General features: G+C 38.0%; 56 protein-coding genes and 1 other RNA gene (1 of these 57 only partly in view). 27 read left to right on the top strand and 30 right to left on the bottom strand.

Going from position 1 to position 57,671, the window contains the following annotated elements; genetic code table 11:
- Positions 1 to 150 precede the first annotated feature (150 nt).
- Positions 151 to 3,219 (top strand): T9SS type A sorting domain-containing protein, encoded by a 3,069-nt coding sequence (locus ABS768_RS02610; protein ID WP_408073414.1) that lies wholly within the window; start codon positions 151 to 153, stop codon positions 3,217 to 3,219.
- 108 nt (positions 3,220 to 3,327) lie between these two features.
- Here ABS768_RS02610 and ABS768_RS02605 read toward each other — a convergent pair whose 3' ends face one another.
- Positions 3,328 to 3,582: a hypothetical protein gene (locus tag ABS768_RS02605; RefSeq protein ID WP_408073413.1), complete on the bottom strand. Its 255-nt coding sequence runs from the start codon at positions 3,580 to 3,582 to the stop codon at positions 3,328 to 3,330.
- Positions 3,583 to 3,779: 197 nt separating this feature from the next.
- Between ABS768_RS02605 and ABS768_RS02600 the strand changes: the two genes are divergently transcribed.
- Complete coding sequence (locus tag ABS768_RS02600) at positions 3,780 to 4,073, top strand: hypothetical protein (protein ID WP_408073411.1); 294 nt, start codon at positions 3,780 to 3,782, stop codon at positions 4,071 to 4,073.
- Between the two features lie 45 nt (positions 4,074 to 4,118).
- Here ABS768_RS02600 and ABS768_RS02595 read toward each other — a convergent pair whose 3' ends face one another.
- The 3 genes from ABS768_RS02595 to ABS768_RS02585 all read right to left on the bottom strand — a co-directional run bounded on the left by ABS768_RS02595 (position 4,119) and on the right by ABS768_RS02585 (position 6,026).
- Complete coding sequence (locus tag ABS768_RS02595; RefSeq protein ID WP_408073410.1) at positions 4,119 to 4,634, bottom strand: hypothetical protein; 516 nt, start codon at positions 4,632 to 4,634, stop codon at positions 4,119 to 4,121.
- A 37-nt stretch (positions 4,635 to 4,671) separates the two neighbouring features.
- Complete coding sequence (locus ABS768_RS02590) at positions 4,672 to 5,616, bottom strand: 1-phosphofructokinase family hexose kinase (protein WP_408073408.1); 945 nt, start codon at positions 5,614 to 5,616, stop codon at positions 4,672 to 4,674.
- 110 nt (positions 5,617 to 5,726) lie between these two features.
- Positions 5,727 to 6,026: a hypothetical protein gene (locus ABS768_RS02585; protein ID WP_408073407.1), complete on the bottom strand. Its 300-nt coding sequence runs from the start codon at positions 6,024 to 6,026 to the stop codon at positions 5,727 to 5,729.
- Between the two features lie 428 nt (positions 6,027 to 6,454).
- On the opposite strand from ABS768_RS02585, the gene ABS768_RS02580 reads away from it, so the two are divergent.
- The 6 genes from ABS768_RS02580 to ABS768_RS02555 all read left to right on the top strand — a co-directional run bounded on the left by ABS768_RS02580 (position 6,455) and on the right by ABS768_RS02555 (position 10,295).
- Entirely contained in the window at positions 6,455 to 6,754 is a 300-nt protein-coding gene (locus ABS768_RS02580) for a hypothetical protein (protein ID WP_408073406.1), read from the top strand.
- A 220-nt stretch (positions 6,755 to 6,974) separates the two neighbouring features.
- Complete coding sequence (locus ABS768_RS02575) at positions 6,975 to 7,262, top strand: DUF493 family protein (protein WP_408073405.1); 288 nt, start codon at positions 6,975 to 6,977, stop codon at positions 7,260 to 7,262.
- An 11-nt stretch (positions 7,263 to 7,273) separates the two neighbouring features.
- Positions 7,274 to 7,966, top strand: coding sequence for a DUF4290 domain-containing protein (locus tag ABS768_RS02570; protein WP_408073404.1), 693 nt, complete (start codon positions 7,274 to 7,276; stop codon positions 7,964 to 7,966).
- 24 nt (positions 7,967 to 7,990) lie between these two features.
- The gene (murA, locus tag ABS768_RS02565; protein ID WP_408073403.1) at positions 7,991 to 9,301 is read left to right on the top strand and encodes a UDP-N-acetylglucosamine 1-carboxyvinyltransferase; all 1,311 of its coding nucleotides are present in this window, start codon (positions 7,991 to 7,993) and stop codon (positions 9,299 to 9,301) included.
- Between the two features lie 77 nt (positions 9,302 to 9,378).
- On the top strand, positions 9,379 to 9,822 hold the full coding sequence (locus ABS768_RS02560) for a c-type cytochrome (RefSeq protein WP_408073401.1): 444 nt from the start codon (positions 9,379 to 9,381) through the stop codon (positions 9,820 to 9,822).
- Between the two features lie 2 nt (positions 9,823 to 9,824).
- Positions 9,825 to 10,295, top strand: coding sequence for a hypothetical protein (locus ABS768_RS02555; protein WP_408073399.1), 471 nt, complete (start codon positions 9,825 to 9,827; stop codon positions 10,293 to 10,295).
- Between the two features lie 72 nt (positions 10,296 to 10,367).
- Here the strand turns inward: ABS768_RS02555 and ABS768_RS02550 are convergent, their stop codons facing one another.
- Complete coding sequence (locus tag ABS768_RS02550; RefSeq protein ID WP_408073397.1) at positions 10,368 to 12,845, bottom strand: DUF5686 and carboxypeptidase regulatory-like domain-containing protein; 2,478 nt, start codon at positions 12,843 to 12,845, stop codon at positions 10,368 to 10,370.
- Between the two features lie 200 nt (positions 12,846 to 13,045).
- Between ABS768_RS02550 and ABS768_RS02545 the strand changes: the two genes are divergently transcribed.
- Complete coding sequence (locus ABS768_RS02545) at positions 13,046 to 13,309, top strand: hypothetical protein (RefSeq protein WP_408073396.1); 264 nt, start codon at positions 13,046 to 13,048, stop codon at positions 13,307 to 13,309.
- Here ABS768_RS02545 and ABS768_RS02540 read toward each other — a convergent pair whose 3' ends face one another.
- The 3 genes from ABS768_RS02540 to ABS768_RS02530 form a co-directional block, all read right to left on the bottom strand.
- The gene (locus ABS768_RS02540; RefSeq protein WP_408073395.1) at positions 13,310 to 15,787 is read right to left on the bottom strand and encodes a DUF5686 and carboxypeptidase regulatory-like domain-containing protein; all 2,478 of its coding nucleotides are present in this window, start codon (positions 15,785 to 15,787) and stop codon (positions 13,310 to 13,312) included.
- 3 nt (positions 15,788 to 15,790) lie between these two features.
- Positions 15,791 to 16,207, bottom strand: a complete 417-nt coding sequence (aroQ, locus tag ABS768_RS02535; protein ID WP_408073394.1) for a type II 3-dehydroquinate dehydratase — start codon at positions 16,205 to 16,207, stop codon at positions 15,791 to 15,793.
- A gap of 130 nt (positions 16,208 to 16,337) precedes the next feature.
- On the bottom strand, positions 16,338 to 16,880 hold the full coding sequence (locus tag ABS768_RS02530; protein ID WP_408073393.1) for a porin family protein: 543 nt from the start codon (positions 16,878 to 16,880) through the stop codon (positions 16,338 to 16,340).
- A 289-nt stretch (positions 16,881 to 17,169) separates the two neighbouring features.
- Between ABS768_RS02530 and ABS768_RS02525 the strand changes: the two genes are divergently transcribed.
- On the top strand, positions 17,170 to 17,745 hold the full coding sequence (locus ABS768_RS02525; RefSeq protein ID WP_408073392.1) for a porin family protein: 576 nt from the start codon (positions 17,170 to 17,172) through the stop codon (positions 17,743 to 17,745).
- A gap of 208 nt (positions 17,746 to 17,953) precedes the next feature.
- Positions 17,954 to 18,544, top strand: a complete 591-nt coding sequence (locus ABS768_RS02520; RefSeq protein WP_408073391.1) for a porin family protein — start codon at positions 17,954 to 17,956, stop codon at positions 18,542 to 18,544.
- Positions 18,545 to 18,624: 80 nt separating this feature from the next.
- Here the strand turns inward: ABS768_RS02520 and ABS768_RS02515 are convergent, their stop codons facing one another.
- On the bottom strand, positions 18,625 to 19,239 hold the full coding sequence (locus tag ABS768_RS02515) for a porin family protein (protein WP_408073389.1): 615 nt from the start codon (positions 19,237 to 19,239) through the stop codon (positions 18,625 to 18,627).
- Between the two features lie 93 nt (positions 19,240 to 19,332).
- On the opposite strand from ABS768_RS02515, the gene xerD reads away from it, so the two are divergent.
- From xerD to ABS768_RS02480, 7 genes are all read left to right on the top strand, one after another.
- The gene (xerD, locus tag ABS768_RS02510) at positions 19,333 to 20,232 is read left to right on the top strand and encodes a site-specific tyrosine recombinase XerD (RefSeq protein WP_408073387.1); all 900 of its coding nucleotides are present in this window, start codon (positions 19,333 to 19,335) and stop codon (positions 20,230 to 20,232) included.
- Between the two features lie 92 nt (positions 20,233 to 20,324).
- Positions 20,325 to 21,830: a sensor histidine kinase gene (locus tag ABS768_RS02505; RefSeq protein ID WP_408073385.1), complete on the top strand. Its 1,506-nt coding sequence runs from the start codon at positions 20,325 to 20,327 to the stop codon at positions 21,828 to 21,830.
- Positions 21,820 to 22,212: a response regulator gene (locus tag ABS768_RS02500; RefSeq protein ID WP_408073384.1), complete on the top strand. Its 393-nt coding sequence runs from the start codon at positions 21,820 to 21,822 to the stop codon at positions 22,210 to 22,212. Before ABS768_RS02505 ends, ABS768_RS02500 begins: the two co-directional genes overlap by 11 nt.
- Before the next feature lie 119 nt (positions 22,213 to 22,331).
- Entirely contained in the window at positions 22,332 to 22,928 is a 597-nt protein-coding gene (locus tag ABS768_RS02495; protein WP_408073383.1) for a TetR/AcrR family transcriptional regulator, read from the top strand.
- A 192-nt stretch (positions 22,929 to 23,120) separates the two neighbouring features.
- Positions 23,121 to 24,257 carry an efflux RND transporter periplasmic adaptor subunit gene (locus ABS768_RS02490; protein WP_408073382.1) on the top strand — a complete coding sequence of 379 codons (1,137 nt, stop codon included), beginning with the start codon at positions 23,121 to 23,123 and terminating at the stop codon, positions 24,255 to 24,257.
- A 31-nt stretch (positions 24,258 to 24,288) separates the two neighbouring features.
- The gene (locus tag ABS768_RS02485; protein ID WP_408073381.1) at positions 24,289 to 27,474 is read left to right on the top strand and encodes an efflux RND transporter permease subunit; all 3,186 of its coding nucleotides are present in this window, start codon (positions 24,289 to 24,291) and stop codon (positions 27,472 to 27,474) included.
- 44 nt (positions 27,475 to 27,518) lie between these two features.
- Positions 27,519 to 28,928 carry an efflux transporter outer membrane subunit gene (locus ABS768_RS02480; protein WP_408073380.1) on the top strand — a complete coding sequence of 470 codons (1,410 nt, stop codon included), beginning with the start codon at positions 27,519 to 27,521 and terminating at the stop codon, positions 28,926 to 28,928.
- An 85-nt stretch (positions 28,929 to 29,013) separates the two neighbouring features.
- Here the strand turns inward: ABS768_RS02480 and rny are convergent, their stop codons facing one another.
- From rny to ABS768_RS02460, 4 genes are all read right to left on the bottom strand, one after another.
- Positions 29,014 to 30,579 (bottom strand): ribonuclease Y, encoded by a 1,566-nt coding sequence (gene rny / locus ABS768_RS02475; RefSeq protein WP_408073379.1) that lies wholly within the window; start codon positions 30,577 to 30,579, stop codon positions 29,014 to 29,016.
- A 57-nt stretch (positions 30,580 to 30,636) separates the two neighbouring features.
- Positions 30,637 to 30,743, bottom strand: a non-coding RNA gene (gene ssrS / locus ABS768_RS02470) — 6S RNA.
- Between the two features lie 56 nt (positions 30,744 to 30,799).
- Positions 30,800 to 31,096, bottom strand: coding sequence for a cell division protein ZapA (locus ABS768_RS02465; RefSeq protein ID WP_035130422.1), 297 nt, complete (start codon positions 31,094 to 31,096; stop codon positions 30,800 to 30,802).
- 6 nt (positions 31,097 to 31,102) lie between these two features.
- Positions 31,103 to 31,393, bottom strand: coding sequence for a hypothetical protein (locus tag ABS768_RS02460; protein ID WP_408073378.1), 291 nt, complete (start codon positions 31,391 to 31,393; stop codon positions 31,103 to 31,105).
- Positions 31,394 to 31,574: 181 nt separating this feature from the next.
- Between ABS768_RS02460 and ABS768_RS02455 the strand changes: the two genes are divergently transcribed.
- From ABS768_RS02455 to ABS768_RS02445, 3 genes are all read left to right on the top strand, one after another.
- Complete coding sequence (locus ABS768_RS02455) at positions 31,575 to 33,293, top strand: M23 family metallopeptidase (protein ID WP_408073377.1); 1,719 nt, start codon at positions 31,575 to 31,577, stop codon at positions 33,291 to 33,293.
- A gap of 13 nt (positions 33,294 to 33,306) precedes the next feature.
- Positions 33,307 to 35,766: a carboxypeptidase-like regulatory domain-containing protein gene (locus ABS768_RS02450; RefSeq protein WP_408073686.1), complete on the top strand. Its 2,460-nt coding sequence runs from the start codon at positions 33,307 to 33,309 to the stop codon at positions 35,764 to 35,766.
- Positions 35,767 to 35,833: 67 nt separating this feature from the next.
- On the top strand, positions 35,834 to 36,562 hold the full coding sequence (locus ABS768_RS02445; RefSeq protein ID WP_408073376.1) for a hypothetical protein: 729 nt from the start codon (positions 35,834 to 35,836) through the stop codon (positions 36,560 to 36,562).
- On the opposite strand, the gene ABS768_RS02440 is transcribed toward ABS768_RS02445, so the two are convergent.
- The 6 genes from ABS768_RS02440 to ABS768_RS02415 all read right to left on the bottom strand — a co-directional run bounded on the left by ABS768_RS02440 (position 36,559) and on the right by ABS768_RS02415 (position 43,130).
- A complete protein-coding gene (locus ABS768_RS02440) occupies positions 36,559 to 37,257 on the bottom strand; it encodes a DUF2971 domain-containing protein (RefSeq protein ID WP_408073375.1) in 699 nt (232 codons plus the stop codon). The two genes, ABS768_RS02445 and ABS768_RS02440, sit on opposite strands and share 4 nt — an antisense overlap.
- 72 nt (positions 37,258 to 37,329) lie before the next feature.
- Positions 37,330 to 37,953, bottom strand: coding sequence for an HAD family hydrolase (locus tag ABS768_RS02435; RefSeq protein ID WP_408073374.1), 624 nt, complete (start codon positions 37,951 to 37,953; stop codon positions 37,330 to 37,332).
- A gap of 90 nt (positions 37,954 to 38,043) precedes the next feature.
- Positions 38,044 to 39,870 carry an ABC transporter ATP-binding protein gene (locus ABS768_RS02430; protein WP_408073373.1) on the bottom strand — a complete coding sequence of 609 codons (1,827 nt, stop codon included), beginning with the start codon at positions 39,868 to 39,870 and terminating at the stop codon, positions 38,044 to 38,046.
- Positions 39,871 to 41,598, bottom strand: a complete 1,728-nt coding sequence (locus ABS768_RS02425) for a phospho-sugar mutase (protein ID WP_408073372.1) — start codon at positions 41,596 to 41,598, stop codon at positions 39,871 to 39,873.
- A gap of 46 nt (positions 41,599 to 41,644) precedes the next feature.
- Entirely contained in the window at positions 41,645 to 42,595 is a 951-nt protein-coding gene (locus tag ABS768_RS02420; RefSeq protein WP_408073371.1) for a glycosyltransferase family 2 protein, read from the bottom strand.
- Between the two features lie 4 nt (positions 42,596 to 42,599).
- On the bottom strand, positions 42,600 to 43,130 hold the full coding sequence (locus ABS768_RS02415) for a DUF4199 domain-containing protein (protein WP_408073370.1): 531 nt from the start codon (positions 43,128 to 43,130) through the stop codon (positions 42,600 to 42,602).
- Between the two features lie 253 nt (positions 43,131 to 43,383).
- Between ABS768_RS02415 and ABS768_RS02410 the strand changes: the two genes are divergently transcribed.
- The 3 genes from ABS768_RS02410 (at position 43,384) to ABS768_RS02400 (ending at position 45,545) form a co-directional block, all read left to right on the top strand.
- Entirely contained in the window at positions 43,384 to 43,635 is a 252-nt protein-coding gene (locus ABS768_RS02410) for a type B 50S ribosomal protein L31 (protein ID WP_035130459.1), read from the top strand.
- Between the two features lie 163 nt (positions 43,636 to 43,798).
- Complete coding sequence (locus ABS768_RS02405; RefSeq protein WP_408073369.1) at positions 43,799 to 44,974, top strand: GlmU family protein; 1,176 nt, start codon at positions 43,799 to 43,801, stop codon at positions 44,972 to 44,974.
- A 10-nt stretch (positions 44,975 to 44,984) separates the two neighbouring features.
- A complete protein-coding gene (locus ABS768_RS02400; RefSeq protein WP_408073368.1) occupies positions 44,985 to 45,545 on the top strand; it encodes a thermonuclease family protein in 561 nt (186 codons plus the stop codon).
- 75 nt (positions 45,546 to 45,620) lie between these two features.
- Here the strand turns inward: ABS768_RS02400 and ABS768_RS02395 are convergent, their stop codons facing one another.
- The 4 genes from ABS768_RS02395 to ABS768_RS02380 all read right to left on the bottom strand — a co-directional run bounded on the left by ABS768_RS02395 (position 45,621) and on the right by ABS768_RS02380 (position 49,778).
- The gene (locus tag ABS768_RS02395; protein WP_408073366.1) at positions 45,621 to 46,058 is read right to left on the bottom strand and encodes a PepSY-like domain-containing protein; all 438 of its coding nucleotides are present in this window, start codon (positions 46,056 to 46,058) and stop codon (positions 45,621 to 45,623) included.
- Positions 46,059 to 46,127: 69 nt separating this feature from the next.
- Entirely contained in the window at positions 46,128 to 47,393 is a 1,266-nt protein-coding gene (locus ABS768_RS02390; protein WP_408073365.1) for a sensor histidine kinase, read from the bottom strand.
- Positions 47,394 to 48,065: a response regulator transcription factor gene (locus tag ABS768_RS02385; RefSeq protein ID WP_408073364.1), complete on the bottom strand. Its 672-nt coding sequence runs from the start codon at positions 48,063 to 48,065 to the stop codon at positions 47,394 to 47,396.
- 102 nt (positions 48,066 to 48,167) lie between these two features.
- Entirely contained in the window at positions 48,168 to 49,778 is a 1,611-nt protein-coding gene (locus ABS768_RS02380) for an ABC transporter substrate-binding protein (RefSeq protein ID WP_408073363.1), read from the bottom strand.
- An 87-nt stretch (positions 49,779 to 49,865) separates the two neighbouring features.
- Here ABS768_RS02380 and mtaB point away from each other — a divergent pair, with 87 nt between their 5' ends.
- Complete coding sequence (mtaB, locus tag ABS768_RS02375) at positions 49,866 to 51,221, top strand: tRNA (N(6)-L-threonylcarbamoyladenosine(37)-C(2))-methylthiotransferase MtaB (RefSeq protein ID WP_408073362.1); 1,356 nt, start codon at positions 49,866 to 49,868, stop codon at positions 51,219 to 51,221.
- A gap of 55 nt (positions 51,222 to 51,276) precedes the next feature.
- Here mtaB and ABS768_RS02370 read toward each other — a convergent pair whose 3' ends face one another.
- The 5 genes from ABS768_RS02370 to ABS768_RS02350 are packed head-to-tail and all read right to left on the bottom strand — an operon-like array spanning position 51,277 to position 54,243.
- Complete coding sequence (locus ABS768_RS02370) at positions 51,277 to 51,810, bottom strand: DMP19 family protein (RefSeq protein WP_408073361.1); 534 nt, start codon at positions 51,808 to 51,810, stop codon at positions 51,277 to 51,279.
- 39 nt (positions 51,811 to 51,849) lie between these two features.
- Positions 51,850 to 52,485: a class I SAM-dependent methyltransferase gene (locus tag ABS768_RS02365; RefSeq protein WP_408073360.1), complete on the bottom strand. Its 636-nt coding sequence runs from the start codon at positions 52,483 to 52,485 to the stop codon at positions 51,850 to 51,852.
- 6 nt (positions 52,486 to 52,491) lie between these two features.
- Positions 52,492 to 53,208 carry a 3-ketoacyl-ACP reductase gene (locus tag ABS768_RS02360; protein ID WP_408073359.1) on the bottom strand — a complete coding sequence of 239 codons (717 nt, stop codon included), beginning with the start codon at positions 53,206 to 53,208 and terminating at the stop codon, positions 52,492 to 52,494.
- Between the two features lie 19 nt (positions 53,209 to 53,227).
- Positions 53,228 to 53,515: a GNAT family N-acetyltransferase gene (locus tag ABS768_RS02355; protein ID WP_330442098.1), complete on the bottom strand. Its 288-nt coding sequence runs from the start codon at positions 53,513 to 53,515 to the stop codon at positions 53,228 to 53,230.
- 5 nt (positions 53,516 to 53,520) lie between these two features.
- Complete coding sequence (locus ABS768_RS02350; protein ID WP_408073358.1) at positions 53,521 to 54,243, bottom strand: pirin family protein; 723 nt, start codon at positions 54,241 to 54,243, stop codon at positions 53,521 to 53,523.
- A gap of 118 nt (positions 54,244 to 54,361) precedes the next feature.
- On the opposite strand from ABS768_RS02350, the gene ABS768_RS02345 reads away from it, so the two are divergent.
- Both ABS768_RS02345 and ABS768_RS02340 read left to right on the top strand, forming a co-directional pair.
- A complete protein-coding gene (locus ABS768_RS02345) occupies positions 54,362 to 55,030 on the top strand; it encodes an alpha/beta hydrolase (RefSeq protein ID WP_408073357.1) in 669 nt (222 codons plus the stop codon).
- Between the two features lie 49 nt (positions 55,031 to 55,079).
- Positions 55,080 to 55,985: a lytic transglycosylase domain-containing protein gene (locus ABS768_RS02340; protein WP_408073355.1), complete on the top strand. Its 906-nt coding sequence runs from the start codon at positions 55,080 to 55,082 to the stop codon at positions 55,983 to 55,985.
- Positions 55,986 to 56,021: 36 nt separating this feature from the next.
- On the opposite strand, the gene ABS768_RS02335 is transcribed toward ABS768_RS02340, so the two are convergent.
- Positions 56,022 to 56,720, bottom strand: coding sequence for a TlpA family protein disulfide reductase (locus ABS768_RS02335; RefSeq protein ID WP_408073354.1), 699 nt, complete (start codon positions 56,718 to 56,720; stop codon positions 56,022 to 56,024).
- A 119-nt stretch (positions 56,721 to 56,839) separates the two neighbouring features.
- Positions 56,840 to 57,671, bottom strand: the 3' portion of a protein-coding gene (locus ABS768_RS02330) for a quinone oxidoreductase family protein (protein ID WP_408073353.1). It continues 128 nt past the right edge of the window; the window shows 832 of its 960 coding nt (coding positions 129-960); its start codon lies beyond the right edge, outside the window — the gene reads right to left on this strand; it ends in the stop codon at positions 56,840 to 56,842.

The following is a 57,671-nucleotide window of genomic DNA, read 5'->3' as shown; positions in this document are numbered from 1 at the left end:
ATCATAGGTGAAGTTTGTTAGTGAAATAACAAATAAAAAATTCTTACAATATTTAACAGATTAAACTGATTATATTTGTTAAATTCCTGCTTTTTGTGGGATATACATGAAAATTACGCTAATTAATTTAATCAACTAAATTTTGTTTCTATGAAGTTAAAATTACCACGTTTTCTATTTACGTTGGTTCCTTTAATGTCACTTGGTGTGGCTGCTCAGGAATACGTACACCTGGACGTAACGACCGGGTACAACCATGATGTTGTGGCTAATGGTGCAGCCACGGCTATGGCATCTACGACTATCGAGGTGGACAACGATAGTTATGCTTTTTTAAGCACTGATTTCCTTTCACCGGGAGGTGACTCATATGCGAGTGCGCTTCCGGCTACAGGTTTAATTAATTCAGCCGCTACTACAGGCTTAAGTTATCAAATGGCTCCGTTTGACGAGAATAATACCATGCGTATACCTGACGCCGCTACCAGTTTAACAGCAGTATTCTCAAATCAGGTAATGGCAAGTCAGGTTTTCCTTCTTGCTACTTCAGGTAGTGGTAATGCAACAGTTACTATAACTGTAAACTTTGCAGATGATACTTCACAGTCGGCAACAGGTGTTGCTATACCGGATTGGTATAGCGGTACATCGCAACCTACTGCTGCTTCTGGCTTTGGTCGTGTAAACCGTAATACAGATGGTATTGATACACCATTTGGTAACCCAAGGTTATATCAGTTAACTGTAAACATTGATGAGGCTAACCAAGGGAAGCTTATTGAAAGTATAGAGGTTACTAAAACCTCTACAGTTCAGGGTGTTGTTAATGTTATGGGTTTTTCTGCAAATCAATTACCTTCATGTCCTTCTCCAACAGGTTTAACATCAACTACTACAGAAGATAGCGGTACAGTATCATGGTCTGCTGCTCCGGTTGTTCCAACTGGCGGATATGATTATTATATGTCTGCATCGTCTGATGCTCCAACAGCTGAGACTGATGTTACTAATGTAGCTAATACTGTGAATGAGGTTACTTTCAGTGAACTTGAAATAGGTACTACATATTATTTCTGGATCAGGTCTAATTGTGGTACTGAAGAAGGTGATTGGGAAATGACTACTTTCACTACCGGTCAAATGTCTACAACTTATACAGGTGGAGACGGTAGTACTTCGTTAAATACTAATACGAGTGCTACTTCTACTTCGCCATGTCCTACAGTTTTAACAGTATCTGTTCCTGAAGGTTTCCAGATAGCCTCTGTTGATGTAGCTTATCAGATGACTTCACAAAATAGTGCCTATATGTCTGAGCAGCGTTCGCTACTTTTCTGTAACACGACAAATATGGGAGAGAGTGCAGTAACTCCCGGGCCATCAGGGAATATGGGCACGGCAACTTATAACCGTACAGGTCTTAATATTGCAGATGGCGCTACAGGAGATGTAGAGTTTGAGTTAAGAGCATGGAGAACATGGGGGTCAAATGAAGAATGTGGTGTTTATTATACTACAGTTGATGACGGAACTTTTATTATTACTATTACTTATGAACCTTTTGTTTGTGAACTTACTGCTCCTGAAGCTGATGATCAAATTGCTTGTGGAGGTATAGGTTTTACAGTTTCTGATTTAGTTGTTGAAGGATCTGGTAATGTAGATTTTTATTTCTATGACACTATCGATGCTCCTGAGCCTTTAGACCCGGAAACTCTTGTTGAAGAATCAGGTACTTATTATGTTTCTCAATATATAGGGGATTGTGAGAGTGACAGAACAGCATTTGAAGTTACTGTTAACTCGGTTCCTGCGCCAACTGCAGATGGTGAGCAGGAGGTTTGCCCGGGTTCGCTGATTTCTGCTTTATCTGCACAGGCAGATGAAGGCGGTGTGCTATTATGGTTTACATCTCAGGATGCTCCGGCTCCTGTAGGTACTAATACTGAACTTGAAGAAGGTGCTTCTTACTGGGTAACACAACAAATTTCAGGTTGTCGTGGTCCAAGAGTAGAGGTTGTTGTTTCATTCACAGATGTTCCGCTTCCGGTTGCTGAGAATCAGGAAGTATGTGAAGGTGCTACAGTAGCAGATTTATATGCTGATGCTCTTGAAGGTGCCGAATTACATTGGTATGCTACTGCTGATGCTGAATTTGCATTAAGTGAAAATACAGCTTTAGTAGAAGGTTCTTACTTTGTTTCACAAACTCCTGAAGATTGTGGAGAAAGTGACAGGGTAGAAATAACTGTATCATTTACTGAAATTCCTGTACCTACAGCTCCTGAAAACCAGTCGCTTTGTGAAGGTGCTACAGTAGGTGATTTAATGGCTACAGGTATAGAAGATGCTGCCTTAAACTGGTATGCTACTGCTGATGCCCCAACCCCGTTAGATGATGAAACGGTTGTTGAGGCAGGTTCTTACTTTGTTTCTCTTGTTCTTGAGGGATGTGGAGAAAGTGAAAGAGTTGAAGTTAATGTTGACTTTAATGAAATTGCAGCTCCTGCTACAGAGACTAATCAATATTTTTGTGGTAGCGTAACTGTAGATGAGCTTTATGCTGATGGGATGGCTGGTGCGACAATTCAGTGGTATGAATCTCAAGAGGCTACTGAGCCAATCGCTGCAGGTACCGAGCTTGAGCCTGGAACTTATTTTGTTAGACAGGTTGTTGCTGCAGGATGTGTAAGTGCTGCAAACGATACTCATGTATTTGTTAATGCGATTCCTGATGCTCCTACAGGAGATGATTATCAGGAATTTGAATCAGGCGCTACACTTGAGTCTCTTGACTTTACAGTGGCAGAAAATGCAACTGTAACTTACTATGTAATGAACGAGTCAGATGAGCTTGTGGAAGTAGAGGCAGGTGCTGAATTAATGGATGATACGGTTTACTATGTAACTCAAACTGTCGAAGGTTGTGAGAGTGAGCCGCTTGCTATAGAGGCTGCAGAGCTTCTTGGTGTTGCTACTTTTGAGTCGGCAGGACTTAAAGTATTCCCTAACCCGGTAGAAAGTATTTTAACGGTTACCGGTAATGTTACAATTTCTCAATTAACTGTGACTAACCTTTTAGGTCAAAAAGTTATGGAAGTTAATGTAAACGGTACAAATGCCGAGCTTAATGTTTCTTCATTACCACAAGGTACTTATGTGCTACAGGTAACAGGAGATACAGGAGCTTCTTACACTACTAAAATTATCAGAAAATAATAGACTTTTAAACTGATATAAAAAAGGACGCTTATTAAGCGTCCTTTTTGTTTTGTAAAGCCCTATAATACTAATTTGTGAAAATTGCATACAGGGCTTTTGCTGTATCTAACGTATGACTTTTAGTTCGGCATTGTAAGCGTGTTGTTGTATACTTTCGTTTTGTGTTGTTTCAGTATATTTAATTCTAAACATAGAGCGTATTATAGTTACGGCACTAATAAGGCTTATTAAAAACACTGTGAGGTGCAGTATTTTGAATATTAGGTAGTTTGGTTCTCCGGATTTGGCAAATTCTACAGAAAGGTTATATCCTGAAATTGCCATCAGTACAGCTGTTGGTATTAGCAATATCAATTTCATAACAATAGTTTTTTTGATTTGTATACTGCAATTTCGCTTTTATAAATCATAATTTTCGCTAACCATTTACTAATTAATACTTAAAGTTTTTGTTGTAATGGGTTAGTTAACAATATGATAAAATTATGTGTGACTGATTGTGGTAATAATGTAAAATCTGTTACGTTTGTATTAATGTATACGTGCTACCAAAAGATGTGGTAAAGAAATTTGTAATTTTAGGGAAGGATATGAAGCTGAATGAATACAAACAACTAAGTGAAGAAAAGCAGTATGATATACTTTGGGATAAAGGTGTTTTGATAGATGCCTGTATGCAGGGAAAAGTAAAAAAACTGCTTTATGCCATAGACAATTTTTTTGTTGAACTGTGGTGTGATATTTTTTCTAATAAAGTACTGTGGAAACTAAGCTTTAAGCAGGGTAGGCTCTTGGAAAAATATCTTGACAAATATCCTTTTGAGTTTATCAATAATATAGAGAAGGAATAAAAAAAGGCACTCATTGAGTGCCTTTTTTTTATAGAAAAATATGCTTTAATCTAAATTAATGGAGTTTGAAACTTTAGTCAACAAAATATTGTTTGGAATATTAAAGTCAGGTTCATTAGGCTCTCTAACTCCCTGAGGTTTTTTAACTTCCCATTGAGCTGTTGATCCTAATGGGTAGTTAGGTGTGAAAACAAACAGCCCTTTAATGAATCCTCTTTGGTTATTTACTGTATTGTCAGTTATAGGTCCTGAAAAAGGCTGAGTATAACCGTTACTCATATCTCCAAAGTAGACAGCATGAGGCCAGTCTATACCACTATTGTGAACTTCTTTTTTAGAATTATATACTGTTCCTGTTTGTTGTCCGTTGCTGTCAACTGTAATCATTTTGTAATGGCCTAACATTATATTGTCTGAGTTAACCCAAATAGATAAAATGAATTTTTGATTTCCATTTTGATGCTCCCATGTTCCGGTATATGGATTGGCTTGTGCAAATACATTGGTTGTGGTGAATAATGTGAGTATAATAGCAAATACAGTTAAATAAGTTTTTTTCATTTGTAGGTGTGTTTTGGGTTGTGAAATAAATATATAATTATTTTACAGGAACGGCTTTATCTGTTAGCCAGGTGTAAAGTCGTTTGGCATCTTCTGTTTTAAATAGTCCTGTTCCCGGGTTCATAGTAGCGGCAGTTCCACAGGCAACCCCCATGCATGCCATTTGTGCAGCAGTTCCGTTTTGCGCAATTATAGAAACCATACCGGCAACCATGCTGTCTCCGGCTCCCACTGTACTCAGTTTTCTAACCGAAGGAGCAGGCACGTGTAAACATTCGTCTTTAGTAACCATATAGGCACCTTGCGGTCCCATTGAAACCACAATCATTTCGGCTTTTCCTTCCTCTATAAGTCTTTTTGCAGCATCATCGGCACTTTCGTTGTCCAGATTTTCAATGCCTGTAAGACGGCTCAATTCGCCCAGGTTTGGTTTTAAAAGGTAAACACCTTCTTTAAGTATTTCGGTTAAAGCATCGCCCGATGTATCGGCAACTACTTTAGCATCATTTTCTTTAGCAATTGCTGTTATTTTTCGTAGTATGTCAGGGCTGGTTTCGGGAGGTAAACTTCCGCTTATTACAACTATTTCGGGAAACGTACTGTAGTTGGCTATAGTTTCAAGAGTATTGTTTATTTCCTGTTGTGTTAGCGGTTCTCCCGGCATTCCGAAACGGTACTGCTCGTTACTGGCGGTATCTACAACCGTAAAATTTTCACGTGTTTCTCCTTTTGTTTTTATCGGTAGTATGTCTACATCCTCTTTGATAAGTAGGTTTTCAAGAAGTTCACCTGTACGTCCGCCCGAAGTAAATAATGCAGTTGAGTTGATATCAAGGCGAACCAGTCCGCGTGATACGTTTATACCTCCGCCTCCCGGTTCATAGTTTGGAGGGGCGCATCGTAGTTTTTTTTCGGGTTTAATATTTTGTACCTCACTGCTTTTGTCTACAGTAGGGTTTAGGGTAATTGTAAGTACTTTCATTAAGGTATAGCTTATTATTTTAGATAAGGGCTAAATTACCAAAATGATTATTTAATGCAAGTGATTGCAGTAAATTGTAATAATAAAAAATGGAAGGTGTGTGGGAGGAGTTATCTTAGAAAACGTTCTAAAATACTGTACTCGTTACTTAGCTCTATGTAGTAACAGTCTTGTGGAATCTCAATATCAAATTTTGAGATTTGCTTATCAGTAAAGCCTCTTTGTTTTAATTCTTCGTGGGTATGCAGTAAAACGGGTTCATCACCTACGTAGTATAGGTTGGAATCATTTCGGTAAATTTCTTTAACCTTGCCGGATATACCGTAATCCATAGAGTTATAAAACAAATCTTTTTCAAGCTCTTCCTCAGATAACTCATTAATCCACGCTTTAAGGTCTTTTAGCTTCATACGCTATGTGATTTTTAAGCTTAGCCGTGGGGGACTAAAGTTTGTTTGTAAACATTAAAGTTCGGGGTAAAACTATTAAAAATTTGTTAATTTTTTATTAATTAAAACAAATTTTATGTGCGTAAATTTGTTTTAAGACTGTAAAATTATACTTCTAAAAGTTAAATTAATAGGGTTGTTAACTGCTTTCATAGAATTTGGAAGTCTTAACTACTGGTATTTTATAGTATTTTTTTATCAACTCTAAGTTGCTCTAATCAGGTAAAATATTTGTTTTTCTTCCATGATTTTATGTTTAAAGCTAAATTCTCTGTAAGCTCCGTAGCTAATTAAGATTAGGTTAAATAAGGTTTTTATTCAATAAACCTTTTGCTTAAACGTTATATTAGTACACAAAATACTAAGCCTTTAAAAAAAGAGGATATTAAATGAGGAAATTGGATGTTAAGCACGCAGCATTCCATGTTTTGGTTGCTGTTTATTTTTTATGGGTAATTGTAATAGGCGTACTGGTCGCTATGGCAATGTATAACTATATAAATACTGTAGATGCAGGTCTTAACCAAGTGTTTTTTAAATGGATTATATATAACTTTTTAACGGGTACCATGCTACTTGCAGTAATAAGGATGTTTAGGCAAAACAAAAATCTTAAAAAGGTTATACTGTATAGTTATACTTTTATGCTTGGGGTATCTGTAACTACTTTACTGATGATAAAGGGGTAACAAAAAACCGCCACATTTAATGCAGCGGTTTTTAACCAAATAAACAATCTAAAATAACCTAACCTTTTTATGAAGATTTTATTAATAGATGCAAATAATGTAAAAAGGTTGCTTGGGAAAAGAAAATATTTGTGTACTTTGTAATTCGATGATCCTGTAGCTGATTTTTAATGAAGTTACAGGCGTATAATGTATATTTGCGTTTATTTTTTAATGAAGAATGGATAAGAAAAGCGAAGAATTTTATAAAAGACTTAAAGAAGAACTTGAAAATACTACGGCTAAATGGCCAACAGAATATTTATTTAAGTTTATAGTGCCGTCTCAGCCTCAAAAAATTGAGGAAATTGAAAAGGCTTTTGACCAAATGGGAGCTGTTATAGAAACAAACCAGTCCAAAACAGGTAAATATACCAGCGTTTCTATAAACGTTACAATGAAGGACTCCCAATCGGTTATAGATAAATACATTGAAATGTCGTCTATAGAAGACATCATTTCACTATAAAAACAAACAACATGGAATACAATCCTGATAATGCCATAAATGCCTTGGAATATAATTCTGAAAGGGCCAGACTGATTATTCCCGAATACGGAAGACACCTGCAGAAGCTTATAGAACAGGCAGTGGAATTAGAAGACAGGGAAGAGCGAAACAAAGCCGCAAAATATATTATTTCGGTAATGGGAAGCCTTAACCCACATCTTCGCGATGTGCCCGATTTTCAACACAAACTTTGGGATCAGATTTTTATAATGTCTGATTTTAAACTAGATGTTGATTCGCCATATCCAATACCATCTAAAGAGATGCTGGAGCAAAAGCCCGAAAGGCTGGCTTATCCTCAAAACTTCCCTAAATATCGTTTTTACGGTAACAATATTACCAATATGATTGAGGTAGCTAATAAATGGGAAGACGGAGAGCTTAAAACAGCCCTTATCATGGTAATTGCTAACCATATGAAAAAATCATACCTGAGCTGGAATAAAGATACGGTGAAGGATGAAGTGATTTTTGAACACCTGCTGGAACTTTCGGGAGGAAAAATAAACCTTCTTAAAACAGATGAGGAGCTTTCCAACTCAACCGACCTGATGAGGGTGAATAAGAAGAACAGCAATAAAACCCAGTATACTAATAACAGTAAACAAAAAGGGCACCGAAGTAATAATACTAAGAACCAAAATACTAAGAATAGAAAATAACCTCAAAAACCTCTAAAACGCCGCATGGGAACATTTAAAATTGAAGGTGGAATACAATTAAAAGGTGAAATAACCCCCCAGGGAGCAAAAAACGAAGCATTACAAATATTATGTGCAGTGCTTTTAACTCCTGAAAAAGTTACTATAACCAATATTCCCGATATTATTGACGTTAACAAGCTAATTAAGCTGTTAGGGAATTTAGGTGTTAAAATAGAAAAGCTGGCACATGGTGCTTATACTTTTCAGGCAGATGAGGTTAACTTAGCTTACCTTGAATCAGAAGGTTTTAAGGAAGAAGGTAAATCGTTAAGAGGATCTATAATGATTGTTGGTCCGTTATTAGCCCGTTTCGGTAAAGGGTATATTCCAAAACCGGGAGGCGACAAAATAGGACGCAGAAGACTTGATACTCACTTTGAAGGATTTATCAATCTAGGAGCTAAGTTTCGTTACAACAGAGAAGATTATTTTTATGGTGTAGAGGCCGACAGACTTAAAGGAACCTATATGCTTCTTGATGAGGCATCGGTTACCGGTACGGCAAACATTATTATGGCTGCTGTACTTGCCGAAGGGAAAACTACAATATATAACGCAGCCTGCGAACCATACCTGCAACAGCTTTGTAAAATGCTAAACAGTATGGGAGCTAAAATTACCGGAGTAGGATCTAACCTTATCGAGATAGAAGGCGTAGAAAAACTGGGCGGATGTGAGCACAGAATCTTACCTGATATGATTGAGATAGGTAGTTGGATTGGTCTTGCTGCCATGACCCGAAGCGAAATCACTATTAAGAATGTAAGCTGGGATAACCTTGGTGTAATTCCTAATACCTTCAGGAAACTGGGTATTACTCTTGAGCGTAGAGGTGATGATATTTACATTCCTGCTCATGAAGATGGTTACGAAATTCAAAACTATATTGACGGATCTATACTTACCATTGCAGATGCTCCGTGGCCTGGTTTCACACCCGATTTGTTGAGTATTGTACTTGTAGTAGCTACACAGGCAAGGGGTAGTGTTTTAGTTCACCAGAAAATGTTTGAAAGCCGCCTGTTCTTCGTAGACAGACTGATAGATATGGGGGCTAAAATCATTCTTTGTGATCCGCACAGGGCTACGGTTATTGGACATGATTTTAAATCACAGCTTAAAGGTATCATGATGTCATCTCCTGATATCAGGGCGGGTATCTCGTTGCTTATTGCAGCACTGTCTGCAAAAGGTACAAGTACCATTCAGAACATTGACCAGATAGACCGTGGTTATGAAAGAATAGACGAAAGATTACTTGCTCTTGGGGCTAAAATTACCAGAGAGGATTAATTTTTACTACAATATCATTTAAAAGGCTGAAGTTATTCAGCCTTTTTTTGTTAAATTTGGTAACAACCTTTTTATCAATGATTAAACGTATCACATATGGTGTAATTTTTGGCTCTGTGCTTATTATTACCGGAGTGGTGTTTTTATGTGCTTTTATAGTTTTACCCGATACTCCACAACAGACTGTTGTTGAAAAAGAACCCATATTGTTTTGCGGAACACCAAATCCGCCACAGAAGTCGGCTAAAGGAAGGGAAATTATGAATTCCAATTGTGCAGCCTGTCATAAAGTAAATATTGATTTGGGCAACGGAGCGCTAAGAGGAATTGATAAAAACTACAATGCAGCGTTTTTAATGGATTACATCAATAATGAGGATTCTCTCATTAAGGTTAATAATAGTGTTGTAAAGCAACTTCTTCAAAAGTATGGAGAAAACGATTACAAGCACAAAAACGAATTTACTAAAGAGGAAATAGAAAGTCTAATATCTTATATAGTATTTTACCAAAACAATTGAAAATGAAAAGCGGATTATTATTTTATGAGAAACAACAGTTTAGGCAATGGTGGCTTTGGGTACTGCTTGCTGTAATAAACGTTGTTATGGTGTATCCGCTTATTATAAATTCAGATATTGTAAGGCTGCCGGCGCTGGTAGGAGAAACGGTTTTACTACTGATTACTTTTTGGCTATGGCGTTTAGCATTGGTCACAAAAATTGATAAAAAAGGGATTTATGTAAAATTTGAAAGTTTTCACAGGGATTTTAAATTTTACGATTGGAAAAATATCGACTACTGCGAAATTAAAAAATACAATCCCATTATGGATTATGGGGGATGGGGGATAAGAATAGGGGCTTATAACGTATCGGGTAATACCGGAGTTTTAATATATTTTAAAGACGGAAAAAAACTTATGCTGGGTACAAACAAAGAAGACGAATTGTTTACTGCATTAAACCAAATAGAATCAAAAAATCCCTCCTGAATTGAGAGGGATTTTTTTTGGTATAAAAACCGGTTGGTTGGATTGATGACTGAACCCTTTTCGGGGTTATGTTTATTGAATAATATCAAGGAATTTTAAGCCGAACATTACTCCGTCAGTTACATAGCCACTACCTTGGTATGATCTGACATAGTCTATTCTAAACATTCTGAATTTACCAAAACCTACATTGTCAAACCCGGCAGTAAACTCATGGTAAGGAGTGTAGTTTGGTGTGGCAATACCGTGATACCCTACAACAAGATTCCACTGTAGCTTGTTCAGTAAAGGAACTTTATTCATAAGGTAGCCTTTAAAATTGTGCTCAATATGACTTTCAAAATACGAATCGTTAGTGCTATGAGAGTAGTATGGCAATAAGTTAAATGCATTAGTATTACTGTTGCCCGAATTTACGTGTGTTTGATTGCCATTAAAATGTTTATAATCCATAAAGGCTATATTATCCGCATTGAAGAATTTACCGGCCTTCAGGTTGATGCCAAAATCACCTTTGTTTCCTAATGTGGTATTGTAATACGTTCTTGCTGCAATAAAGTCGTATTCATACTTACTGTCGCTTGCTGCAAAAGCCTTGGTGTACTGTAAAGCAATAGTAGGGTAATTGGCCGTGCTTACATTAATTTTACCATCGGGTCTTGTAATATATTTTTGCCCAAAACGTATAGTAGCGCCTATGTCGGCTTTCATTAAGTTATGGGTGTCAAATGCAGGGGTAGTATAATCGTTTGGAGCCTGTGGGTTGTTTGATGTATAATCGTGGTCGTTTTTAATAAGTACATAATCAGTATTATTGAAAAGCTGCTTACGCCTTAAATACTGAATATTTGCCCCCATATTAAGTCCGGTAAATATCTCCCTGCCATAGCTTAACTTGGCAAAAGTTTTGTCGTAAAGTTTCATGTAATTATCTTTAAACAGTAAAGAACTTATCATGTTTAAAGCCGGAGATATAGGTTCGTTTGCATTAAACTGTTCTACGATGCTCCCTCCTGTAAGGTAGAAAGTGCCTACTTTACCAAAGCGGTGTGTAAACCATCCGTTTACCCTTAAACGGTCTTCGGCCACACCATAATTAAATTTAGCACCAAAAGAAGTATATTTCTTTTCGTCAGAATCATAATGCCTAAATGAAAGCCCTGTATTAAAGGTCCATCCCTGTACCGTGTTGAACGTAGGGATTTTTAAAATTCCGTCATAAGAGTAACGGTTATGTTTTTTAGAGTTTCTGTAAGTGTAACCGCTAACGATGTCAAAAGGGCGGAATTTATTATATTTTCTGTCTAAAGAGTCGAGATATTCCGGAGATTTGGTTACGGTATTAATACTGTCTTTTTTGAAATAATCCTTTACCTCTTCCTCAGTTAGAGGCACAGGTCTTGCGGTTTGCCAGTATAGCGAGTCTTTTTTATTGGAATCTTCTTCTATATAAACAATTTCTTTCCCAAATGTATTTTTATCAAAATGGTCGTGGAAAACATAATTGTTGTAAACATGGGTAAATGTACCCGAGAAAGTTATTCCTAATAATCCGGCTCTAATGTCAAATATCTGTGAATTTTTTGCCCAGATTCTACTACTGGTATTGAAACTAAAGTTTTGTTTCAGGTTAAGGTTTTCGAGTATAGGCTCTTGCATCCTGTAGCCTTTTATATCAAAGTCTACCGCATATATGGCCCAGCTTTCATTTACAATATATATATAACCCTCAAAAACAGGCTCCTTGTCGCGTTTTGGAGTTACCTGTATTTTGTTTATCAGGTTATTGTTGTCATCAAAAAAACTTCCTTCCAGCTTAAACTTATAGTAATTAAAGGCATTGTTGGCTAAAGGCGAAACCATTTTCAGGTTAAACTCTACATAGTTGTTGTAAAAGTTATAGTAGGTACCTAATGCTGTATTGTAGCTAAAGCCGTTATCGTCTCCGCTTATTTTTGAGGCAATGATTCTCTCCTTTAGATTGTTGGGCTGTTCGAAGGTAATTTTAGATACGGTTTCTGAAAGGTATAACACACCCGATCCGGTAGAGTCTATAATATCTCCTTCCATTTCTTCTTTTACTTTTATTCCCATAATTTTATCAGGAACATTCTCAACACGGAAAATTCCTTTGGAATAAAAGTCGGCTTCAAAGCGTCCTGCTTTTTCCGAGTTTTCTTTTTTATGGGCTATGGCTTCCCTTATAATCCTATTGGCAGGATTTTCGGTATTGCTAATAACCACTTCATTAAGGGTGTAGGTTTCATCCTGTAAGTTTATGTCTAACGTATAGGGGAGTGACGTAACATTTACTGTTTCTTTTCTTGTTTTAAATCCTATGGACTGGAATACAAGGGTGTAGTTTCCGGTTTTTTTAATGTTTAGCTCATACATTCCGTTTTCGTTTGCCGAAGTGTTGTTGTAGGTGTTTTCAATACCTATACTCGCAAAAGGGACAGGTTCGCCATTGGCAGAGGTTATTTTTCCTCTTATTTGGGCGAAGGAAGCAGTTGCAAACAGTAGTAGTAAATAAGTAGTTACTTTATGCATTGTTTAAAGGTTAAGGTATAATGATAGATTATTGGTTTTATAGTAGACGTTTTAAAATTGAAAATGGTTGTATGAAAATTCTTTTTTTTTTGATTAAAACGTAACGAAGTATATTTTGTTACACCGAAAGCGTGTTTTAGAGTCAGGTATATATTGAAGTACATTGTGTATCTTTGGACTTTATTTTTACTCCCGGTACCATGAAAAAGATTAAAGAAGCAGAACTACGCAAAGACAGTTCGGTAAACAAGATTCAGTTTGATAAGGAATGGTTTTATGTGGTACACGATATGGAGGACTATCTTGACGAAGATTTAACCGGAGTAGAAAGCGTCACACTACCCATATCAATAGACGGGGTAAAGTTCAATATGAAATGTTCTACACTGGAAGATATCGAACGCTTTAGACAAAAGGAACCTCTGGAAGATTTTAAAACCAGTGTTTTCAGGAATAAGAAGTAATTATTCCAGTATATCGAGGAAGGTTAGCCCAAAAATAACTCCATCACTCATTTGCCTGCCATCATAAGAACGGATGTAGTCTATCCTTAAAAATCGAAAACGATCCCAACCCAGATTATCAAGCCCTACGGTAAATTCCATATAGGGTTTTTGGTTAGGTATGCCAAGCACATGGTATCCTGTTACCAGGTAATAATTTAATTTATTAAACAACGGAACCTTGTTAGCCAGATAACCTTTAAAGTTATATTCGGCATGGGCTTCAAAGTACTTATCGTTAGTACTGTGTGTGTAGTAAGGCAGGAAGTTAAATACATTTAAGTAGCGTTCTGACTTGCCTACATGGGTTTGGTTACCGTTAAAATGCCTGTAATCAGTAAAGGCTATGCTGTCGCTGTTAAAAAACTGCCCGGTACGGATGCTTATTCCTAAATCCCCAACATTACCTATAGTAGCATCATAGGTTATTTTTGCCGAAAGGTGATCGAAGTTATAATTCTCTACACTGGAAGCAAATCCCTTTTCATATTTTAAAAGTATCCTTGGATATTTGGTGCCCAGATTTATTTTTTCGTCAGGTCTAAGCATATATTTTTGACCGAAGGTAAACCTGGCAGAAACAGATGTTTTTATCATATGATGCTTTTCAAATGACGGGGTGTCATAAGCTTCAGGTTCAAGCGGATTATTTGATGTATAAGGCTTTTTGGCATTTTTAATGGTAGAAAAATTAGTGTTATTGAATAACGAACGTTTACGGTTGTATTCTACCGATCCGAAAAACTCAATGCCGTTTACAAGTTCTTCCTCATAACTAAGCTTAAGGAAGTTAATATCGTACAGTTTCATGTAATTATCCCTAAAAAATAGTGTGCTTATGCTATTTACCATTCTGTTAATAGGGTTTTCAGGGTTAAACTGTTCTATGCTGCTTCCGCCGCTTAAGGTTGCTATTGGGTTACTTATATTATTAAACTTATGACTGATAAATGCATTTGCCCTGAAGCGCTTTTCGGCAAAACCATAGTTTAGGTTGGTGCCATAAGTGGTATAGGCTTTGGTCTCTGGGTTTGTTTTGGTAAAAGTAAATGTAGGGGCTAAATGATAAGCCTGTACAGTATTGAATCCTAACTTTCTTGCAAGACCCGAAAACGTAATTTTCCAGTTTTCATCTGTATTATAATACGTATAACCTATAGGGAGAGAGAATAGCAGGAATTTGTTTTTTTTACGGTCCTGTAGCTCAATATATTCCGGGTTGTTTTTCAGTTTTTCAAGACTGTCTTTTTTAATGTAGTCTTCTTTTTCTTCCTGTGTTAACGGGATAGGTCTTGTTTTATTCCAGTAGCTGTTGGGTTTATTGTTTGCATCTTCTTCAAATCCCAGTACTTTATTACTTAGCGGGTTGACTTTGAAATTAGTATCAAAATTAATATTGCTGTATACGGCACTAAACCTGCCCGATAGGCCTACATCAAAAATTTCGGCATTAAAATCAATGATCTGTACGTTTTTAACCCATGTGTCTTTTTGAGAGCTGTAACCAAAATTTTGATTTATGGTAAGTATGTCAACAAGAGGTTCGTCAATAAGGAGCCCTTTTATGCTAAGGTTCACGGCATATAGTTCCCAACTGTTGTTTACAATATATATGTAGCCATACATGGTGGGCTCACTATCTCTTTTTGGAGTTACTTTGATTTTATTGATTAAATAACCACTCTTATCATTAAAAGTGTTTTCCAGTTCGTAGCTGTAGTAATTAAAAGCATTGTTTGCGATAGGAGAGATAACATTGGTTTCAAACGGCAGGTAGTTTTCATAAAAATCAAACTCGGCGGCATAAGCATTGTTATAACTGATACCGTTATCATCTCCGCTTACTTTAGAGGCGGTAATAACTTCGTTTATTTTATACGGGCGCTTGTAACGTATTTTGGAAACAGTTTCCGAAAGGTATAATACGCCGCTACGGGTAGAATCCAGCGTGCCGCTAAAATTACCCACTTCCTGTCCCAGTATTTCTTTGGGTACATCACTTATTCTTATGATTCCACGGGAATAGAAGTCGGCTACATAAGAAGCAGTTTTTTGCCTATTAACTTCTTTGTATTCAATAGTTTTTTTTATGATGGTATTAGCCTGATCTTCCCTGTTTTCAATTACCACCTCTTTAAGTAAGTATTCTTCGGTGTTAAGGCTGGTATTGAGTTCAAACGGAAACTCATTTATTGACAGTGTTGTCTCTTTAGTCTGATAGCCAAGGGAACGGAATACAAATGTATAAGACCCTTTCTCGGTAATAGGTAAGTAAAACTCACCATTTTCGTTTGATGAGGTACCATATTGACCGTTTTTAATCGTTATGCTGGCATAGGGAACTGCATCACCCGACTGTGAAGAAGTTAGCCTGCCCCTTATTTGAGCATTGGTAAGTGAGCTATATAGCAGTAATATCAGAAGCAGGCATTTTTTCATATATTAAGGTAGTAAGGACTGTAAAGCCAAGTCATAGCTTTTTAACCCAAAACCTATAATAACACCGGCCGCAACCGGAGATATGTAGGATTGATGCCTGAAAGTTTCCCTGGAAAATGTGTTTGAAATATGTACTTCTATAACAGGTGTGGTGACTGCTTTAATAGCATCACCTATACCTATGGAAGTATGGGTGTAAGCTCCGGCATTAATAACAATACCATCATAATCAAATCCGGTTTCCTGTATTTTAGAGATAATTTCCCCTTCAATATTACTTTGGAAATAGCTTAATTCCAGTTGAGGGAAACGATGCTTTAGTGTTTCAAAATAATCGTCAAAACTCCTGCTGCCATATACATCAGGTTCGCGCTTTCCAAGCAGATTAAGGTTAGGTCCGTTTATTATTATAACTTTCATTTCAGTCTTTTTGTAAAAGTAGATAATCGGCAGTAAGAATGCATAATACGTAAGAAAAAATTTAACATTTAAAGGCATAAAAAAGCCGGATACAAAAATGCATCCGGCCCCGAATTATAATTACCTGATTTTAGAAATAATATCCTACTGATAGTTGGAACACTCCGTTTTTAACGTCAACGTCGCTGTTGTCACTTACATTGGTCAAACCGATGTTATAACGTGCCTGTGCAAATAGTCCCATAATAATTTTTAGCTCAACACCTCCCGATGCAGCCAAATCAAAACTTTTGGTTTCAAAAGCGTCTTTAGCATCATTTACAAGGAAAGAGAACTGTGGTCCAGCCATAAGGCTTAATTTACCCGGTACAACATAAAACTTGGCAAGTACCGGTACCGAGATATAATCAAGGTTAATGTCTTCAGCAGCTCCAAATGCATTATCGTATTTGGCTCCCTGAGAAGAGAAAAGCCCTTCTGCCTGTACAGAGAACATTGGTACAAGGTTAAGCTCTAAAGCTAAACCGGCGTGAAAGCTAGTTATGCCGTCACTATCAATATCACCCTGAAAGTTAGCGAAGTTAGCCCCGGCTTTTATACCAAGGTCAATACCCTGAGCATTCATGGCAAAACCTCCGGCAAGTGCAGCAATTAAAAAAAGGAATTTTTTCATAGTACTATATTTAAGTTGGTTACTCCACATTGTTGTGGCTTGTTTTGAAACAAATTTATATAATAACTTTTGAGAAAAATAGTACTAAAGGCAACATTTATGACAGTTTTAGGTTAAAACTTTCTTAAATACTAATTATTTATTTTTCTGTTTTTAACTTTAAATTAACTGTTTTGTTATTTATTATTTAAATAATAAGCTAAAATTGATGAAATAATATTAAATAGAAGTAATTTTCTTATTAAAAAAATTATATATTTGGCGCGTAACAATTAAAACTAACAAACCAATGAAAAAAATTTTATTATCAGCTGTAGCCTTAATGGCTTTCGGTTTTGCTTCAGAGGCACAGGATATTAAGTTTGGTGCTAAAGCAGGTTTAAACATTGCCGATTTTGGCGGAGATGCAGAAACTTCTGGCTCAAGAACCGGTTTCCATGTGGGTGCAGTTGCAGAATTTAAACTTACAGAACAGTTTTCTATCCAGCCAGAGCTGCTTTATTCTATGCAGGGAGCTAAATTTGAAACTGTAGATGGTCTTACTGTAGTTGAGGAAGATATGAAGCTTGACTATATTAATGTGCCTATTATGGCTAAATATTATCTTTTTGAAGGGTTTAGTATACAGGCGGGTCCTCAGATAGGTTTCCTTATGAGTGCTAAAGCTGAAGATGAGGATGTAAAAGACTCATTTAAAAGTATTGATTTTGCTCTTAACGGAGGTGTAGGTTATGAACTTACAATGGGAGTTTTCTTCCAGGCTAGATACAGTGCTGGTTTAGCAGATATTAATGATTTTGGTGGAGATGAGGCTATTAAAATCAACAATAATGTTATCTCTGTTTCTGTAGGATATAAATTTTAAATTAAGTTTAGAATACACATACCAAATCTTAATGACCTCCCTTTTTAGGGAGGTTTTATTTTTGATAAAAGCAATATTTTTAAGTTATTAAATAGTTATTTTGTTTTAACTAATTGATTTTCAATACTGTTTTTTATCTAAAAATTCTTACTTTTTATTGTGGTTCTTTATATATTTTTGATCTCGTAACAATTAAATTCAAAAAACGATGAAAAAATTATTATTATCATTAGCAGCAGTTTTTGCTTTTGGTTTAGCTAACGCTCAGGAGACAGAGAGTAACGGTTTTGCAAAAGGAGATATTTTTCTTTCGGGTACTGTAGGTTTCTCTTCAGAGTCTACAGGTGATTTTAAAACAAACGGATTTAACATTGCTCCAAGTGCAGGTTATTTTGTTAGCGAAAACATTGCTGTAGGACTTTCATTAGGCTATACTTCTACTAAAGATGAGGATCCTTTTGCTGAAGACGCAAAATATAATGAATTTGCAATAGGTGCTTTTGGTAGGTATTATTTTACTCCGGCTAACAAATTCTCTTTATTTGGTCAGTTAGGTGTTGGGTATCAAAACGGTAAATATGAACAAGGTCCTAATGAAGTGAAAGTAGATGGTTTTAACGTAGGTGTAGCGCCTGGTATTAACTACTTTGTGTCTGAACATTTTGCTCTTGAGGCTACTTTTGGTATCCTTAGTTACTCAACTTCAAAACCTGATTTTGACGGAGCAGAATCTACAGACAGTTTTGATTTTGGTTTAAATTTAGACAACATCAACTTCGGTATTGTTTACAAATTCTAATTGTTTTAGTTATGTAATAAAGAACGCCTCCTGCTAGTACGGGAGGCGTTCTTGTTTTTATATGTTGTGGGGAGTGGGGTTTAGAATTTGTATCCTATACCAATTTGAAATACAGAGTTTTTAACGTCTCGGTTGTTTACAATATCGGTAAAGCCCTGTGTGTATCTACCTGTAGCAAATAGTCCCATAGGGGTTTCAAAGGTTACACCTGCAGCTACACCAAAGTCAAAGTCCTCAGCTTCGTCAAGGTTAAGGTCTCCGTCATCAGCATTAGCATTGGCGTCAATTTCTTCGTTTACTTTAAAACCAAACTGCGGACCGGCTTCAATACTCAGTCCGTCTAAAATGTACACTTTAGCGAGTACAGGTACATTAATGTAATCAAGCTGGTATTCTACCTTGCCTTCGCCACCAAAAATTTCGCCATCCAGGTCACTCTCAAACCCTTGTCCTGAATAAAGAGCCTCAGTCTGTAGCGAGAACATTTCCGTTAGCGGGAATTCTGCCAGTACACCTACATGAAAACTGGTTCTTGAATCGGGGCTGTCAAAATCATCTCCGGTAATACTGGCAAAGTTAACACCACCCTTTATACCAAAACTTGGTGTAAGTGCATCACTGCTTTGTGCATTTGCCGTTGTAATCGCTCCAATCATTAAAATTCCTGCCGAAAATAATTTAAATAGTCTTTTCATCTTTTTCATAATTTTTGTTTTGCATCTCAAAATTATATTATTAATCTTGGGGTAATTATCAAGGAATTCTTAATTCACATAACTTTAACCTGTATGAAAAGTTGGACTAAATTTATAACAGACTATAAATCGTACCTCAAAATAGAGCGGGGTTTGTCTGTGAATTCGGTTGAGAATTATTCCTTAGATATCAATAGGCTAGTGAGGTATTTAGAGGGTTCAGGGCAGGATGTTTCACCACTACAAATTACCGAAGAAACCATACAGGATTTTATTTATAAAATGGCCGAAGAGCTTAATCCGAGATCGAGAGCAAGGCTTATTTCCGGGCTCAAAAGCTTTTTTAATTACCTGGTTTTTGAAGACTACAGGAAAGATAGCCCTATGGAACTTATTGAGGTGCCTAAAGTAGGAAGGAAGCTGCCCGATACACTTTCTACAGAAGAAATAGATGACTTAATTGGAGCTGTAGATTTAAGTAGTAATGAGGGTGAACGTAACAGGGCAATGCTGGAAACACTTTACAGTTGCGGGCTTAGGGTTTCTGAGTTGGTAGGTCTTAAAATTTCCGACTTGTTTTTTGACGAGGGGTTTATAAAAATTACGGGTAAAGGTAACAAGCAGCGTTTTGTGCCTATTGGTAATAGTACCCAAAAATACATTAACCTATATAAGGATAGTATGAGAAACAAGCTGGACGTTAAAAAAGGACACGAGGACACTCTTTTTCTCAACAGGCGGGGTAGCGGTTTAACCCGTGCAATGGTATTTACCATTATCAGGAGGCTGGCCGAAGCTATAGGTCTAAACAAAACTATAAGCCCTCATACCTTCAGGCATTCGTTTGCTACACACCTTTTGGAAAATGGTGCTGATCTACGTTCCATACAGCTCATGATGGGGCATGAATCCATCACCACAACCGAAGTTTACATGCATTTGGATAGGAAATTCCTGAGTAAGATTTTAAATACTTACCACCCAAGAAAATAAAAAATTGCATAACTCTTAAAATTTTACTAAGTTTCATACGGATTAATTGTGCTTGCTTTCGTAGTGCAATGTGCAATTTTCAGAAAAGATATATGACTGTTTCCCAACATAGCCAAAAAATAGACGGCCTTTATAAAAAACTACTAAATCAGCTACCTGATATGATTTTCTACATCTCATGGGATGATGTGAATGGTTACATGGTACTTTTTTTAAGTGAGGCGGTTAACGATGTTTTTGAATACACTGTTGATGAACTTATGGCAAATCCCCGAATGTTTTATGATGACAGGATACTGGAGCAGGACAGAGATATGTTTGTAGAAGGGCTGGATTATTCACGCAGAAACATAATTAACTGGAATCAGGAATTCAGGATTCAGTTACCCAAAAGGGGCATACGTTGGATAAGGCTTAATGCAAAGCCGGAGAAACAGGAAGACGGTAGTATTCATTTTTACGGAAGAATAGGTGATATTACCGAGCAAAAAGAGCAGGAACACCAGTTACAGGTTTCAGAAGAACGATATAAGTTTGCACTTAAGGCAGCATCCGAAGGGATATGGGACTGGGATATGCAAACCAATATGGTGTATTTTTCGGCTCAATCCATGAAAATTATAGGTAAGGAGGAAAAAGAAGCTATCATACCTTTAAGGGATTGGCAGGAGCGTATGCATGTTGAAGATATAAGAGAACATGCCTTGGCTAAAGAAAAACATCTTACAGGAGAAACACCTTCATTTGAAAATATTTACCGTATAAAAACAGATGAAGGTAAATACAAATGGGTGTTAAGCCGTGGTAGAGTAGTGCAATTTGACAATGAAGGGACTCCGGTACGTTCTATAGGAACCCATAAAGATATCACTCAACTTAAGGAAAAAGAGATTGAGCTTGGAAATACTATTGATATTGTTGGTGAACAAAACAACAGACTTGTTAACTTTGCACATATAGTGTCACACAACCTTAGGTCGCACGCGGGTAATCTTAAAATGCTTATAGATGTGTTTAAGAATGCTGATCAGGAAGAAAGGGAGGAAATGCTTGAACATCTGGAAGCTATTTCAAACGGACTTTATGTTACTATAGGACACTTAAAGGAACTTGTAGAAATACAATTTGAGGTAAAAAACGTAAAAGAAAGGTTAAACCTGCGTCATTACCTAAAGAACATTTTGAACATATTGCATAACGAAATAAAAAAACATGGTGTAAATGTAGAGGTTAATATCCCGCTGGATGTAATGGTAACTTACAATCCGGCTTATCTTGAAAGTATATTGCTTAATTTTACAACAAATGCCATAAAGTATTCGAGTCCCGAAAGGTCTCCTATTATTATGTATGATTTTGAGATAAAAGAAGGCAGAAAAATACTTTCCATTACCGATAATGGCTTAGGTATTGATCTTAAAAAACACAAAAATTCTTTATTTGGTATGTATAAAACATTTCATAAAAACCAAAACTCAAGAGGTATTGGACTGTTTATTACAAAAAACCAGATAGAGGCCATGGGCGGAAGCGTAGAGGTTTTCAGTGAAGTGAATAAAGGAACTACGTTTAAAATTTATTTTAAAGATGAAGATTAGGAGTTTGTATGTTATAGATGACGATAAAATTTATCACTTTTTGCTTAAGAATCTCCTTAAGCAAAATAAGATTGATGTTAAGTCTTCTTTTTTTCAAAACGGACAGGATGCCATAGATTTTATGAGCTCCCGTACAGATGTTGATGAGTTACCTGATTTGATATTGCTGGATGTTAACATGCCTATTATGAACGGATGGCAGTTTTTGGAAGAATACATTAAGGTAAAAGATAACTTTGAAAAGTTACCAATAGCCATTTATATGATTAGCTCGTCTAATAATGAGGTAGATATTAATAAGGCAAGGGAGTTTACAGGAGTTGTTAAAGATTATTTTTTAAAACCAATTTGTAAAGAGGACTTAGATAAAATCTTTATTTAAGGCATAAATCAATTTTGTTTATTACAACTATAAGAAAAAACAATAGTCAAAAGTATTGCTATAATTTATAATCGTCATACTTTTGCTTAACACTGTTAAGTAATTTAAAAGCTTTAAAAATGGGGAGCAAAGAACGCATATTGAGACAGAAGGAGGAGACCCGTGCTAATATACTTACAGCTGCCAGAGAGATAGTGAAAGATGAAGGGTGGCAGGGGCTAAGTATGCGAAAGATTGCTGACAAAATTGAGTATACTGCGCCCATTATTTATGAGTACTTTGCCAATAAAGAAGCTATACTCCAGGAGTTAACCTGTAAGGGGTTTACCATATTGATTAAGGATTTAGAGGCTGCCAAAGAAGAGTCAGATGATGCGGCGGTTCAGTTAGAAGGTATGTGGCTGGCCTACTGGAATTTTGCCCTTAAGAATAAAGAAATGTATCAGCTGATGTATGGGGTTGAGATGACGTGCTGTGCACAGCGAACTACTGAGTCAGACACTCCTTACCAGTTAATAAGTAGTTGTATTGCAAAACTAATGAAGATCGAAAAGCCCGATCCGCATGTTATAAAGCAAAAGTATTTTACCTTTTTCTCTGTTATACATGGGTTAATATCCATTAATATAGTAGGTAACGGCCTTTCTGATGATATCAATAAGCAAATTCTTAAAGATGCTATTACAGGTATTATCCGTTATATAGAAGAGGAATAATCCTTTTTTTTGATCACCTACTTAACGCTGTTAAATAGTTTAAAACCGTAAAAACAATAAGCCTTACACTTTTTTAATCATTTACTTAACACCATTAAATAATTTAACTAATGTAAAAAAACAGTAATCATTCGTTCAATCATCAATTTTTTTATCTAACAATTTAACACCATTAAATAATTTAATGCTATTATGAAAAGAATTTCATTACTCTTAGTTCTTGCAGCAGCTTTATTCTTATACGGCTGCTCCGGCAACACTGCCACAGCTCCTGCAGCACAGGAAGTTGCGGTACCTGTTTTGGCTGTAAGCAAAGGACAAGCCACTACATATCAGGAATATCCGGTAAAAGTCGAAGGACGCGTAAATGTTGAGATACGCCCGCAGGTAGACGGTTACCTTGAAAAACTGTATGTGGATGAAGGCGCTTTTGTAAAGGCAGGACAGCCTATTTTTAAAATAGATGACCACCGTTACAGGGAACAGCTTAATAGTGCTGTAGGTAACTTAAACGCTGCCGATGCAGCACTTTTAAATGCACAGCTTGAGGTAGAGAAGTTAACACCTCTTGTAAATGAAAAAGTAGTTTCTGACTATCAGTTAAAAACAGCCAAAGCTTCACTTAAAATGGCTGAGGCCAATAAAAAGCAGGCTGAAGCGGCAGTAGCTTCTGCACAAATAAATTTAGGCTATACGCTCATTACTGCTCCGGTAGACGGTTACATTACCAGATTGCCTAAAAAACAGGGAAGCCTTGTTTCGGCTGCCGATCCTCTACCATTAACAACCCTTTCTGATATTGCAGTGGTTTACGCTTATTTTTCACTAGGAGAATCAGAATTCCTGAGCTTTAGAAACAGGTATGAAGGGAACACTCTTAATGAAAAGATTAAAAACCTTCCACCGGTATCATTGGTTTTAGCTAATAATGCGGTTTATGAAACACAGGGAAAAATAGACATGGTAGACGGTCAGTTTGATAGTACAACAGGTGCTATAACTTTAAGGGCAAGTTTTCCTAATGTAAAAGGTTTACTTCGTTCGGGTAACACTGGTAGGGTGCGTTTAGGTATAGATCACAGTGATGTTATACTTATCCCTCAGGCTGCTACTGTTGAAGTACAGGATAGGGTGTTTGTATACACTGTAGACAAAGACAACAAAGTTGCTAAAAAACCTATTACAATATTGGGTAAAAGCGGTACTGATTATCTGGTAAGCGAAGGACTTCAGTCGGGAGACAGAATTGTGTATAAAGGCTTTGAAAACCTTCAGGAGGGCGCTGTTGTGACTCCGCAAAAAGCAGAAACCGAAGTAGCTTCTAAATAATTTATAACCAACAATTTAATTTTAGAACATAATGTTTAAAAGATTTATAGACCGACCGGTTTTGGCTACGGTCATATCCATCCTATTGGTAATTGTAGGAGTATTGGGGCTCTTTAAATTACCATTACAGCAGTTCCCTGACATTGCGCCACCGGCGGTTCAGGTTACGGCGCTGTACCCTGGGGCGAATGCCGAAACGGTACTTCGTTCGGTAGCTCCGTCACTGGAAGAGTCCATTAATGGTGTGGAGAACATGATTTATATGAGCTCTACAGCCAGTAACGATGGTTCCCTTGTTATTACAGTATACTTTAAACTGGGTACTGATCCCGATCAGGCTGCTGTAAACGTACAGAATAGGGTGGCTCAGGCTACCAGCCAGTTGCCGGCGGAGGTTATACAGGCGGGTGTTACTACAGCTAAGCAGCAAAACAGCCTTATTATGGTAGCTGCACTTTACTCTGAAGATGAGAAAACATACGACCAGACATTTCTTACCAACTATGCCCAAATCAATATTATCCCTGAGATAAAAAGGATACCGGGTGTAGGTCAGGCAGCAATTTTTGGTGGTAATAAAGATTATTCGATGAGGGTTTGGCTTAATCCGTCCCAAATGACATCCTATAACATTACTCCACAGGAGGTAATGGCAGCCATTCAGGATAAAAACCTTGAGGCAGCTCCGGGTAAATTTGGTGAAAACAGTGCCGAATCGTTTGAATATGTTATCAAATACAAAGGAAAGCTTAACAAGCCGGAAGATTACCAGAATATAATAATACGTACCAATCCTGACGGATCCATACTTCGATTAAAGGATGTGGCTAAGGTAGAGTTTGGTTCCTATACCTATGGTAACTTTACAAGGATTAACGGTAAACCGGGTACTAATATTATGGTTATCCAATTACCGGGATCTAACGCTAACGATATTCAGATAGCGATTAACGACCTGTTGGTTAAGGCAGAAAAAAGCTTTCCTAAAGGTATTAAAAGGGTAGGTATTTATAATACCAAAGTAATGCTTGATGCTTCTATCGCTCAGGTAAAATCTACCCTTATTGAAGCATTCTTACTGGTATTTATTGTGGTATATATTTTCCTTCAGGATTTCAGGTCCACATTAATTCCTGCAATTGCCGTACCGGTAGCAATTATGGGTACCTTCTTCTTTATGAACCTGTTTGGGTTTTCCATAAACCTGTTAACGCTGTTTGCACTGGTACTGGCTATTGGTATTGTGGTGGATGACGCTATTGTGGTTGTCGAGGCAGTACACTCCAAGATGGAGCAGGGTATGGATCCTAAAAGGGCAACCACATCTGCCATGAGTGAGATTACAGGTGCTATTATCTCAATTACACTGGTAATGTCGGCGGTATTTCTTCCGGTTGGTTTTATGGAAGGTTCTACCGGGGTATTCTACAGGCAGTTTGCCTTTACATTAGCTATTGCGATTGTGATTTCGGCGGTTAACGCCTTAACACTGAGCCCGGCACTGGCGGCACTTTTCTTAAAGGACAATCACAGCCATCATCAAAACGGACACGGGAAAACAAGCTTTAAGCAACGTTTCTTTGCAGGATTCAATAATGGTTTTGAAAAAGTGACCAATCGTTACTTGGGTAGTTTACGTTTTCTTATTCGTCATAAATGGCTAAGCCTTGGCGGACTTGGAGTTGTGATACTGGCTACCGTATGGATGGTGAATACTACTCCTTCAGGGTTTATCCCTTCGGAAGATCAGGGATTCATAGCTGTTTCGGTATCCATGCCGGCAGGTACATCACTGGAGCGCACTGTTAAAACACTTGAAGAGGCAGAAAACATAATCCGTACAGTGGAAGCTAATAGGGAAATCGACGGACTTTCGGGCTTTAATATGCTTACCCAGTCGTCAAGCCCATCGTTTGGTGTACTATTCCTTAATCTTAAGCCTCTAAAAGAAAGAGGAGAAGTTAGTGATATTAACGATATTATGAACGAGGTAAGGGGAAAACTTTCTGCTATAAAAGAAGCTAACTTCTTTGTGTTTACTTTCCCAACCGTACCCGGATTCAGTAATATTGACGGACTTGACTTCGTGCTTCAGGATCGTAGCGGAGGTAAACTGGATAAGTTTAGCCAGGTAGGTAACCAGTTTATTGGTGAGCTTATGAAGCGTCCTGAGATTGCTGTAGCCTTTACACCATTTAGGGCCGATTATCCGCAATATGAAATGGAAGTGAATGATGTTAAGGCTGAACAGCTTGGTGTAAGTGTTAAGGACTTACTTCAAACCGTACAGGCTTATTATGGTAGTGCACAGGTGTCAGACTTTAACCGATTTGGTAAATACTACCGTGTAATGGTACAGGCTGATAAGGATAGCCGTGCGACAGCACAGTCGCTTGATGCCGTATTTGTGAAAAATAAAAATGGCGAAATGGTTCCGGTTAATACACTTGTTAAGCTGGAAAGGGTTTATGGCCCTGAAAATGCTTCGAGGTACAATCTGTTTAACTCTATTGGTGTAAATGCAATACCTGCACCGGGTGTAAGTTCGGGCGATGCCATTAAAGCTGTGGAAGAAGTGGCTGCTCAATACCTGCCACAGGGATACTCGTATGAGTTCTCGGGGATGACAAGAGAGGAAATCATATCAGGAGGACAGTCGACAGTAATATTCCTGTTGAGCTTACTATTCATTTACTTCCTGCTTGCAGCGCAGTATGAAAGTTACATCCTTCCGTTAGCAGTTATACTATCTATCCCCACAGGTATATTCGGTGTATTTGCTGCTATAGGCTTTACGGGTATTTCAAATAACATTTATGTACAGGTAGCACTGGTAATGCTTATAGGTCTTCTGGCTAAAAATGCCATACTTATTGTTGAGTTCGCCGTACAGCGAAGAAGGGCAGGAAAATCATTACTGTCGGCTTCCATAGAGGCAGCTAAACTAAGGTTAAGGCCTATTATCATGACTTCATTTGCATTTATTGTAGGGCTTATACCTATGATGTTTGCGGTAGGACCGTCTGCACAGGGTAACCACTCTATCAGTATAGGTGCTGCCGGGGGTATGCTTTCGGGAGTAATACTGGGACTGTTTATCATTCCGGTTCTCTTTATAGTATTCCAGTACCTACAGGAAAAAGTATCAGGTAAACCACACCTTAAACCGGTTAAACATGAGCATGCGGCAACAGCCGAGCTTGAACTGATGAATTAAATTTTTAAGGCTCTCCGAAAGGAGAGCCATTCTAATCGATAACAATGAAAAATTTAAATATATATATAGTATTCACGGCCTTTTTGGTACTTACGGGGTGTAAGGTTTCTAAAGATGTGGAGGTGCAGCCCGAGTTGCCCGAAGCTTACAGGAATGCTGTTGTAACTGCAGATACCTTAACGATTGCCGATGTTGAATGGAAAACATTTTTCCCGGATGCTGCTTTGCAGGAACTTATAGGTAAAGCCATATCGGGGAATTATGATTTACAGATTGCCATTAAAAATATTGAAGCCTCACATCAGTTATTAAAACAGGCCAAATGGGGTAATGTACCTCAGGCGAACCTGTATGTGAATGCCAATACCACAATCCCGTCTGAAAATAGTTTAAATGGACTTAGTGCCAAAAACTTTTTGGGTACTAGCCATGTTGAAGATTATAACGCGGGGATAAACCTTTCGTGGGAGGCTGATATCTGGAGGAAAATTAACAGCAGGAAAAAAGAGGCGCTGGCGCAATACCTGAAAACTGAAGAGGCTAAAAAAGCGGTGCAAACCGAACTTGTTACCGGTGTAGCCAAAGGTTATTATAACCTGTTAATGCTGGATGCACAGTTAAATGTTGCCAAAAAGAATTTTGAATTGAGCGAGAATACCTTACGTATGGTTAGTATGCAGTTTGATGCGGGTCAGGTAACATCACTGGCTGTAGAGCAGGCCAACGCCCAAAAGCTTACAGCAGCCAGAATTGTACCTATGCTTGAAAAGCAGATAGCAATTCAGGAAAACGCGTTAAGTATACTTACAGGGGAACTCCCAGGGGAAATTGCAAGGATGACTTCTTTAGACCTGGAGCCTGTTTATGAAAATATAAGTACGGGACTTCCTGCGGCTATTGTGAGCAGAAGGCCTGATGTTAGAATGTTTGAGTACGACCTTGCGGCTGCAAATGCAAGGGTAGGGGTTACCAAAGCCCAAATGTATCCGGCTATTAATATTACTGCAGCGGGTGGATTAAATTCATTCAAATCCAATAACTGGTTTAATATGCCGTCATCATTATTTGGTATGGTAGCGGGTGGATTAGCTCAACCATTACTTAACAGCAGAAGACTGAGAGCTGAATATGAAGTGGCAAAAATAGAACGCGAAAAAGCGGTTCTGTCCTTTAGGCAGGGTGTACTAATTGCGGTAGGTGAAGTATCTGATGCACTGGTACAGATAGAAAAACTTAAAGATGAACAGGATTTTGCACAACAACGTGTGGAAAGCCTGCAAAAAGCAACTACGAATGCTGATAAACTATTTAATAGAGGGATGGCCACTTATTTAGAAGTGATTACCGCACAAAGTAATGTGCTTCAAAGTGAGCTTGATCTTGCAACCCTGAAGAGAGATCAGCTTAATGCAGTGACCGATTTGTACCGTGCACTGGGAGGCGGCTGGAAATGATGGTGTTTATTGTTTGTTTTATTTAAAAAGAAAAAGCTGCCGAAAGGCAGCTTTTTCTGTTGTTTATTTATATGGTTCGGGTAAATTATTTTGCGATGTTAACCGCTCTTGTTTCACGGATAACCGTAATTTTTACCTGACCTGGGTAAGTCATTTCTGTCTGGATTTTGTGTGAAATCTCGAAAGATAGGTTAGCAGCCATTTCATCGCTTACTTTTTCACTTTCTACAATTACACGAAGCTCTCTACCTGCTTGGATAGCGTATGCGCTCTTAACACCGCCAAATCCGTAAGCGATATCCTCAAGGTCTTTAAGACGCTGAATGTATGAGTCAAGAACCTGTCTTCTTGCACCCGGCCTTGCACCAGAGATAGCATCACAAACCTGTACGATAGGGGAAAGTAACGATTTCATTTCAATTTCGTCGTGGTGAGCACCAATAGCGTTGCAAACTTCTTCTTTCTCACCATACTTCTCTGCCCACTGCATACCAAGTAATGCGTGCGGAAGATCACTTTCTGTATCCGGCACTTTACCTATATCGTGAAGTAAACCTGCTCTTTTGGCAAGCTTAACGTTAAGGCCAAGTTCTGCAGCCATAAGGCCACAAAGCTTAGCAACTTCACGCGAGTGTTGTAGTAAGTTTTGTCCGTAAGAAGAACGATACTTCATTCTACCAACAATTTTGATAAGCTCAGGGTGTAAACCGTGAATACCAAGGTCGATAACAGTACGTTTACCTACTTCAATAATTTCGTCTTCAATCTGCTTAGCTGTTTTAGCTACAACCTCTTCAATACGTGCAGGGTGAATCCTACCGTCTGTAACCAGTTTGTGTAATGCTAAACGTGCAACCTCTCTTCTTACAGGGTCAAAGCATGAAAGGATGATAGCCTCCGGAGTATCGTCTACAATAATTTCAACTCCTGTAGCAGCTTCAAGGGCACGAATATTTCTACCTTCACGACCGATGATTCTACCTTTCACATCGTCAGACTCAATGTTGAATACAGATACACAGTTTTCCACTGCCTCTTCGGTACCTACACGCTGAATAGTATTGATGATAATCTTTTTAGCTTCCTGATGAGCTGTAAGCTTAGCCTCCTCAATAGTGTCCTGAATGTGGGACATAGCAGTAGTTTTGGCTTCAGCTTTAAGGCTTTCCACAAGTTGGTTTTTAGCTTCTTCTGCAGATAGGCCTGATATAACCTCAAGCTGTTCTACCTGGCTTTTGTGTAGCCTGTCTATTTCCTGTTGTTTCTTATCAAGGAACTCTATACGGTTATCGTAATCAGAAACCTTTTTATCAAGTTCGTCGTTAAGCTTTTTGTTTTTAGCAAGCTCGTTTGAAACCTGAGATTCTTTATCACGTGTTCTTTTCTCTGCTTCGGCAATTTTTTTGTCTTTGCCAAGTATTACCTGTTCGTGTTCTGCTTTAAGCTCAAGGAATTTTTCCTTAGCCTGAAGTAATTTATCCTTTTTAATGGCTTCGGCATCTGTCTTGGCATCCTTCAATATCGATGCCGCCTCCTTCTTCGCATTCTTGATTAGGGTGGATACGTTTTTCTTCTCAAGAATCTTTGCGATTCCGAATCCGATCCCTAAACCGGCGAAACTGCCAATAATTATAAATAGTGTCGAGTCCATAGTTTGTTTTTATGTAAGATATATATATAAAAAAAGCCTACATCAGGAAGATTGTATAAACTCGTAAAAGACAAGTTTTGAGCTAACTCGTTGTTCAAGGATCTGCTCGGGGCAGCATGCTTTAGTAACGATGATTCACCCATTTTAATTTGTTAGTGTTGAGTTTATCAAATATGTGCTAATGTAGGCAGTATTTTTGACGTATTTTTAAGAACGTATTTTATTTGTCATCGAGAAGATTTCCCAATTTTTCATCCATTAACTGTAGTTTTTCAAAAGCGTCTTTGACATCGGTAAACTTGTCTATCTGCTTTTGCTCTATTTGTGCGGCAAACTGTAAGGCGCACATTGCCAGTACATCCTGCTTGTCTCTCACGGCATAACTCTCTTCAAACTGCTTGATCATGGCATCAATTTTTTTAGAGGCGCTTCTCAGTCCCTCTTCCTGCGATGGTGTTACTGTTAACGGGTACACCCTATCGGCAATTGATATCTTTATTTTAAGTTTATCATCCATTTCATGCTAGTCAGAAAGTTGAGCTATGCAATAATCAATCTCGCGGATCAATGAATTTATTTTGAGTTTTGTTTCTCGTTTATTATCGTCACTGCCCAGTAATGAATTGGCTGTCTTTAAGGTCTCAATGTGCTTTTCCAATGAGGCAATCTGTTCAGCCTGACTGTGGATTACCGAAGCCGATTGGGCTATTTTGTCCCTTAACTCCTGATTTTGCTGTTGCAGCACGGCCTGTTTTTGAACCAGCTTATTTAGCTTATTTTCAAGAGAATCAACTATTTCGGATAGTCCGTTCATTACAGTCAATTTTCATTACATTATTCTACAAAGTTAATATTACTTTAATTAGAAACAATAGTTTGTTATAAAAAATGTTGAATTGTGTTAAGATTGTATGTAATAATTTGCTATGTAAACAGTTATAACAAACATGCGGCGTTAGGCTTTTTTTAAGACGCTTTTTTTATATTTTAGCCTTATGAGATTTTTCTTTTTAATACTACTTTCAACTACAGCACTTTTTGCCCAGCAAAATTATCCGGAAGATTATTTTCGCTCCCCAATGGATTTACCGCTTCACCCTTCAGGTACTTTTGGAGAGTTAAGGCGTAATCACTTTCATGCCGGGATAGACTACCGTACCCAACAAAGGGAAGGGCTGCCTGTATATGCCGCCGCCGATGGTTATGTATCGCGCATAAAAGTATCCAGTTATGGATATGGTACAGCTTTGTATATAGATCACCCAAACGGATATACCACGCTTTACGGGCATCTTAGTAAATATGCTCCTGAAATTGAAGCTTATGTTAGAGAAAAGCAGTATGAAAAGAAAAGTTTTGATATAGAACTATTTCCTAAACCGGGTGAGTTACCTGTAACGAAAGGAGAGCTTGTTGCCCTTTCGGGTAATACGGGAGGTTCCGGTGGACCACACCTGCATTTTGAATACAGGGATACCAAAACCGAGGAAATCATCAATCCGTTATTTTTCGGATTAAATAAAATAATGAAAGACAGCCAGAAGCCTACGATTTACGGTGTTATGGCTTATGCTTTGGGAGATAAGGCAGTGGTGAACGAATCGGAAAAGCCTGTTACACTAAATCTTAAACTTTTAAAGGACGGGACTTATCTGGCAGATAAAATCTATGCGCGTGGTACCATGGGATTTTCCATCAATGCTACTGATAAGAGTACGGGTAGTCTTGGTAATAACGGAGTGTTTAAAATAGAAACCTTTATAAACGGTAACCGTGAGTTTAAGGTTGTTTTTGACCAGTTTGCTTTTGATGAGAGCAGGTATATCAATAATTTTATTGATTATCAAAAATACAACGCTACCAAGCAACGCTACCAAAAACTGTTTATCAATACGCCTTATACCCTTGGAGTGATTAGGGATAATACCACCAATGGTAAAATTGATATTAAGGAAGGCGAAACTGTGAGCTACCGTATTGAGGTTTCTGATTTTCATGGTAACAAGCGGATAGTGAACGGTAGTATTGAGTATAGCGACAAACCTGCGACTATAACCCAGCCCAAAAAGGTAACGCCTTATTTTGTAAAGGCAGCCAATGATAACAGTTATACGAAAGATGCTGTTTCGGTATTTATACCGGCACATGCATTGTATGAGGATTTTTACATGGATTTTGATGTGAAAGATTCCATTTTGTACCTGCATGATGATTCGGTACCTGTACATGGCAATATAACAGTTTCGTTTGACGTTAGTCATATGTCTCCAGAAGTGCTGCAAAAAACATTTATAGCAGGAGTAGATGGAAAAAGACTGTTGTATAATAACAGTTATATGGAGAGTGGCAGGCTTACGGCTAAGGTAAGGTATCTTGGGCAGTTTAAGCTTGCGCAGGATGATACGGCTCCTAAAATTTACAGTGTGAGTTTTGCCGAAGGGAAGTGGCTAAGCAACAAGGATAGTTTTAGCCTTAAGATTAGTGATGACCTTGCAGGTATTGCCACATTTGATGCATGGCTAAACGGTAAGTGGATATTAATGCATTATGATTACAAGACCCGAATAATATTTCATAATTTTAGCGACGGAATTGTAGACGAAGGGCGTAACGATTTGAAAGTTACGGTTACAGATAATGTAGGAAATTCTACTACCTTTGAAACGCATTTTTTCAGAACACAAAAAACAACAGCTGTTGAAAAAGATAAATAAGTTATTTACACTGATGCTTTTTATGCTCAGTGCTGTGGCTTTTGCCCAACAAAAGCCAATACTATACGGAATTCTCTTAGACGAAAACAGGCAGCCTATTGAAGGAGTTAATGTTTATTATGCTGATATTGAAGGTACGGTAAGAACAGTATCTGATGTTAACGGTGTTTACAAAATTTCAATTCCTATTGACAGGGAAGTTGTGGTGTGGTTTGAACATACCAGCTTTAAACTATCATCGCTTGATGTGGAAATGGCGGAAAATGATACTGCCGAAATGAATTTTATACTGCTTACAGGGCATACAGAGCTTGATAATGTAGTTATTGATAAAAACACTGAAGAAGACAGGATTGAGGGGATTATAAAAGTATCTCCGGCAACCATACGAAAATTACCTTCGGCTTCAGGAGGAGTTGAGGAGTTCATCAAAATTGTGAGTGGTAATTCCAATAACGAGCTTAGTACACAATATGCTGTTAGGGGTGGTAACTATGATGAAAACCTGGTATATGTGGAGGATATAGAGATATACCGCCCATTCTTAATCCGTTCAGGACAGCAGGAGGGTTTAAGTTTTACCAACTCCAGTATGGTGAAAGACCTGAGTTTTTCGGCAGGTGGTTTTCAGGCAAAATATGGAGATAAACTATCTTCGGTATTGGACATCTCTTACAGAAGGCCTGAAGAATTCGGGGCACAGCTTGAGGCAAGTTTCCTTGGCGGTAGCCTAACACTGGAAAGTGCTTCCAAAAATAAGAAATGGAGTGGTATTATAGGCGGACGTTACAGGGATAACAGTCTTTTGGTTAACAGTCAGCAAACGGAAACAAACTATAAACCAACTTTTGCCGATGTGCAGACTATGGTAAACTTTAAACCTAATGAAAAATGGGAGATAAGTTTCCTTGGTAATATTTCCGAAAACAAATATCATTATCAACCACTATACAGACAAACCAATTTTGGTACTATAGACGAGCCTATTGCACTTCAGATTTTTTATGACGGGCAGGAAAAAGATGAATACAAAACTTACTTTGGAGCAATAAAATCAACCTACAAAGTATCTGATGATTTTACGCTTAAGGTTATAGGTTCCCTTTATCATACACAGGAGCAGGAGCATTTTGATATTTTGGCCCAGTATGCGCTTGGGGAAGTAGATACCAATATTGGTTCGGAAACATTTGGTGATGTGCGTTTTGCAAGGGCTGTAGGTTCTCAGTTAAACCACGCCCGTAACAATCTTGATGCACTTATTGCTAACCTTGAGGTAAAAGGGTATCACAATATCAAAAAGAACAAAATAGAATGGGGTGTTAAATATACCCGAGAAGATATACGCGACCGTTTATTGGAATGGGAAGTTATCGATTCTGCCGGATTCTCACTTAATCCGCCGGTAATAGACCTGCCTGTAAACGATCAGCCCTATAATCCATACACAGGCCCGCTTGTACCTTATAACAGTGTCAGGGCTTTAAACTTTACACAAATCAACAGGGTTTCGGGTTATGCGCAATGGAGCAGAAGGGCTAAAATTGGTGAAAGTGAAGTGTGGATGAATGCAGGAGTAAGGGCACATCAGTGGCAGGTTACCCAAAGGGATGCCGAAGATGGCAAGAGCCAGATAGTAATAAGCCCGCGTGCACAGTTTACTTTAAAACCTAACTGGGAAATGGACATGCTTTTCCGTGTTTCGGGAGGGTTTTACTACCAACCGCCGTTTTATAGAGAGCTTAGGAGTAGTGACGGTGTAGTGAACCCGGATGTTAAAGCACAACGTTCAATACATTTTGTGGTAGGTAATGACTACAGTTTTAAAACAGTAAAGGGTAAGAAATTCAAACTGGTTTCTGAAGCGTATTATAAAAAACTGGATGATGTAAATACTTATACGATTGAAAACGTTAGGATTCGTTATCGTGCCAATAATGATGCTGTGGCTTATGCTTATGGACTCGATATGAGGCTTAACGGGGAACTTGTGCCTGGAACTGAATCATGGCTGAGTTTTGGTTATATGAGAACTGAAGAGAATATTAACGATAGGGGCTATATTGCCCGTCCTACAGACCAGCGCCTTAAGTTTGGTATTCTTTTTCAGGATTATGTGCCCACTATCCCTAACCTAAAAATGTACCTTAATTTAGTTTATAATACAGGATTGCCGGGTGGTTCGCCATCGTATGCTGATTCTTATGTGTATCAGTCAAGGTTAAACGATTACCGCCGTGCTGATGCTGGTTTTGCTTATGTGTTTACAGATGGTAGTGAGAAGTTTGAAGAGGGGCACTGGCTGTCTGTATTCAAGGAACTGTCATTAGGTCTTGAAATATTTAACCTTTTCAATAACCAAAATGCCATTACCAATACATGGGTAAGGGATGTGTATACAAAAAGCCAGTATGGTATCCCTAATTATTTAACATCTCGTGTATTTAGCCTTAAGCTTACTGCGAGAATTTAATTTTTTGAAACATTTTCTTTATTTTTGATAGAGTATTCAATACTGGGTACCTAATATGTTGTGACGAATGAAAAAAGCTGTAACTGTTATACTGGCTCTTTCAACTCTTATTGCGGCTTATAGTTGTAAGCAGGAAGAAGAGAAGCCAAAAGTGAAATATATGGAACCTGCAGAGGTGAAAAAGCCGGAAAAGAAAGATTCTTCCCAAATTAAGGTTGCCGATTTGCCTGTGCATATGGAAGGGACAAAATACCTTATACATCCGGTAGGGGATATGCGTATTTATGATAACAGTGCCTACAAAACCTATGGTAGCAGGATGAACGATAACGTGAGTTATGCTATTTCCAACTACAACCGTTTTGAGCTTACCGGATATTTTGAAAACCTGAAGTTTCAGCATATAGATTCTACAGCTTTAAATCCACTAACCGATAAGCAGGTACAGATACAAACAGCAACCTATCTTAATACCATTGCTGAAAGGACTAAGAAACAATTACTGGTTTACACGTTGGTTGATAGTGATACCAATCAGGATGGTAAGATTGATGCAAACGATATCAGGTCTCTATATATTAGTGATATAAGTGGAGCCAACTTTACAAAGCTCTCAAAAGATATGGAGGAACTTATAGATTGGAATATTGTTGAGGTTCAAAACAGAATATACTTCCGTACTATTGAGGATATCAATAAAAACGGCGCTTTTGATAAAAACGATATGGTACACTATCAGTTTTGTAACCTGATTGCAAACGAGTGGATAGTAGAATCATACGAGCCTGTAAACTAAATAAGGATATCGCTTTCCAGGTCAGATTTTTCGACTTGGAAATTAAAGCCCAGTTGTTCCATTAGCTGGAAAACAAGGTTTTTATACCAGTTTTCTGATTTTGGATGGATGTATATTTTCTCAATAAGCTTATTGATGTCGATACTGATTTTTACTCCTTCGTTAATATTGAGGTTGTGTTTTGCAAGGTTTGATATTATTCTTACCTCTTTTTCATACTGAAAGCTTTTTCTTTTAAAAAGAAAAGGGAAAAAGTTATTATCAAACGGAATATGCTCTTTTTTATAATCGATGTATTTTACTTCGCCAATGTGCTGTTCATAACGCCCTTCGTGGATTAGGGCTTCCTGTAATCTTTTTACAGTAGACTGTATGGCTAAGCCTTCACTGTTTTGGGTGAAAATTTGCCACATAGCATACGATTCATATTCGTTAATATGCCAACTGCTTATCACTACATTTTTGCGGTGGCTTTTGTAGTAATCCATAAATTCCGGATTGTTTTCAGATATCTTTTTAAGCTCCTCGTAAGTAGGTTCGCTAAACGTACCCTCATACTGGTCTTCAAACTTATCCGATCGGGACATAAACAACTGTTTGCATAGCAATAAATCCAGAAACTTAGAAAGATCAAGGTATTTCCATACAATGGTATCAGTTTCCGGTAGTGTTATCTGTTCGTTAGAAACATACATAGGGGAAGTATTATTTAAACTTAAAGTTACGAATGTTTCTGTTACGCTGATTAAAATACTGTTATTAGTTTTTTAACCTTTCAGAAAAATAGGTTTTAGTTCCTTAAAGTGTGATATGGCATAAGTAGCCGAGTCCAGCGGATGCCAGTCGAACTTATTGTATAAAACAGTTTCTATACCAAGGTCTTTTGCGGCCTGTATCTCAGAGTTTGGATCATCACCAACCACAAGTACTTCTTCCGGTTGATAGTTATGACGCTTTAAAATATCGGCAAAAACCTCTTTTTTACTGGTAAGCACCGGGTTAACTACATGGATTTCCTTAAAGTCATTTTCTATACCCATTTGGGTGATTTTTGCCCTTTGCATTTTTTGAAAACCTGTAGTAACCAAAAAACGTTCGGCGTCTATGGTTTTGATTTCGGGGTAATCATCAAAAGGGGTTATAGGCTCATCGTAACCTAAATTCTCCTGTAGGTTTATAGCCTGAGCGGTAAGATCTTCACTAAGCCCGAATTCTTTTGCTACAAGCCTGAAAGGCGTACGCATGGTTTCTTTTTTTATGGCTTCAATATCATTGTTATGTTTTCCTGTTTCAATGATAAGATCGAAAAGAGGACCGAACAACTTTTCTCCTATAGCATGAACAGGGTATAAGGTATTATCAAGATCGTAAATAATAGCTTTTTTGGGCATAGTGATTTTTATGTAAAATTATCTCATAATAAGAAAAGCTGCAATACTGCAGCTCTTCTTAACGTATTATTATCATATATCGTTTTAGTGTTAATCAAACGACTGCATAGCTACCAGTTTTCTATAAGTACCGTCTTTAGCCATAAGTTCGTCATGAGTGCCCTGTTCCACAATGCGGCCTTTTTTCATAACCACGATGTTATCTGCTTTCTGTATGGTTGAAAGTCTGTGGGCTATTACTACCGATGTTCGGTTTTTCATCATGTTTTCAAGAGCCTGCTGTACCAGTCTTTCACTTTCGGTATCCAAAGCTGATGTTGCCTCATCCAGAATCATGATAGGAGGGTTTTTAAGTACGGCACGTGCAATACTTAAACGCTGTTTCTGTCCGCCCGAAAGTTTGTTCCCGCTATCACCAATATTAGTGTCAATACCTTTAGGTAAATCTTTTACAAATTCATAGGCATTGGCTATTTTAAGTGCTGCCAGTACCTCTTCATCTGTAGCATCAGGTTTTCCCAGCATGATATTATTTCGAATAGTTTCGTTGAATAAGATACTGTCCTGAGTTACTAGTCCCATTAGGCCACGTAGTGAATGAAGGCTCATATCTTTAATATTGGTATTGTCTATTTTTATGCTGCCTTCCTGTACATCATAAAAACGGGTAAGCAGGTTAGCAATAGTACTCTTACCGCTACCTGACTGCCCTACCAGAGCTACAGTTTTTCCTTTTGGTATGGTTAGGGAGAAATCTTTAAGTACATTTTCATCTTCATACCTAAAGTTAATATTCTCAATAGCGATTTCTTTATCAAAAGTGTTTTTCTCTATGGCTCCCTGTTTACTAACAATCGGATTATCCTGCTCCAGTATCTCCATAACACGTTCGGCAGCAGCATTACCTTTCTTAACATTGTAAGAAGCTCTTGATATGGCTTTTGCCGGAGTAAGAATGTTATAAGCAAGTCCCATGTAAGAGATAAAGTCGGGTGCATCCAGTGTACCCTCAACAAGTACCATATGCCCGCCAAACCATAAAAGTGCAGCAATAACTACAATACCTAAAAATTCACTTAACGGGGTGGCAACATTTTGCCTGTTTAATATTTTATTAGACAGGTTGAAGAATCGTGTGTTGGAATCCCCAAATTTTCCTTCAAAATTTTTCTCTGCATTAAAGCCTTTAATGACTTTTAGTCCTCCTAAGGTTTCTTCAAGTATGGAAATAAAATATCCCTGTTCTCTTTGCGCCCTGTCTGACTGTTTTTTTAATGATTTACCTACTATGGAAATAAGCCATCCTGAAAGAGGGATGAAAATAAAAACGAATAGTGTTAGCTTAACGCTTATTACAAACATGGTGACGATTGTAAAAAGTATGGTTAGCGGCTCGCGTACTATTAGTTCCAGTATGGAAAGAAAAGAGTGTTGTATTTCAAGCACATCAGAAGAAATTCTGGACATGATATCTCCTTTTCTTTTCTCTGAGAAAAATGAGATAGGTAGTGCTACCGTTTTACTGTAAATTGCATTTCGTATATCTTTAAGTACACCATTCCTTAAGAAGGTGATAAAGTACATAGCGCCATAGTTACAAAGGTTTTTTAACAGGAACAGGGAAATAATAAGCCCTATCATTATGGAAAGAACATACTGCTGCCCATGTTCAGCAGAAGTAGTACTGATGTAATACCCCATATAATCCTTTAGGTATCTTCCCGTATCCATAAAACCTTCATACACAGGTTTGGCAAAAATTTGTTCTTCTTTTTCAAAAAGAACAGTCATCATAGGTATAAGTGCTACGAAAGAAAGTGCACTAAATAAAGCATACCATACATTGAAAAATATATTTAAGTAAGCATACCTTTTGTAGGGTTTCGCAAAGCGAAATATTTTTTTAAAATAATCCATTTATATCAAGTTCATCTCTTCAATAATATTCCTGATTTTATGATCAAGAATTGTTTCCACCTCACGTGCGTTTTCCACTTTATCCAGCGTATCGTTTACACTGAAGTAAAATTTAATTTTAGGCTCGGTTCCGCTTGGCCTTGCACAAATTTTTGTGCCGTCTTCAAGGTAATATATAAGTACGTTAGATTTTGGTAAAGTTAGTGCTTCTTCTTCACCTGTAAACATGTTTTTTGCGGTAGAAGCCTGATAATCTTCAACCATTACCACACGCTCACCGTTTATTTCTTTTAACGGACTCTCACGCAGGTCAATCATCATCTGTTTTATTTCCTGAGCGCCGTCCATACCTTTTTTGGTTAGTGATATAAGGTACTCCTTATAGAAGCCGTATTTGGTGTATAGTTTTAATAACTCCTGATATAGCGAACTTGCATTGGCTTTTGCCTGTGCAGCCATTTCGCATAATAAAAGGGTAGAGGTAACAGCATCTTTATCGCGTACAAAATCACCTACCATATAACCGAAGCTTTCTTCGCCACCACCTATAAACTGTAGCTCAGGGAAATCAACAATCATTTTGGCAATCCATTTAAATCCGGTTAGTCCCACTTTACACTGTACACCATAATCAGTAGCCAGCTCCATAAGCATAGGTGTAGATACTATGGTCGAACCTATAAACTGGTTTCCGGTAAGTTTGCCCTGCTTTTTCCATTCTTCCAAAAGGAAGTGTGTCATAAGCATCATTGTTTGGTTACCGTTAAGCAGTGTCATAATACCTTGGCTGTTTCTTACGGCAACACCAAGGCGGTCACTGTCGGGGTCGGTACCTACAACAATATCAGCATCGGTTTGGTTAGCCAGTTCAATAGCCATTGAAAGGGCTTCCGGTTCTTCCGGGTTTGGCGATTTTACTGTTGGGAAATTCCCGTCCGGTACAGCCTGTTCGTTTACAATGTGTACATTACTGTATCCGGCGTCTTCAAGTAAATCAGGGATAAGTTTAACCGATGTTCCGTGAAGCGGAGTGAAAACCACTTTAAGTGCATCTTTTGCTTCCTGTGGCGTATTGAAGGTAGCTGCTCCTAATGAAGCACCAAGAAAAGCCTTATCTATATCATTATCAATGTATTCAATCAGGTTTTCGTTAGCGTTAAAGTTTATCTGGTCGTACTCTAAAGCTTCAATAATACTAATGATTTCTCCGTCCTGTGGTGGTACAAGCTGTCCGCCATCCTGCCAGTATACTTTGTATCCGTTATATTCCGGTGGGTTGTGTGATGCTGTAAGTACAATACCTGCATGACAGCTAAGGTGTCTTACGGCAAAAGAAAGTTCGGGCGTTGGTCTCAGGTCGGTAAATAAAAATACTTTGATACCGTTAGCCGAGAAAACATCGGCAACCACTTTGGCAAGGGTATCACTGTTGTTACGGCAGTCGTAAGCAATAGCTACTTTAGTTTCTTCGCCTGTAAAAACCTTTTTCAGGTAATTACTAAGTCCCTGTGTTGCCTTGCCCAGAGTATATTTATTGATACGGTTAGTTCCCGGTCCCATAATACCGCGCATTCCCCCGGTTCCAAACTCAAGGTTTTTGTAAAAGCTGTCTTCCAGTTCTTTTGGTGACGATGTCATCATCTCTTTTACAGCTTCCTGTGTCTGGTTGTCAAAAAGGGGTGATAGCCAAACATTTACTTTATCCAGTATCTCTTTTTTGATATCCATAGTTTTATATTATTTGGATAAAAGGCATATTTGTGTAATATGCCTTTTATAAAACTTCGCTTATTTTATAACGTTCTTCGTTGTTTTTTGTCCTCAATATTATCTCGCCTAAAAATCCGGCAAGAAACAATTGAGTACCTATAACCATAGTTGCTAAGGCTATGTAGAACCACGGGTTACTTGTTACCAGTATGGTTGGTTCGTTATTATATAACTTATAAAGTTTGATTATACCTATATATAAGGCAGAAAGAAAACCTATAATAAACATAAGTACTCCCATGGCACCGAAAAGGTGCATTGGTCTTTTACCGAAACGGGAAAGAAACCATATGGTAATCAAATCAAGGAAACCGTTTATAAAGCGGCTCATCCCGAATTTTGATGTTCCGTATTTTCTGGCCTGGTGTATTACTACTTTTTCACCTATGTTGCCAAATCCGGCATTTTTTGCCAGTACCGGTATATAGCGGTGCATTTCGCCTGATACCTCTACATTTTTTACAACTACGTTTTTGTAAGCTTTAAGTCCGCAGTTGAAATCGTTAAGTTTTACCCCCGATGTTTTTCTTGCAGCCCAGTTAAACAGTTTGGAAGGCAGGTTTTTTGCGATAACAGAATCGTAACGCTTTTTTTTCCAACCTGAAACCAAATCATATCCCTGTGCCGTAACCATATTGTACAGTTCCGGTATTTCGTCCGGACTATCCTGTAAATCGGCATCCATAGTAATAATTACGTCTCCCTGCGCTTTAGCAAACCCGGCATGCAGTGCCTGAGATTTACCGTAATTGCGCAAAAAGCGTATACCTTTTATGTTGGGGTTTTGTTCCGCCAGTTGTTGTATGCTGTTCCAGGAACCATCAGTGCTGCCATCGTCAATAAAAATGACCTCATAGCTGTAACTGTTAGCCGTCATAACGTTAACAATCCACTGGTGTAATTCCTGTAAGGACTCCTCTTCATTAAGGAGTGGTATAACTATGGATATATTCATTAATTTATTGCTCGTGTGTTGGATTTTTTTTGAATGCAGCGGCACATATAAGGCCAACAACAGAATAACCAAGTATTGAAATTGCCAGACCTTTTAGTTGTGAGGCGACTCCAAAACTATCAGCTTTTTCCATTTCGTCAACCATTTTCTTTATATCCTCTGTGCTACTTCCAAAACTTTGAAGAGTTTTTGCTGTTGATTCAATAATAAGATCCATTACAGTTGTTTTTGCAGAAGGATCAATTACATTAAATAATAGTATAACAAATAATGTAGAGCCTAATGAGCCTATTACTATAGTTAAAAAATATGCTGTAAAGGCTTCTTTAAAACTTATAAAACCCTTTAATGAAGCTTTTGCTTTTGCTATAGCTATAATCCCAAGAACAATAAAAAGGATCATTTTAATAATGTTAATCCATGGATTAACAAAAAGATTTATATCAACTGTATATTGAATCGTTATTAGTGCTATTAAAAGTATTCCCAGAATAATACCGAAGTTTACGCCATTCTTTTTTATTGCTTCTTTCATTGCTGTTGTTTTTTGATTTGGTTTATTTAATCTACAAATATACTAATTACTCTATAATGAGTAGCGAAAAACAAAAAGTGTTACAGTCAAAAAAAATAATTGTAATGATTTGATTTTAAAAAAATAATTGTACTTTTGCGCTCTGAATTGAAAAGATTTAAAAACTAAAAAGCTGTGAGGCGTTTACACCTTTCCTGAAAGAAGGGAAGCCGCGAAATAGTTTTGCAGCCAGAACAATACAAAATTTACAAAGATGAAAAAAGGTATTCACCCAGAGAATTACAGATTAGTAGCATTCAAAGATATGTCTAACGACGATATTTTTATCACTAAATCTACAGCAGATACAAAAGAAACAATTGAAGTGGACGGAGTTGAATATCCGGTAGTGAAAATGGAGATATCAAGAACTTCACACCCTTTCTACACTGGTAAATCTAAACTTATCGATACTGCAGGACGTATTGATAAATTCAAAACTAAATACGCTAAATTCAAAAAATAATTTTTGGATTTATCTATCATACAGAAAAGCCTTCCGTTTACGGAAGGCTTTTTTTTATTTGTAAGTATTACAATTACTACTGCCTGCCCGTTAAGAAACTTTTTTATTGAAAAGATTTGATGTAAATTCGTGCTGTTGCTTTTTAATGCTAAACACCACAGTAATGAATTATATATTATTTGACGGAACGGTGCGCAACGCCCTGTTACCTTTTACCTTTACTAGGCCGGTGGCCGATATACGTGTGGGAATACTTACCATACGTGAAAAATGGGAAAAATACCTGGGCTATACCACAACTACGCTTACCGAAGAGTACCTTATGGATAAATATCCTATGGTAGAGATGGAGGAGAATATAATGATCAATGCATCATTCCTGCCAAATGAGGTGCTTGTCGAAATGGTGCAGAGCCTTGAAGAAAATCAGGCTATATTTTATGGAGACGAGATAATTGCCTTTTATACTAAAGATACTCAGGAAGAGGTGGATTTTGACAGCTATGAGGCGATTGAGTATACCGAAGACTGCCTGCGTGTTGAAAATCCGTGGGATATATTCAAAAATAATGATGCTGCGATAAGAGAAGATTTTGAGCTTCTTACTGCCGACAGGGTTTCTCAGCCTATACCGTCGAGCGTTAATGTTATTGCTGCCGAAAATATATTTATTGAGGAAGGTGCTAAACTGGAGTTTGTAACCCTTAATGCCTCAACCGGACCTATATACATAGGTAAGGATACCGAGATTATGGAGAACTCTGTAATCCGTGGGCCATTTGCGCTTTGCGAAGGAGCACAGGTAAAACTGGCAACTAAAGTATATGGTGCTACAACAGTTGGACCTCATTCCAGAATTGGTGGAGAGGTAAACAATTCAGTGCTGTTTGGTTATTCTAATAAAGGGCATGATGGTTTCTTAGGAAACTCGGTTCTTGGGGAATGGTGTAATATTGGTGCTGATACCAATAATTCTAACCTTAAAAATAATTATGAGGAAGTAAAACTGTGGAGCTATGAGAAGGAAGGTTTTGTGAAAACCGGGCTTCAGTTTTGCGGACTTATGATGGGTGACCACAGTAAATGCGGAATTAATACTATGTTTAACACCGGTACGGTAGTAGGGGTAAGTGCTAATATTTTCGGTAGCGGATTCCCTCGTAATTTTGTGCCGAGTTTCTCATGGGGTGGTGCATCCGGATTTACCACCTACATTACCAAAAAGGCTTTTGAAACGGCTCGTATAGTAATGTCAAGACGCCATGTGGAGTTTACCCCGGAAGACGCTGCGATACTAGAGCACGTTTTTGAGGAAACTAAAAAGTGGAGAAAAGAATAATTGTATTGATTTGAATAAACGCAATAAAAAATCAAAATATAGTATAGGAAGCCTGCTGTTACTGCTGGCTTTCTTTTTTTATTTTGTATTCGTAAAAAACGGTAGCCTACCTGATTTAGAATCAAAGCCTAAAACTGAAAAGGAAGCGCCGTTATCTCAATTTACGGGTAAAGTTGTTAGTGTTAGTGACGGAGATACCTTTAAGGTTTTATACAAGGGTAAAAAAGTGAAGGTTCGCTTATTGGATATTGATTGCCCCGAGACTAAACAAGCGTTTGGCAGTAATGCTAAAGATTTTGCCAATAAATTATGTTATGGGAAAATGGTTACTGTTGACCCAAAAGGCGGGAAGGATCAGTATGGACGTGTGTTAGGTTATATATATGTTGATGATACCATTAATGTAAATGCTCTGTTAGTAAAGGAAGGCTTGGCCTGGAGGTATAAATATTCCGATAACGAGGAATTTAAGAAGCTGGAAAATCAGGCTCGTATACAATATAAAGGATTATGGGCTCAAAAGAATTCTATTGATCCGTGGGAATGGAGAAAGCTCCATAATAAGAAATAAAAAGGCTGCCAACAGGCAGCCTTTTTTATAAAAAGAATATCAAGAATAATCGAGGTACTCATACCCGATTTGTTTTTAGTCGTCCAGTCTTAAAAATTTACCGTTGTTGTCAAACTCCAGTTCAAGGTCGTTTAAAAGCTCTACTTCATAACCCCAGCGTTTTTTCTCAGCTTTTTCAACTCCCTGTCCTTTGTAGTTTTTACGAATGTATTCCATAATTACTTTTGGTAAAACGGTGTCAGGTAATGCATAGCCGTTTCCGTCAATTTCCTTGCAGTTGCCCTTTGCATCAAATTCCATTTCTACACCGCCTGTCATTACCACTTCATATTCCGTTTCTATTATGTCTTTATCTTCTATTACATAAGACGGAGCCTGATTGGGGAAGTTTTGGGAAATAAAGGTTTTTGCTGTAGATGGCAGGTCATTAAGGGTTATTTTTCGTTCCTGTCCAAAAGCAGAAACAGTGAAAAGAATAATTAATAATGTCGAAAGTCTCAAAAGTGTTTCCATAACTATATGTTTTTATTTTATAGTACAAGTTTATAACCTGAATCTGGAAACAATTGGGAAAGTAAATCTTTAAGGGAAAATAATCCTGAAAATATGTTTTTGGTTGTATTCGTACTCCACCTTAAGATTGTAGTTTGAAGCGATAGACTGTACAATGGCAAGCCCCAGCCCGGTGGACTGTTCGTTTAAAGTACTGCGGAAGAAACGGTCAAAAATTTTGTTTTTATCAAGAGGAGTTTCTCCGGTATTTAGGAATGTTAGCCTGTTTTTGTCGGCAATAATTTCAAGACTGCCACCGGATTTGGTATGTGTAATGGCATTTTTAAGCAGGTTGTTTACCAACGTTACTGCCAGTCCCTTATTCATGGTAAAATTGAGTTGGGCAATATTGATGGTATTAACCGTTACTTCCTTATAATCGGCAAAGTCTCTAAACTCTTCGGTAAGCTCATTTATCAAAGCGTTAAAGTCAATGTTTTCCTCTTCCTCAAACTGCCTGTTCTCAATTTTGGAAAGCATGAGTAACGATTTGTTAAGACGTACCAGTCGGTTTAGGGTATCGTTTATTTTAGAGATTTCAATAAGCTGCTCTTCATTCAGATTATTGTTTTCTGCCAGTAGTTCGAGTTTGTTAAGGCTTATAGCAAGTGGAGTTTGCAGTTCATGAGAGGCGTTTTCTATAAACTGCTTCTGACTGCTGTATACCGTTTCGTTTTGTTGCAGTACCTTTTCCAGTTCCTGTCCCAGTACTTTAAATTCGGAAACAGGGGAGGTAGGGGCTTCAAACTTAACGCCCGATCCAAGTTTGAAACTTTTAAGCCTCTCCAGCATTACATAAAAGGATTTCCATACCTTTCGAAGAATGAAATGGTTTAGGAGTGCAATACTTACTACCAACATAATATAGAGCGCAATCAGGGCTGTCATTAAGTCTTCGAGCAGTTCGTCTTCCTCTACTATAGAGGCACGAATGGTTAACTTGTACGGATTGCCGTGCCTGTCATTAAAAACGGTTTTTAAAAGGCGGACGGGTTCTTCGTCATCATCATACTCCATATACTCGAAATCAGAGGAGAACTTATCTGAAAAATCATAAAGTGGGCCTTTAGGTAACGGTTCTACCTTAAATTGGTTAATACCATATTCCCTTACATTTAGTATATCATCGTTAGCGTATGATTCCCTAATAATAAGAATCTTGGAGTTTTTGAGTCCGTCATCAATATTGTCATACACCTCGTCCAGTATAACCACGTAGTAAAGGCTTGCCCATAAGGCTATAACTGCCAGTAAGGCTATAATAAGGTAGCGTAATGTATAATAACGGAGTTTCATTTATGTCATTTTATAACCTATCCCGTAAACCGACTGTATGTCGGCTTCGGCATTGTTGTCCTTAAGTTTTTTGCGAAGGTTTTTTATTTGAGAATACACAAAGTCAAGATTATCGGCCTGATCGGTATAATCGCCCCAAACCGATTCGGCTAGTGCTGTTTTATTGATAAGTCGGTTAGGGTTTATCATAAAATAGTAAAGCACATCATATTCCTTTCGGTTAAGCGTAATGGAGTTGCCGTTTATAAATACTTCGCGGTGTTCGGGAAGTATTTTAATATTGCTCCACTCAATGGCATTATTGCCGTTATGGCTTTTTCGTCTTACTGCCGATTTTATTCTGGCATGTAGTTCGGCGAGATGGAAAGGTTTTGCAAGATAATCGTCGGCACCAAGATCAAGACCTTTAACCTTATCATCAACGGCATCTTTTGCCGAAATGATTATAACGGCATCACGGCGTTTCATATCCTTTAGTTCCTTAACCAGGCTAAGGCCGCTTCCGTTAGGGAGCATTATATCTACCAATATGCAGTCGTAATCATATCCGCCTATTTTTTCCATTCCGGAAATGTAGTCGTAGGCAGTTTCTACAATGTATTTTTCTTTTTCAAGCGATTGGGTTATGGTGTCCCTAAGATTGGCTTCGTCCTCTATTATTAGAATCTTCATTCTGTCATTCAATTAGGTATATCAAATATACGCATTTGGAATCCCAACATAATTCCAAATTTGGAAAGAATTGGGAATTTCCGACAGAATGTAGGTGTTGCATTATTCTTTTTCTGCTTTTTTAACCCTTTTAAGTGTAAGCAGGTTTAATGGGTTAATTCCCAGTCCGCTTACATCTTTTCCGGTAAATCGGGCAGCCTTGTCATAAAACAGCGCTATTACAGGAGCTTCTTCCATAACAAGTGCATCCAGTTGTTTGTAGATTTCCTGACGCTCCTTATCATCGGTAATCAGGAACGTTTGTTCGTAAAGTCTGTCGAATTCCTCGTTTTTAAAGTGTGTATAGTTTGGCCCTCCCGGAGAAAAGTTCTTGCTGTAAAAAAGGGAAAGGTAGTTTTCGGCATCGGGATAATCAGCAATCCAGCTGGCTTTAAAAAATGATGTTTTTCCGGTAGAAATAGCCTGTGTTAGGGTAGATGGCGGATTCACATCTACTTCCACATTTAGTCCTATTTTTTGCCATTCGCGTTGCAGATATTCGGTTATATCGAGGTATGAGGCACTGGTGCTGATTTGTATTTTAGGATTATTATCGCCCGTATCAGCCCTGTAGGAAGCTACAAGTTCTTTTGCCTTTACAGGATTGTAATCATACCCTTCGCAGCCGTAACCTCCAAGTCCGGTTGGTATCATTCCGTTTATGGCAGGGGTACCCATACCGTTTCTAAGATACATAATCATTTTGGCTCGCTCAAAACCATAATTAAGTGCCTGCCTTATTCTTTTATCCTTTACGGCGGCATCGGGTCCGTCCAGCCTGAAACCCATATATTCGGTATTAAGGTAAGGTCCGGTAATCATGTTTACCCTATCGGCATATTTAGGTTGTAGCTGCCCTTTTGGAGTAAGTATCTCATCTTTATAGGATGGGTCAAGTCCCGAAACAAAATCCAGTTTTCCCTGTGCAAATTGAAGGAAACCACTTTGTTTATCGGGTAAAAAGGTAATGGCTACCGCTTCAAGGTAGGGCAGGGAGTTGCCTTGTTCGTCCTTTTCATAGTATAACGGATTTCTGCGAAGTACCAGTTTTACATTTTCTTCCCATATTTTAAACTGAAAAGGGCCTGTGCCGATAGGGTTTGCCCTGAAATCATAACCCTGTTTTTCAAAAGCTTCATGGGGCACTACCGATGCATATTTCATGGTAAGTAATCCTAAAAAGGCAGGGAAGGTTTTGTTAAGTTGTATTTGGAAAACCGAATCGTTTACGGCATGGAATGTTTCTACATTTTGCAGTATCCATCTGCCCGGTGCGGCTACGTTTTCATCTAATAATCGGTTAAGGCTATAGGTAAAGTCGGCAGCTGTTACGGTACGGGTACTGTCACTGCCAAATAAATCGCTTTTATGAAAATATACATCATTTCGCAGGGTAAAGGTGTAGGTCTTTCCGTCTGGCGATATTTCCCATTTTTTGGCGATGTCCGGTTTAATGTTCAGGCTGTCATTCAGTTGTACCAGTCCGGTAAACATCTGGTTACAAACCCAAATGGATGGCCTTATGCGTGAGAAAGCCGGATCGAGCGAGTTTACGGCAGCATTTTCGTTATACCTGAAAACAAGATGATCGCGGTTTTGGCTTTTGTCGCCAGAGCAGGATGTAAAAAGGAGAAATAAGCAACAAATTGATATATAGGTTATTATTGATTTCATCAAGTCGATTTTTGTATGTAAATTTGCAACCTCTTTTTTGTAGAGGTAAATATAATTAAAGTTACTGCTTTACAAGGAGCTTATACAATGGAAAACAGGAAAAAAGTCGCTTTTTATACTTTAGGATGTAAGCTGAATTTTTCAGAGACATCTACTATTGCCCGCAACTTTCAGGATGAAGGATTTGATCGTGTTGAGTTTGAGGATGTGGCAGATATATATGTTATCAATACCTGCTCGGTTACCGAAAATGCCGATAAGCAGTTCAAACAGATAGTAAAGAAAGCGATAAAGAAGAATGATAAGGCTTTTGTGGCAGCTGTAGGGTGTTATGCACAACTTAAACCCGAAGAACTTGCAGCAGTAGACGGTGTAGACCTTGTACTTGGAGCAACAGAGAAGTTTAAGATTACCGATTATATAAACGACCTTTCCAAAAATGATATGGGCGAGGTGCATTCCTGCGAAATATCAGAGGCCGATTTTTATGTAGGCAGTTACTCTATTGGCGACCGTACCCGTGCCTTTTTAAAGGTTCAGGATGGTTGTGACTATAAGTGTACTTACTGTACCATTCCGTTAGCAAGAGGTATTTCACGTAGTGATACTCTGGAAAACGTACTTAAGAATGCTAAGGAAATATCTCAACAGAATATTAAGGAAATCGTACTTACCGGTGTAAACATAGGTGATTATGGTAAGGGTGAGTTTGGCAACAAAAAACACGAACATACCTTTTATGAACTGGTACAGGCGTTAGATAAAGTAGATGGAATTGAGCGTTTAAGGATTTCGTCTATCGAGCCTAACCTGCTTAAAAACGAAACGATTGAGTTTGTATCGCAAAGCCGTACGTTTGTGCCACACTTTCATATACCGTTACAATCAGGGAGTGATGATATTCTTAAGCTAATGAGAAGGCGTTACCTGCGCCACGTATATACTGAGCGCGTTGCTAAAATAAGGGAAGTAATGCCGCATGCCTGTATTGGGGTTGATGTTATTGTAGGTTTCCCGGGTGAGACCGATGAGCATTTCCTTGAAACCTATAACTTTCTTAATGAACTTGATATTTCGTACCTGCATGTATTCACTTATTCTGAAAGGGATAACACTCCGGCAGCCGAAATGGATGGGGTAGTGCCAATGAATGTGAGAAGTAAACGAAGCAAAATGCTTAGGGGACTTTCGGTTAAAAAGCGCCGGGCGTTTTATGAAAGCCAGATTGGTACAACCAGAACCGTACTTTTTGAAGGGGAGAACAAGGAAGGATATATTCACGGATTTACCGAGAACTATGTAAAAGTTAAAACACCTTGGAACCCTGAGCTAGTTAATACGCTACACGAAATAAACCTGACCAAAATTGATGAGGACGGAATTGTAAGGATGGAGTTTGTAAACCAACCTGTGGAAAGCGTTTCCATTTCCGGAGAAATATAAAAAATCAATATTCATATAAAAAACATCCCTGCTTGTAAGCAGGGATGTTTTTTTATTATCGCTCTATTTTTTTACCAATAAATTTTTCCAGTTCTGCATACATATCCTCTATAGAGAGTACTTTCAAATCCGGGTGATTTCTTAACCACTGCGCATTAAGAGCTACAAGTGCTTCGGGTATTTCAAAATAAGTATCGTCGTCTATTTTTTGCTTCACAGGGCTTTTACCAAACTCCTGCTTCATAAAACCGTCAAACTCCTTGCGGGTAAGAGAGTCGATCTTTTCGGTTTGCATCCTGAAGTAATCCAGATGTGCCTGCGAGCCTACTTTTTCAAAACCTTCTTCCAGCACTTCGTTAAGTTCGTCAGTCCACTGTGAGTGGTAAACAAACTTAGCAAAACCATCGGTGTTTACATTTGATGTATAGTAATCAAGATAGTAGCTTATAAGTGAATCAGGGTGTATGTCTTCGTCCGAAACCCCTTCTTCACGAAGCAGGTTAATTACAGCAATGTTTGAGTTTAATATGGCGTTAGTATCCTCGCTGTTAAAAGCATTTTCGGAAACAATTATCTTATCAAATTTCATATGTGTCTTTGTATTATTTACTGCAAAAGTAATAATTACTTATAATTCCAGTATTACGAGTCTTTTTTCTATAGTCAACTTTTTGAATTTCAGCTTTTCCCTAATCCATTCCAGGGCGTTGTGATGGTACATAAAAACATGAGTATGATCGTTTTTGTAATACCAACTGCCAAAATCTCTTTCCTCATTAAACAAGTCAGTCATCAGGTAAAGTTTTCCGTTAGGGAGTAGCAGGTTTTTAAGGAGCTCAAATTCTTTAAGCGGTTCTTTAAAATGTTCGGCTACTTCGGTACAGGTTATATAGTCATACTGTTTTTGAAGCAATGCAGGATTGTTATGGAAAAACAGGTCATACTGCTCTATGGTATATCCGTTATCCTGTAAAACCTTAACTATAGGCGACCCGGTTCCCGAACCAAAATCCAGTCCGCTATGCTGAGGAGTGAAATCCCTTAGTACGGCATTAGTAGCAGGGCTAACAAAGTTTTGGTAACCGGTATCTTCGGGATTGTTATTGTGGTGTTTGTAGTGTGCTTCTTCCTGCTGCGTGGTTAAATAGCTCTTTGGGTGCAGAAAAACAGAAAGGCAAAGGGAGCATTGTAAAAATTCCCTTTGCCCATGTGTGTAAAAGCTTTTAGATGTACCGTTGCATAACGGGCAGTAAAGGCTTTCCATATATTTTTAAGGATTAGTAGACCAAATTCCGCTTTCCTTGATAAATACCCTGCGGTTTAGCTTAAGCTGAGCAACAATAACCTCGGCAATATCTTCTGCCTGCATTACTTTCTCAGGGTTACCGTCTGTAAGGTTCAGGTCAATAGCCATATCTGTAGCAACAGTACTTGGTGTAAGTGCAGTTACCCTAATGTTGTGTTTACGCACTTCCTGCATCAGGGATTCGGTTAGTCCCATTACAGCAAACTTAGAAGCACTGTAGGCACTTGTCATAGCAGCACCTTTAAGTCCGGCAGTAGAAGAGATATTTATAATGTCTCCTCCCTGTTGTTCAATCATGCCCGGCAGTACTGCTCTTGTTGCATAATAGATACCAAAAAGATTTACTTTGATGATATTCTCAAAATCTTCAGGAGTCAGGTCAAGGAATTTACCAAACTTACCTATACCTGCATTGTTAATAAGAATATCTATAGTTTTGAATTCGGCAAGTACAGTATTTACCGCTTGGTTAACTGATTCGATATCGGCAATATCAGCAGTAACAACAATAGTTTTTACACCATAAGGCTCAATTTCTTTGGCAACCTGCTCTAAGTCGGTTTTAGTACGGGCCAGTAAGGCTACATTTACCCCTTCGGCAGCCAGTGCAAGTGCTACGGCTTTGCCAATACCTTTCCCTGCACCTGTAATAAGCGCATTCTTTTCTTTTAAATTTTGCATTATATTAATTAATAGATGTTTAGATCCTTATTCCGGGAGGAAGCATTTCCTTATACCCGGGGTTCTTTTTGAAAAAAGCAGCAATTTTTGGATATGTAGGTACTACCCTTAACCTTTTTTCTTCAGCAATCGCTAAGATTTCTTTTAAAAAATCCGAAACAATCTCATCATCTTCATCAATTCCTTCCGGCACATTAATTTTAGTCAGGAAAATTTTTCGCTCCTGTCTGGAATATTCAACCGACATCATTTTGTCGTCAACCGTTGTTTCAAATTGTCTTGAGAATTCGTTGTCTTTAATTTCCATGGTTTTTAGTTAAACTTCATGGGAACCTCGATTACCAGTATCTTGGACTGCTTGTTTGTTTTGATTTCAAAATTTTCAAACTCTACAATGCCATAGGCATCTCGCTCCCTGATGGTTTCATTATTAATTTCAACCTCTCCTTCTATAAGGAAAAGATATACTCCGTTTTCGGGGATTTTTAAATCATAAGTAATAGTTGTGCCGGCCTCAAAAATGCCAAGGCTCAAAAATGCCTGTTGGTAAATCCATAGTGCATTTCCGTCGTTTTTATCTTCAGGCGACACCACTGTAACAAATGAATTTTTACTTGCTTCCAGGTCAAACCCCTTTTGGTCGTAACGGGGAGTAACATTATCTTTTTCGGGAAAAATCCATAATTGCAGTGTTTTGGCTTCTTCAGTCTCACTGGCATTCATTTCGCTATGCTGTATACCGGTACCTGCACTCATAACCTGTACTTCGCCAAATCTTACGGTTTCCTGATTACCCATACTATCCCTATGGGTAAGCCCACCTTCAAGAGGAATGGTTATAATTTCCATATTATCATGAGGATGGGTGCCAAACCCGGTGCCTCCTGCAATGGTGTCGTCGTTTAGTACACGTAGCATACCAAACTGAACCATGTCAGGGTTATAATAGTTGCCAAAAGAGAAAGAGAAGTTGGCTTTAAGCCAGCCATGATTTGCAGTTCCTCTTTTGTTTCTCGGAAAAAGCCTATGCCTCATAAATTATTGATAAATTAAAACGATGTGTATTCCAATGAATGGATAAAAACTTTAATTTTATACAAATTTCGTAATAAAATTTGATAAAACAGGCTGTTTAAGCGTTAAAACTCAATAAATGAACAAAATCCCTGTATATTTTATGCCTGGACTGGCTGCAAGTCCGAAGATTTTTGAAAATATAAAACTGCCTGAAGACAGATTTGAAATGTATTATTTAGAGTGGATAATGCCAAAACCTCATGAACCGCTTACAGAATATGCTAAAAGAGTTGCTGCTAATATAACGCATGAAAACCCGGTACTCATAGGGGTGTCATTTGGCGGGATACTGGTACAGGAAATTTCCGGGATTATTAATGCAAGGAAGGTGATTATTGTATCGAGCGTTAGGTCCAGTCTTCAGTTCCCCAGACGAATGCGTTTTGCTAAGATGACAAGAGCATATAGGATGTTTCCTACTTCGCTTATGCAAAAGGTAGACTGGCTGGCTAAAGTTTCTTTTGGTAATAATATGATTACCAGAAAGCTTAATTTATATGAAAAATATATGTCGTTTAGGGATAAGAAATATCTCGATTGGGCGTTTGAAACTGTAATAACATGGAACAGGGCAGAAGTTGATGAAAAGGTAGTACATATACATGGTACTGCCGATGAGGTTTTCCCTGTACGTTACATTCATAATTATATTCCGGTTAAAGGGGGTACACATATAATGATTGTAAATAAATACAAATGGCTTAACGAGAATCTCCCTCACCTAATTGAAGGGGAAAAGGAATGATTTTTGTAATTTTACTTAAATAATTAAAAACAATATAAAACTAACTAAAATGGACTGGATGAAGAAAGCCGGAGTTATAGCTTCGGTGATAGTAGTGGGAGGGGCGGCAATACATACCGCAACAGATAATAAGACTGAAAAATCAGTATCGCAGGAAACTGCTGCTGAGTTTGTATATCCTTTTCCGGCTCAGGCCGATTTTGCCGGTGAAGCTGTGCCTTTAAATATTATTGATGTTCATGAAAGGCTGGACAGGGAGCTTATGGTTAACGCGAACCTACATGCTTCTACCCAGCTGGTTATTAAAAGAGCTTACAGGGCTTTTCCTGTAATTGAGCCTATATTGAAAAAATATGGTGTGCCGGACGATTTTAAGTATCTGGCAGTTATTGAAAGCGGACTGGTAAATGCGGTTTCTCCTGCAGGCGCGAGAGGGGTATGGCAGTTTATGCCGGCCACAGGGCGTGAGTATGATTTGGAAATTAACGATTATGTAGATGAGCGTTATCATCTTGAAAAATCTACTGAAGCGGCCTGTAGGTATTTGGTTTCTGCAAAAGCCAGACTGGGTTCATGGACACTTGCTGCGGCTTCTTACAATGGAGGTGTAGCCGGAGTGAGCAGACAAATTGATTTTCAGCAGGCAGATAATTACTATGACCTTTTGCTGACAGAAGAGACATCACGTTATGTATTCAGGATACTGGCGCTTAAAGAGATTATGAGCGATCCGTTGAAGTATAATTTCAGGCTACTGCCAAGTGATATGTATCCGGTAATTCCGGTAAGGCAGGTAGAGGTAACTTCTTCAATTCCTGATTTGGCTGTTTTTGCTAAGGAACAGGGAATTAATTATAAAGTGCTAAAACTTCATAACCCGTGGATGCGAGACAGGAAACTCGATGTGAAAAACGGAAAAACATATACTGTTGATATCCCTACCGAAGGATATTAAGAGGAAAATAAAAAAGGGTGTCATTGGCACCCTTTTTTATTTTCCTGCAAGTGATTCTTTTTTAAGCTCCTTGCCCATTATTATGGTTGATAGCCCGTCGAGGTAAGCATTATAGTTTAAAGCATAGGCTTTTCTGTAAGTGGTTCTTTTAGGAGATAGCTTAATGCCACAACGCCTAATGTCTACAATTTTTTTAGTGTCGTCGAGGTAAAAGCTGGTAGGAAAACCTAAGGTGTGTTTAATAGATGCAATTGCTGATTCGTCATGTTTGTAGGTCTCATGGGCGTAACATACAATAATATTATGGTTAAACTTCCTGGCAACTTTTTTCATATCGCGCCTTTTGTTCCAAAAAACGACGACAAACTGTACATCTTTGCCGTATTTTTTTGCCAGTTTATTTAAAGCCGGAATTTCTCCGGGGCTGGTAACACACCATGAAGCATATGTTATTAATACGATTGGCTTTTTGATTTTGTTTAGCTTTAGTTTTCCGCCGCGTACTTTTTTGAAAACAAATTCGTCAAACCGTGTACCTACAAGCCTGTTTTCTACCAGTGAATCAAAAAGGAATTTGCCTTTTTCAAAATCACCTTTGCGGTAGGCCAGTGCACTTTCTCTTTTGTACTTTTTAAGGTCTATTTTGATGGCATCAGAAAAATAGAGACTATCGCTCTGACTGTGTAACAGGAGCGGGAAAAGTATGATTACTGCAAATAGTAATATTCTTTTCATAGGCTTTAACTATTTTATAGTATAAAAATAGTTAAAATTAGCCTAAAAACATATTTTGTTAAGGAGAATATGTAAACGGTAAAAAAATCCGCTGAACTGCGGATTTAAGAGTATACGTGTTAAATTTTAACTACAAAGCGGGATCCCGAAGGTTCTTTTTCAGTCCATATTTTCTCAATATCTTTTAGTTGAACGATTTCAAAATCTATTTTAAGTCTGCCTTCGGCTGCCAGGTGGAAAGCTTCCGGTAATTCCTTTTGCATGTAATTATTTAGCTCCTGTGGAGAGATGCTGCCAATGCCCGAACCTAATATTTCTATTTGTGTACTACGCAATACCGATGAAGGAAGGTTAATATTTGCTCCCGCCATTTGACCAACAGTTATTATTTTAGTTTTATGCGGAGGCATTTTACCTATTACCTTAATGATTGTTTCGAGAGGAGAGCCCCACAAATAATCCAGTACAATATCAATAGGGGTAGATTTGTATATTTGTTCTAATTGAGATGAAATATTATCTTCACTATTATTTAGATTAATTACTTCATCAGCTCCCATTAATTTTAATTGTTCAAGAATTTCTTCGTTACGACCAGTTGCAATCACTTTTACAGCACCACGATGTTTGGCCATTTGTACAGCTATTTTTCCTGTAACACCTGTAGCTCCGTTTATCAATACGGTATAGCCGGGCTGTATGTTGCCTCTGTAAAGTAATGCCGCGTCCGATCCTAATAATGCATTAGGTAAAACTGCTGCCGTTTCATAATCTATATTATCGGGTAAAACGGTCCATTGATTTTTGGTTACAAGTGCTTTTTCGGCAATCATTCCTGTTTTGCTCCATGCATAAATACGTGTGCCGTTTTCAAGTATTCCGGCTCCGTCTATCCCAACTGTTACGGGTAGGGAGGAGTAGGAGGTGTAATGCCTGCCTGCTGCTTTCATC

Origin of the sequence: Flavobacterium rhizophilum (assembly GCF_046000485.1) — a bacterium.
Taxonomy (GTDB): Bacteria; Bacteroidota; Bacteroidia; order Flavobacteriales; family Flavobacteriaceae; genus Flavobacterium; species Flavobacterium rhizophilum.
This window is presented reverse-complemented; position numbering and strand designations above follow the sequence as displayed.

Excerpts from the sequence above, each read along its gene's own strand:
- ABS768_RS02425 (WP_408073372.1), bottom strand. The coding sequence starts at position 41,598 with ATGGATATCAAAAAAGAGATACTGGATAAAGTAAATGTTTGGCTATCA.
- ABS768_RS02350 (WP_408073358.1), bottom strand. The coding sequence starts at position 54,243 with ATGAGGCATAGGCTTTTTCCGAGAAACAAAAGAGGAACTGCAAATCAT.
- ABS768_RS02525 (WP_408073392.1), top strand. The coding sequence starts at position 17,170 with ATGAAAAAAATTTTATTATCAGCTGTAGCCTTAATGGCTTTCGGTTTT.
- ABS768_RS02355 (WP_330442098.1), bottom strand. The coding sequence starts at position 53,515 with ATGGAAATTAAAGACAACGAATTCTCAAGACAATTTGAAACAACGGTT.
- ABS768_RS02580 (WP_408073406.1), top strand. The coding sequence starts at position 6,455 with ATGAGGAAATTGGATGTTAAGCACGCAGCATTCCATGTTTTGGTTGCT.
- ABS768_RS02395 (WP_408073366.1), bottom strand. The coding sequence starts at position 46,058 with ATGGAAACACTTTTGAGACTTTCGACATTATTAATTATTCTTTTCACT.
- ABS768_RS02545 (WP_408073396.1), top strand. The coding sequence starts at position 13,046 with ATGAAAAAGATTAAAGAAGCAGAACTACGCAAAGACAGTTCGGTAAAC.
- ABS768_RS02335 (WP_408073354.1), bottom strand. The coding sequence starts at position 56,720 with ATGAAAAGAATATTACTATTTGCAGTAATCATACTTTTCCCGCTCCTG.
- ABS768_RS02595 (WP_408073410.1), bottom strand. The coding sequence starts at position 4,634 with ATGAAAAAAACTTATTTAACTGTATTTGCTATTATACTCACATTATTC.
- ABS768_RS02500 (WP_408073384.1), top strand. The coding sequence starts at position 21,820 with ATGAAGATTAGGAGTTTGTATGTTATAGATGACGATAAAATTTATCAC.
- ABS768_RS02365 (WP_408073360.1), bottom strand. The coding sequence starts at position 52,485 with ATGGAAAGCCTTTACTGCCCGTTATGCAACGGTACATCTAAAAGCTTT.
- rny (WP_408073379.1), bottom strand. The coding sequence starts at position 30,579 with ATGGACTCGACACTATTTATAATTATTGGCAGTTTCGCCGGTTTAGGG.
- murA (WP_408073403.1), top strand. The coding sequence starts at position 7,991 with ATGGGAACATTTAAAATTGAAGGTGGAATACAATTAAAAGGTGAAATA.
- ABS768_RS02450 (WP_408073686.1), top strand. The coding sequence starts at position 33,307 with ATGCTTTTTATGCTCAGTGCTGTGGCTTTTGCCCAACAAAAGCCAATA.
- ABS768_RS02430 (WP_408073373.1), bottom strand. The coding sequence starts at position 39,870 with ATGGATTATTTTAAAAAAATATTTCGCTTTGCGAAACCCTACAAAAGG.
- ABS768_RS02405 (WP_408073369.1), top strand. The coding sequence starts at position 43,799 with ATGAATTATATATTATTTGACGGAACGGTGCGCAACGCCCTGTTACCT.
- ABS768_RS02560 (WP_408073401.1), top strand. The coding sequence starts at position 9,379 with ATGATTAAACGTATCACATATGGTGTAATTTTTGGCTCTGTGCTTATT.
- ABS768_RS02515 (WP_408073389.1), bottom strand. The coding sequence starts at position 19,239 with ATGAAAAGACTATTTAAATTATTTTCGGCAGGAATTTTAATGATTGGA.
- ABS768_RS02495 (WP_408073383.1), top strand. The coding sequence starts at position 22,332 with ATGGGGAGCAAAGAACGCATATTGAGACAGAAGGAGGAGACCCGTGCT.
- ABS768_RS02440 (WP_408073375.1), bottom strand. The coding sequence starts at position 37,257 with ATGTATGTTTCTAACGAACAGATAACACTACCGGAAACTGATACCATT.
- mtaB (WP_408073362.1), top strand. The coding sequence starts at position 49,866 with ATGGAAAACAGGAAAAAAGTCGCTTTTTATACTTTAGGATGTAAGCTG.
- ABS768_RS02530 (WP_408073393.1), bottom strand. The coding sequence starts at position 16,880 with ATGAAAAAATTCCTTTTTTTAATTGCTGCACTTGCCGGAGGTTTTGCC.
- ABS768_RS02610 (WP_408073414.1), top strand. The coding sequence starts at position 151 with ATGAAGTTAAAATTACCACGTTTTCTATTTACGTTGGTTCCTTTAATG.
- ABS768_RS02485 (WP_408073381.1), top strand. The coding sequence starts at position 24,289 with ATGTTTAAAAGATTTATAGACCGACCGGTTTTGGCTACGGTCATATCC.
- ABS768_RS02550 (WP_408073397.1), bottom strand. The coding sequence starts at position 12,845 with ATGCATAAAGTAACTACTTATTTACTACTACTGTTTGCAACTGCTTCC.
- ABS768_RS02575 (WP_408073405.1), top strand. The coding sequence starts at position 6,975 with ATGGATAAGAAAAGCGAAGAATTTTATAAAAGACTTAAAGAAGAACTT.
- ABS768_RS02455 (WP_408073377.1), top strand. The coding sequence starts at position 31,575 with ATGAGATTTTTCTTTTTAATACTACTTTCAACTACAGCACTTTTTGCC.
- ABS768_RS02460 (WP_408073378.1), bottom strand. The coding sequence starts at position 31,393 with ATGAACGGACTATCCGAAATAGTTGATTCTCTTGAAAATAAGCTAAAT.
- ABS768_RS02345 (WP_408073357.1), top strand. The coding sequence starts at position 54,362 with ATGAACAAAATCCCTGTATATTTTATGCCTGGACTGGCTGCAAGTCCG.
- ABS768_RS02480 (WP_408073380.1), top strand. The coding sequence starts at position 27,519 with ATGAAAAATTTAAATATATATATAGTATTCACGGCCTTTTTGGTACTT.
- ABS768_RS02385 (WP_408073364.1), bottom strand. The coding sequence starts at position 48,065 with ATGAAGATTCTAATAATAGAGGACGAAGCCAATCTTAGGGACACCATA.
- ABS768_RS02465 (WP_035130422.1), bottom strand. The coding sequence starts at position 31,096 with ATGGATGATAAACTTAAAATAAAGATATCAATTGCCGATAGGGTGTAC.
- ABS768_RS02445 (WP_408073376.1), top strand. The coding sequence starts at position 35,834 with ATGAAAAAAGCTGTAACTGTTATACTGGCTCTTTCAACTCTTATTGCG.
- ABS768_RS02420 (WP_408073371.1), bottom strand. The coding sequence starts at position 42,595 with ATGAATATATCCATAGTTATACCACTCCTTAATGAAGAGGAGTCCTTA.
- ABS768_RS02380 (WP_408073363.1), bottom strand. The coding sequence starts at position 49,778 with ATGAAATCAATAATAACCTATATATCAATTTGTTGCTTATTTCTCCTT.
- ABS768_RS02415 (WP_408073370.1), bottom strand. The coding sequence starts at position 43,130 with ATGAAAGAAGCAATAAAAAAGAATGGCGTAAACTTCGGTATTATTCTG.
- ABS768_RS02435 (WP_408073374.1), bottom strand. The coding sequence starts at position 37,953 with ATGCCCAAAAAAGCTATTATTTACGATCTTGATAATACCTTATACCCT.
- ABS768_RS02540 (WP_408073395.1), bottom strand. The coding sequence starts at position 15,787 with ATGAAAAAATGCCTGCTTCTGATATTACTGCTATATAGCTCACTTACC.
- ABS768_RS02370 (WP_408073361.1), bottom strand. The coding sequence starts at position 51,810 with ATGAAATTTGATAAGATAATTGTTTCCGAAAATGCTTTTAACAGCGAG.
- ABS768_RS02390 (WP_408073365.1), bottom strand. The coding sequence starts at position 47,393 with ATGAAACTCCGTTATTATACATTACGCTACCTTATTATAGCCTTACTG.
- aroQ (WP_408073394.1), bottom strand. The coding sequence starts at position 16,207 with ATGAAAGTTATAATAATAAACGGACCTAACCTTAATCTGCTTGGAAAG.
- ABS768_RS02520 (WP_408073391.1), top strand. The coding sequence starts at position 17,954 with ATGAAAAAATTATTATTATCATTAGCAGCAGTTTTTGCTTTTGGTTTA.
- ABS768_RS02570 (WP_408073404.1), top strand. The coding sequence starts at position 7,274 with ATGGAATACAATCCTGATAATGCCATAAATGCCTTGGAATATAATTCT.
- ABS768_RS02505 (WP_408073385.1), top strand. The coding sequence starts at position 20,325 with ATGACTGTTTCCCAACATAGCCAAAAAATAGACGGCCTTTATAAAAAA.
- ABS768_RS02590 (WP_408073408.1), bottom strand. The coding sequence starts at position 5,616 with ATGAAAGTACTTACAATTACCCTAAACCCTACTGTAGACAAAAGCAGT.
- xerD (WP_408073387.1), top strand. The coding sequence starts at position 19,333 with ATGAAAAGTTGGACTAAATTTATAACAGACTATAAATCGTACCTCAAA.
- ABS768_RS02555 (WP_408073399.1), top strand. The coding sequence starts at position 9,825 with ATGAAAAGCGGATTATTATTTTATGAGAAACAACAGTTTAGGCAATGG.
- ABS768_RS02585 (WP_408073407.1), bottom strand. The coding sequence starts at position 6,026 with ATGAAGCTAAAAGACCTTAAAGCGTGGATTAATGAGTTATCTGAGGAA.
- ABS768_RS02605 (WP_408073413.1), bottom strand. The coding sequence starts at position 3,582 with ATGAAATTGATATTGCTAATACCAACAGCTGTACTGATGGCAATTTCA.
- ABS768_RS02360 (WP_408073359.1), bottom strand. The coding sequence starts at position 53,208 with ATGCAAAATTTAAAAGAAAAGAATGCGCTTATTACAGGTGCAGGGAAA.
- ABS768_RS02410 (WP_035130459.1), top strand. The coding sequence starts at position 43,384 with ATGAAAAAAGGTATTCACCCAGAGAATTACAGATTAGTAGCATTCAAA.
- ABS768_RS02490 (WP_408073382.1), top strand. The coding sequence starts at position 23,121 with ATGAAAAGAATTTCATTACTCTTAGTTCTTGCAGCAGCTTTATTCTTA.
- ABS768_RS02340 (WP_408073355.1), top strand. The coding sequence starts at position 55,080 with ATGGACTGGATGAAGAAAGCCGGAGTTATAGCTTCGGTGATAGTAGTG.